Genomic DNA, 57,671 nt, shown 5'->3' on the forward strand with positions numbered 1-57,671 from the left:
ATGTTTTCCAAGATCGATGGCGGCAATAGCTACTTTGTTCATGGCAACGGTCTCCGGTAGGCCCCCTGTGAAAGCTTAGTGGGCGATCACAGGGGGCAGCGGGGGTAGCCATTTCATTAGTGGATGTGTGTTGTTTTCAGGCTTTGGCGGGAATGCCGTACTTGCGCAGGCGAATGGCGATGGCGCTGTGGGAGGTTTGCAGGCGAGTCGCGAGTAAACGGCTGGACGGATAACTGCGATAAAGCTGCTCCAGCAGGTGTTTTTCAAACCCTGCAACGGCCTCTTCAAGGCTGCCCACTTCGCCGTCGTTTTGCCGTTCTACCGCCGTTCTGGCGATGTCCAGATCGTCGATGTCCACCAGCGGGTTTTCGCAAATCGCCGCCGCGCGGAAAATCACGTTTTGCAACTGGCGAACATTGCCCGGCCAGCGGTTGCCGAGGAGGGCGGCAAAGGTGCTCGGGGCCAAACGGCATACCGGGCGCTGGATCTGTGCGCAGGCCTGTTGCATGAAGTGATTGGCCATCAACAGGATGTCGTGGCCGCGTTCGCGCAACGGCGGTACTTGCAGGTTGAGCACATTGAGGCGGTAGAACAGGTCTTCGCGAAAATGGCCTTCGCTGACCATTTTCTCCAGGTCGCGGTGGGTCGCGCTCAGCACCCGAACGTTGACCTTCACCTCTCGATCGCCACCGACCCGGCGAAAGCAGCCGTCGCTCAAAAAGCGCAGTAACTTGGCTTGCAGGTAAGGCGACATCTCTCCGACTTCATCGAGGAACACCGTACCTTGATCGGCCAGTTCCAGCAGGCCGAGTTTGCCGCCACGCTGGGCGCCGGTGAAGGCGCCGGCGGCGTAGCCGAACAGTTCGCTTTCGGCGAGGCTTTCCGGGAGTGCCGCGCAGTTCAGGGCGAGAAAGGGCGAATCATGCCGCGCACTGATCGCATGACAGGCACGTGCGACCAGTTCTTTGCCGGTGCCGGTTTCGCCCTGGATCAACAACGGCGCGTCGAGTGCGGCAACGCGTTGGGCACGGGCCTTGAGCGTGCGAATCGCCGGGGACTCGCCCAGCAGCGCATCGAACCCTTCGGCATGGTCATGGTGCAGCGCCGACAGGCGTTCGCCGATGCGGTTCGGTTGATACAGGGTCAGCAGGGCGCCAGCGCCGGTGATCGGCATGGCGTCCAGCAGCAACGTCTGGCCGCCGAGGCTGACCTCGTGCATGGGCAGGCGAAAACCGTGCTCGATCAACGTGCGTTGCAAGGAAGGATCATCAAACAGTGCTGTCAGCGATTCGCCGGCCGGTTCGCGACCACAGAGGGCAATCAGCGCCGGGTTGGCCAGCAGCACAAAACCCCGATCATCCACCGCCAATACCGCGTCGGTGCTGGCAGCCAGCAAGGCATCGAGCTGCAAGCTTCGGCGTTGCCCCGGAAGAATGTCGACCATCGTTACCGCTTGCACGCCCTGCACGCCGAGAAAGGCCTCGCGCAACTCGTCCAGCACCTCGGCACCGAGGGTCGGCGCATCGATGTAAACGTTCGGCGGCACCATCTCCACAGCGTCCAGATTGAACCGGCGCCCACCGAGCAGGGCCAGCACTTCCTGGGTGATGCCGACGCGGTCGATGAAGGTAACGTGGATGCGCATAACGGGCCTGCAAGGGTGGCGAACGAGGTGGATGCGTCAATGAGTATGCCGGGCGTTGCTCGGGTGTGGCGAGCGGATATCAGCCTTTGGCGGATTTACGCGAGCTGGCCGCCAGGTCCTCAAGGAAGGCCTGGAGAATCGGCGGCGGGGCCGTACCGCGTCGGGTAATCACGTCAAAGGGCGACATCAACTGCAGGCTGTTTGGCGCCAGTTGGTGCATCTCGCCGGTCTTGATCCACTGCGCGGCGAAGTGCGCCGGCAGAAAACCCAGGTAGGCGCCGGAGATCAACAAAATCGCCAGGGCCTCGATGTTGTCCACGGTCGCTGCTGCCTTGGTGACACCCAGATGTTCGAGGTCGTATTGCTGCATGTAGCCGCGCACGACAATGCGGCTCGCGGCAATTTCTTCCCGCAGTTCGTCGCCTTCGGCCTTGCTGCCATACAGCGGATGCCGGCGCCCGCAATACAACCCCAGGGCTTCTTGATACAACGGCGTATGCAGCAGCCCCGGTACGTGGATCGGGAAGTGCCCGATGGCCAGGTGCAGTCGGCCGTCGAGCACCCGTTCTTCGAGTTCGGCGGGGGTACCCACGTACACGTTGAGGTGCACGTCATGGCCCCGGGACACGAAGCGCTGAGTGGTGCGCGGCAGCGGTGAATCGGGGTCGGTGATGGTGGTGTCGATGATCCCCAGGTTGAGCTTGCCGCTGATGTGCTGCTTGAGCACGTCGGCGTCCATGCAGAAGGTCTCCACCGCCGACAACAGGCGCTGGGTCGCCTCATGAATCGCCACGCCTTGCTCGGTCAGGCGAAAGCCACTGCGCCCGCGCTGACAAAGTTTGACCCCGAGCCGGGTTTCCAGATGAGTCATCTGTTCGCTGATCGTCGACTGGCCGGCATTCAACGCCGCCTGCGCGGCGCTAAAACCCCCGCACCTGACAATCGTGGCAAACACCCTGAGCAGTTTCAGATCGACATCGTGCAGCTGAATCACCTTGGACCTCCCGCGTGTGGATGCATCGGTAATGCCGATATGAGTATCTGATGTTTAGCATTTTTTCCACGAAAACCTGCGCCCATAGTCATTCCAACGGCGGTCGCCTTGCAGTCCGCCCAGCCGATAACAAAAAGTGGAGAGGCTTGAAATGTCGAATAACGGTTATGAATCCGGTCGCCTGAACCTGCCATTCGTAGGTCATTGCACCTTTGGCAAATCCCCGGTGTGCACCGATTGGGATGCACTGGATGCCGACGTCGCGGTGCTCGGCGTGCCCAACGACATGGGCACTCAGTGGCGCTCCGGCGCACGCTTCGGACCACGCGGGATTCGCGAAGCATCGACGCTGTTCTCCTTCGGCCACGCCGGCGCCTATGACCATGAAGACGACGTGATGTACCTGACCGCCGCCGACGTGCGCATGGTCGATGTCGGTGATGCCGACATTGTGCACACCGACATGGTCACCAGTAACGAGAACACCGAATACGCCGTGCGCAAGATCCTCGATGCCGGAGTCATGCCCGTGGTACTCGGTGGCGACCACTCGGTGCACGCGCCGGTGATCAAGGCGTTTGAGGGCCGTGGCCCGATCCACATCATCCATTTCGATGCGCACCTGGACTTCGTCGACGAACGCCACGGTGTCCGCTACGGCCATGGCAACCCGCTGCGGCGCGCCTCGGAAATGAACCACATTGTCGGCATGACCCAGATGGGCATTCGCAACGTTTCGTCCTCCAACCGTGATGACTACGAAGCGGCCCATGCCGCCGGCTCGAAAATCCTCTCGGTGCGCGATGTCCGGCGCCTCGGCGTCGAGGGTGTGCTCGCGCTGATCCCGCAAAACATCAATTACTACATCACGATAGACATCGACGGTTTCGACCCGTCCATCGCCCCGGGCACCGGCACCCCCAGCCACGGCGGCTTCCTCTACTACGAAGTGCTGGAAATCATCCAGGCCCTGGCCAAGCGCAGCAAAGGCAACATCGTCGGTATGGACCTGGTAGAGGTTGCACCGGTGTATGACCCGAGCGGCATGACCTCGATTCTGGCGGCGCAACTGCTGCTCAACAGCATCGGGTTCATCTTCCATGAACGGGCTCAGGCGAAGCACGCCGTGAGCGAAACCACCACGGCTACGGCGTGAACTGACCGCCGCACAGAGGGCATGAAAAATGGACACGATTGTTAAGCAGTACCTGCAAAAATTCGGCGTATCCGAAGCGACCCAGACCTTCCTCAGCAAGGTCCAGAAGATGTTCATCGGTGGCGCCTTTGTCGAGGCCAGCGACGGACAGACTTCCGACGTCATCGAGCCGTCGACCGAGGGCCTGATCACGCGCATTCCGATGGGCACCACCGAGGACTTGGACCGCGCTGTGCAAGCGGCTCGCGCCCAGTTCGACGGTGGCGCCTGGAGTCAGGCCAAGCCGGCGGAACGCGAGCGACTGATTCAGCGCCTGGCGGACCTGGTTGAACAGAACGCCGCAGAACTGGCAGAAATCGAATCGATCGACATGGGCAAGTCCGCAGCCTTTGCCAAGGACGTCGATATTCAAGGCACGGTCGATACCTTGCGTTACTTCGCCGGCTGGGCCACCAAGCTGCACGGCCGCACCGTCGAGCCTTCATTGCCGGGCAATTACCTGGCCTATACCCGCAAGGAAGCGGTGGGTGTGGTCGGTGCTATCGTGCCGTGGAACTTCCCGCTGCAAACCATGGCCTGGAAGCTCGGTGCCGCCTTGGCGACCGGTTGCACCGTGGTGGTCAAACCGGCTGAACTGACTTCGTTGTCGGCCCTGCGATTTGCCGAGTTGGTGCAGGAAGCCGGGATCCCGGACGGCGTCATCAACATCGTCTCCGGACGCGGCAGTGTGGTTGGCGCGGCCATGGCCACGCACCCCGGTATCGACAAACTGACCTTCACCGGCTCAACCCCGGTAGGCCGTACCGTCGGACGCGCTGCGCTGGATGAAATGAAGCGACTAACCCTGGAACTTGGAGGAAAATCACCGGTAATCGTGTTGGCCGATGCCGATATTCCAGCGGCTGCACAGGCGATTGCCAACGGCGTGTTTTTCAACTCGGGTCAGGTGTGCGATGCCGGTACGCGCGCTTATGTTCATCGCAGTGTCTACGACGAATTCCTGCGCGAACTGATCGCCTATACACGCACGCTGAAGATCGCACCGGGCCTGGACCCCGACTGCTTCATCGGTCCGCTGGTGTCGGCCCTGCAAAAGCAGCGCGTAACCGAGTACATCGAAACCGGCAAGCAGGAAGGCGCCGAACTGGTCTTCGGCGGCCAGCCTGTCGATGGCCCAGGTTTCTTCGTCGAGCCGACCATCTTCGCCCATTGCCGCAACGACATGCGCATTGTCCAGGAGGAGATTTTTGGCCCGGTGCTGGTCACCGCACCGTTCGACGATGAGGAAGAGGCACTGGCCCTGGCTAATGACTCGCTCTACGGCCTGGCTGCGGCGCTGTACTCCAATGACCTTGGCAAGGTGCACAGCCTGATCCCACGGTTGAAGGCTGGTTCGGTCTACGTCAACGCCCACGGCACCCTCGACCCGTCGATGCCGTTTGGTGGCTACAAACAGTCCGGATTCGGCAAGGACCTGGGCGCCGAACAACTCGATTACCTGCTCGAAACCAAAGCTGTCTGGATCACGCTGCCCTGAGTCATGGCTGACTCAAACCTTGTGGGAGCGAGCCTGCTCGCGATGGCGCAGTAACAAGCGCTTCTGTAGCGACTGATTAGCCCTCATCGCGAGCAGGCTCGCTCCCACAAGGGCGTCGTTCACCCGAAAGAACGCAGTTATCTCGTCATGATCTTCCAACAATAAGAGACAATCATGAATACTGACGCCAAAGCCGCACCCAGCGTGTCGCTCCTCGACGGCAAACCTGTCGTCGAGAGCCATTCGATCGACTTCATCCCGGAAAACGAGCGCACCGACAAACTGTCGAGTCAAGGCCCGTTCTGGTTCCTCGGCAATTTCACGTTCTTCACCATGACCATCGGCTTCGTTGGCCCAAGCGTCGGCCTGACCGCGCTCTGGACCACACTCGCCGGTACGCTGGGCATCATGTTCGGCACCCTGTTCATGGCGTTCCATGGTTCGCAAGGCCCGCACCTGGGCTTGCCGCAAATGATTCAGTCGCGTGCGCAGTTCGGCTATCGCGGTGTGATCCTCGTGCTGCTGGCGACGCTGTTTGTGTTTGCCGGGTTCAACATCGTCAACCTGGTGTTGATGATGCAGGGTTTGCACACTTTATTCGGGTTCGAACCCTGGGTGATCGCGGTGGCGGTGACGGTACCGGCGGCGATCCTCGCGATTCTTGGTCATGACTGGATGCACCGCAGCTTCAAATGGGCGTTGTACCTGTCGATCCCGCTGTACGGCCTGGTGACCCTGGCGGTGATGATGGGCTGGGTGCCCGATGCCGTGTTGCCGGCACTGGCTGCAGGTGAAGAGGCCCCGGCGCCATTGGGCTTCAACTGGACCGGTTTCATCGCCCAGTTCGCTGCGGCGGCCAGTTACAACATCGCCTACGCCCCGTACGTCTCCGACTATTCGCGTTACCTGCCGAAGAACACCTCCAGCGGCAAGCTGATTGCCGTGGTGTTTCTCGGTGCCTCGTTGTCCGGCGCGTGGATGATTTCGGTGGGTGGCTGGCTGGCCGATCACCTGCATTCAACGGATGTACTGGTCGCCCTCGGGCAAGTGGGTAGCACCGTTTCGCCGCTGATGGGCACGGCGGTGGTGGTGATCACCATTCTGGCGTTCCTGCCGGTGATCGCGATGAACATCTACAGCGCGAAACTGACCACGCTGACCTGCGTCGACTCCATCAAGCACATCAAGCCGACCCGCAAGGCACGCATCCTGGCGATTGGTTTTGTGATCCTGCTGCAACTGGGCGTGGCCCTGAGCATCCAGAGTTCGGGCAAAGGCTTGTCGGTACTGGGGATCTACCTGGTGGTGATGTTGTACTTCCTGGTGCCGTGGACCTCGGTCAACCTGACTGACTACTTCTTCGTGCGCAAAGGCCGCTACGCCATCCCGCACTTCTTCATGCCCCACGGCAACATCTACGGCAACTGGGGCCTGCGTGGCATCGCCGCGTACGCCATCGGTTTCGTCTCGATGATCCCGTTCTTCTACATCTACGACGGCGTCGAGCAGCGCGAAGTGTATGTCGGCCCGCTCGCCAAAGCCCTGGGCAGCATCGACATCGCCTGGCTGGTCGGGCTGATCGTTTCGGGGCTGGTGTACTACTGGTTCAGCCGCTCGATTGACCTCAAACGCGAAGAAACCGTCATCCAGCACATCGAAAAAACCTCTCCGCAATACACCACTGGCGACTCGCTGACCTTTCGCTCGACGCCTGTTTTCAACGAATCAAAGGCCGGGAGATAACCATGGCTACGCAAAAATACGACTACATCATCATTGGTGCCGGCTCGGCGGGTTGTGTGTTGGCCAACCGCTTGAGCGAAGACCCGGCCACCTCCGTTCTGGTACTGGAATTCGGTGGCAGTGACCGCAGTGTGGTGATCCAGATGCCGAGCGCGTTCTCGATCCCGATGAACACCAAGAAGTACAACTGGCGCTACGAAACCGAGCCAGAGCCGTTCCTCAACGGGCGACGCATTCACTGCCCACGGGGCAAGGTGCTCGGCGGCTCGTCGTCGATCAACGGCCTGGTCTATATCCGTGGTCATGCCTATGACTTTGACGAGTGGGAATCGCTGGGTGCCCAGGGTTGGGGCTACCGCAATTGCCTGCCTTACTTCAAACGGGCAGAACACTATGAAGAGGGCGGCGACGGCTATCGCGGCGGCACGGGGCCGTTGCACACCACCAATGGCAATCACATGAAAAACCCGCTGTATGGGGCGTGGGTGGACGCCGGTGCCGAAGCCGGTTACATCAAGACCGAAGACTGCAACGGTTACATGCAGGAAGGGTTTGGTGCCATGCACATGACGGTGAAAAACGGCGTGCGCTGCTCCACGGCCAACGCTTACTTGCGCCCGGCCATGGGCCGTCCGAACCTGACGGTGATCACCCACGCGATGACCCGGCAGATCATCCTTGAAGGCAAACGCGCCGTCGGCGTCATGTATGACCACAACGGCGAGACCCACCAGGTTCATTGCAACCGCGAAGTACTGATAGCCTCAGGGCCGATCGGTTCGCCACACCTGTTGCAACGCTCCGGAATCGGCCCGGCCGACGTCCTGCGCAAAGCCGGGATCAGCGTGCGTCATGACCTGCCTGGGGTAGGGGAGAATCTGCAGGATCACGCCGAGGTGTATATCCAGTTCGGCTGCAAGGAACCGGTGACCCTCAACAGCAAAATGGACCCGTTGAGCAAACTGATGATCGGTTTGCGCTGGCTGCTGTTCAAGGACGGACTCGGCGCCACCAACCATTTCGAGGCCGGTGGTTTCATTCGCTCGGACAAGGGCTTGCGTTGGCCGGACATCCAGTTCCACTTTCTGCCCGCCGCCATGCGTTACGACGGCAACAAGCCGATCAAGGGCCACGGCTTCATGGTGCTCACCGGGCCGAACAAACCCAAGAGCCGCGGTTATGTGCGCGCCCGTTCAGCTGACCCTTACGAGCATCCGCAGATCCAGTTCAACTACCTGCAACGCGAAGAGGACCGCGAAGGCTTCCGCCGCTGCATTCGCCTGACCCGGGAGATCATCGGCCAGAAGGCAATGGACCGCTTCCGCGACGGTGAAATCGCCCCAGGAGCCGATGTGACCAGCGATGAAGAGCTCGATGCCTTCGTGCGGGAAAACCTCGAAAGCACCTACCATCCTTGCGGCTCGTGCCGCATGGGCGAGGACGACATGGCTGTGGTCGATTCCGAGTTGCGTGTGCATGGCATTGCCGGGTTGCGCGTGATCGACTCGTCGGTGTTCCCGACCGAACCGAACGGCAACCTCAACGCGCCGACCATCATGCTCGCCGAACGGGCCAGCGATCTGGTGCGCGGGCGCAACATGCTGCCGGCCTCGGATGCGCCCGTCGGTCTGGTACAGGATTGGGAGACCAGCCAGCGCTCGTCGCTGCCGGGACGCAACGTCCGGGTTTGATCGCTTCGGGTCTTGCTCAGAAACAGCCAGATCGACGTGTCGATCTGGCTGTTTTTTTTCCAACCATTGGTTACAGACTGAGTTCGTCGGTAACGACCTTGTCTTGCCGCGTCTCCTATACTGATCCGCGTTGGCAGGTTCAACACCGATCCTGAATGCCGTTGGAGGCGTACCCGATTCCGGCGGTTTTTCCCTACCACCCTCAGTAAGGAGAACGAACATGGCAATCCGCATTGGCGACGAGGCACCGGACTTTAGCGTTCAAAGCACCGAAGGCACGCTGAATTTCCACGAATGGATTGGCGACAAGTGGGCCATCCTGTTTTCCCATCCCAAGGATTTCACCCCGGTGTGCACCACCGAGCTGGGCTACATGGCTGGGCTCAAGCCCGAGTTCGACAAGCGCAACACCAAGATCGTCGGGCTCAGTGTCGACCCGGTCAGCAATCATGAAAGCTGGGCCAAGGACATCGAAGAAACCCAGGGGCACGCGGTCAACTACCCGATGATCGGTGACGAAAACCTGGTGGTGGCCAAGCTCTACGACATGATCCACCCGAATGCCAGTGGCGGCACCCGCACCGCCATAGACAACGCCACCGTACGTTCCGTGTTCATTATCGGCCCGGACAAAAAGGTCAAGGCCATGCTCATCTACCCGATGAGCGCCGGGCGCAACTTCGATGAAGTGCTGCGTCTGCTGGATTCCCTGCAATTGAACGCCAAGCATACGGTCGCCACCCCGGTGAACTGGCGTCCGGGTGAGGACGTGATCATTCCCACGTCGGTGTCCGATGAAGACGCGCGCAAGAAGTACCCGGACGGCTTCAAAACCATCAAACCTTACTTGCGCACCGTGGCGCAGCCGAAGTAATCCAACCCCCGAGGAGTCGGGCAACATGGTCGTACAAGCCTTTCGCGTCGACGCCAGCCATCTCGATCAGATTGCGCGCCTGTTCGACGCCTACCGAGGCTTTTACGGCCAGCCCTCTAACCTGACCCAGTCCCGGGATTTCATCGCCGAACGCATCGCCCGGGACGAGTCGGCGATTTTCCTCGCCGAGGACGCCACGGGCCAGGCCGTGGGTTTCGTGCAGTTGTACCCGACGTTTTCCTCCATCGACGCCTACCGCACCTGGTTGCTCAGCGACCTGTTCACCACGCCCGAGGCCCGGGGGCGAGGAGTGGGCACGTTGCTGATGAACACCGCCCGCACCTTTGCGGTGTTGAGCGGTGCCAGGGGCATTGTGCTGGAAACCGCCACCGACAATCTCGGTGCGCAGCGGTTGTATGAGTCGTTGGGGTATGTGCGTGAGGTGGGTTATTACACGTATTGCCTCGATTTGAGGGGCAAGTCATAGACGCCCAAGCCGGCGGATACGGGCGGAGCGGCAGGTAGCGACGCAAGGTTTTGCAGCCTCCGGGAAGTAACACGGAGTGTTTTTAACCAAGCACCGTAAGACATGTGAACGCTTTCAAAAAATCGAGGAAACATCCCACAGGATTTTAGGGTTGGCGCTCGGAAGCGAGGCGGGTAGCGTGTGGCTGCAATCAGGGAAGAGAACGTCGCTCCCGGCGACTGGAATATTTCGCTCCATGGAGTAAGGATGAATGGACTCAGCAAGTAATACACGCAAAAGCCGACAGCACTCAATTGCCCTGTTCACGACATTTGACGCTATTCTTGCGTCAAATGTCGCAGTGAGGTCATTGATATGCCCGCAACGAATCAAGCAGACAAGGAAGCCGTGGCGACGAGGGCAAAGAAGCCCAGAAAGCCTACTGAGGTGCTTTTACATGGCCGCAAGGGTGACACGCGCATGTTGGTAATCCGATACACACAGGAAGGCTTTGAGTTGAGTGATGTCAGGGACATGCTGGCTATATCAGCACTTTACATGGAGCACGATCTGATGCAGCGCATCACCGGGAAATCCATCAGGACCGTCCAACGCCTGACGAAAGAAACCGGGCAAGTGCGCCTGAACCAGCAGCAGAGCACAGTGGCTTTCCAGTACGCGCAGACCCTGGAGCACGCCACCAACGTGTTCGGTAATCTGTTGCTGGCTGAAGAATGGCTGCGCAAACCGTGCAAATATCTGGACGGTTATGTTCCGCTGGAGTTGATCGATAATTCGCTTGGCTTCCAGGCAGTAGAGGACTACCTGACCCGGATCGAGTACGGGGTCTATCAATGAACCCCTTACCCTGGGACGGGACATGGCACGCCTGGCGCCTGGATCGCGAGGTGTTCAAGGACAGCTGGAACAGTGGCGTTGGTGCGCAACGATCCGGTGGTCGATGGAACCCTCCCGGGCGCCGGGTCATTTATGCTTCGGCCGACCCGTCCACGGCCATCCTGGAGGTTGCGGCCCACGTTGGCTTCGATAGCCTCGACAGTGTGCCGCACGTACTGACCTGCTTCGAAGTGATGGACCCCAATATCATCAAAGTTGTTCAGCCGGAAGATGTGCCGAACCCGAACTGGCTCATCCCGTCGCAAACTACGCCCAACCAGCAACAGTTCGCCGATCTGCTGCTGGCCCGGCATCCCTTCGTCCTTATTCCTTCGGTGACTGGTCGTTCGTGGAATCTACTGGTGAGTTGCGACCTGGCTGACGATAAATTCAAGCTTGTCTCCCAGGAGCGCTTCGGCCTGGACACCCGGCTAATCAAATAACCCCCACCAACCTCACGGCAACTTCCACCCTTCACGAAACCGCTCATATTGCGCCTCCGGCATCTGCACCAGAAGCGGCGACTCGCGAGGGTCCAGCCACTTGAGCAACGCAGCAATATCCGCTTGATCCATGGCCGTGCAACCTGCCGTCGGTGAAGTGGGGGCGCGCCAGACATGAAAGAAAATGCACGAACCCGAGGCCGCAGTAGCCGGGGTGTTGTGCTCGATGAAAATGCCTTTGCGATAGCCTTCTTCGTTGCGCATGCGTTCGGAACTGTTCCAGTCCTTGGTAATCGCCGCGCCGTCGACCAGTTCGTTGTAGCGACTGGATTGGCTGTCATCCACGCATTCGGTGGTGGGTGTCAGTGCAAGGTAGGTCAGTCGGGTGTCGGCCGAAGTATCGTAGCCAAACGCCGTGCCCAGTTTGAAAATTCCGGCGGGCGCTTTTCCGTCGCCTTCACGTTTGACCGGACCTTCAACCGCCTCAACACTGCCAAGGCCCTTGCCCCAGCCCATGCCGTTTTTGCCGACCACGACTGGAAAGGCGTCGCCGACTTTTCGAAAGGTTTTACCGTCACGTTCATAACGTTGCGCAGTGCCCTGGATGTCATCCCAGTTCCTGGAGTTGACCACGATCAGCTGACCACTGGTGCCGATCACGTCGCTGGGGCTCATTGGTGTAATGGGGAAATCCATCACGTCTTTCGGTGCTCCCTCGCCACTTAAAGTGAAATGCCACCATTCCTTCGAATATCCGGCAAACCCTTCTTTTTCCATGGCGCTGCTGAGCCGTTGACGGTTTACCCTTGCGTTGGGGCTGATCGTTGGGTTGGCGGTATGTGCGCGCTCATCGAAGCAATCGTAACCGGTGCCCATATCGAGTGCGCCGTCGTGCCAGCGTTGGCCATAGGGCGCCGTACAGTCAACTTGTGCCGCCGAAGGCGTCCAGGTATCGGTGGGCAGGGCCTTTGGGCCAATCAGTGTCAGGTCCACGGTTGAGCCTTTGGAGTGCCCCGACACCCGCGCCACATAGCCCAGGCGCCAGAAGTCCTGCTTGTCCACACGCGGATAAAACTCGGCCTTGCGCGGGTCGCCGGGTTCGGTCGCGAAGCGCCCCATGTCGGCGACGGCGCGGCTGGGGCGATAACAATCGAATACCTTCAAACCATAGCCTTGCGGGCGCAATGCCGCTTGCACCCGGGCGAGTGCCTTGGCGGTGTCCACCGACAACAGGCATTCGGCGGCGTCGTAACCGTCGAGGCGATGCCCGGTAAAGTTGTGGGGGCTGGCGTAGCGGATGTCCTGTTCGATGCTCGGATCAATGGTGCGCAAATAGACCATGTTCGCAGGCATTGGACTGGCACTGGCCATGCCGGGCACGACAAAGCCCAGCAGCACAATCAACAGCCGATTGGCGGTGTTTGTAACGCTCACAGAATTCATATGAATGCCTGACACACTTTCACCGGCGTTGCGTTGAGGGGATGTCATTGTGTTTCTGGGTTGATCCCGATACACCGAACCCGATAATGGTTGTTCTATGCAGATAAGGCAATTTGCTGGCCCCGCTGGTGCAAAGTTGCCGCCAAAATCACTTTATTTTCAGGTGGTTAGGCCCAATGGAATTGCGCAATGTAGCGGTCACGATGATCTCGTTTGCCCTGGCGTGTATGGCTGGCGCGGTCCAGGCCAGGGAGTTGAAGCCCAATGACCAATATATGTGCGACTGGGGGGCGGGGACGGCGGCCCGAGCCCAGGAGCTCAAGTTGTCCGGGGTGTCGCTGTATGCCGCTCGCAAGAAGATAGAGACCTACAAGTTCAACAAGCCGTGGATGCACATGATGGCCATGGGCATAACCGAGCAGACCTACGACAGCCCGTCGCGATTCAAGCCCGCCGCCGTGCGGCAGAGTTTTTATGAGGAGTGCGTCAGGTACAAGTTGGCGCGGAAGTAAAAACGCACGAGCGTACTTTGTAGCAGCAGGCTTTGCCAGCTGCTACGGAATTGCGTCGTTGATAACATCATTTCAAACACTGCGCCCCGGCCTTCGCCACTTGCGCGTCCTGCTCGGCCTTGACGCCGGACACGCCGACCGCGCCGATCACCTGGCCGTCGACAATAATCGGCACGCCACCTTCAAGCGACGTCAGTAACGGCGCGGATAAAAAGGCGTAGCGTCCACCATTGACCATGTCTTCATAACCCTTGGATTCACGCCGGCCCAAGGCCGAGGTGCGGGCTTTTTCGGTGGCGATGTAGGCGCTGCTTGGCGCGCAACCGTCGAGGCGTTCGAGTGCCAGGGGATGACCGCCGTCGTCGACAATCACGATAGTCACGGCCCATTGATTGTTCTGCGCTTCGGTGCGGGCGGCGGCAAGGATCTTGCTGACTTCCGTCTGACTCAGTACGGCTTTGCTGTGCATGACAATCTCCGGTTTGTGATCAGGGCAGGGCGGCTTCGACCAGTTCGATCCAGTGCCTGACGGGGGTTCGACCCGCGCCGTCGAGGTGCGCCTGGCAGCCGATATTGGCGGTGACAATGACCTCGGGATACCCGCTCTCCAGCGCATTGAGCTTGTTGTCGCGCAGCTGTCGGGACAGTTCGGGTTGGGTCAGCGAATAGGTGCCCGCCGAGCCGCAGCACAAGTGACTATCGGGCACGGGCGTGAGGTTGAAACCCAGCCGTATCAGCAGCGCTTCAACCGCACCGCCGAGCTTTTGCGCGTGCTGCAAGGTGCAAGGGCAATGGAACGCCAGGCGGTGGGCGCAGTGGATGCCGAGTTTTTCCAGCGGTTCGGCGCGCAACACTTCGACCAGGTCCTTGGCCAGCGCACTGACTTTTTTTGCCTTGTCGGCATAGGCCGGGTCGGCACGGAGCAAGTGACCATAGTCTTTGATGAACGCACCGCAACCGCTGGCGGTTTGTACGATGGCTTCGACACCGTTTTCAATGTCCGGCCACCAGGCATCGATGTTGTGCCGTGCGCGATCAAGGCCGGCTGCCTGAGCGTCGAGGTGATAATCGACGGCACCACAGCACCCGGCCTCGGGGACCGGTGTGATGCTGATGCCCAGCCGATCCAGCACGCGCGCGGCGGCGGCATTGGTGTTGGGTGACAGCCCAGGCTGCACGCAACCTTCCAGTATCAGCACCCGCCTTGAGTGACGCATCGTCGGGCGCGGTTTGGCCGGGTACACACGACGAGGCAACTTGGCTTGCAAGCTGTTTGGCAACAACGCACGAAACATCTGCCCGCTGTTGACCAGTGCCTTGAACAGTCCGGGGTTGGGCACAACGCTGCGCAAACCTTCGCGTAACAAGCGCTGGTCGATTGAGCGCGGTACGGCGGCATCCACTACCGCGCGACCAATGTCGAGCAAGTTGTGATAATCGACGCCAGAGGGGCAGGTTGTTTCGCAGTTGCGGCACGACAGGCAACGGTCAAGATGCTGCTGGGTTTTTCGCGTGACTTCGTTGCCTTCCAGCACCTGCTTGATCAGGTAGATGCGCCCCCTCGGCCCATCCAGTTCATCGCCCAGCAGCTGATAGGTCGGGCAGGTGGCATTGCAAAAACCGCAGTGCACGCACGTGCGCAGAATGCTTTCGGCTTCTTCTGCCCGGGGCAGTTGGCGGGATTTTTCGCTGAGTGTGGTTTGCATGGGTCAGCACTCCGCGTACAGGCGACCGGGGTTGAAGATGTCCCGTGGATCAAGCTGCTGCTTCAGGTTCCTGTGGTATTGCATCAGGTTAGCAGGCAACGGGTGGAACGGGCTGTCGATCAGGCCATGGCTGTAACTGGTCACATGCCCGCCGACCTCACCGACGATCTTGCGAATGAATGATGCCTGCGCCTCGGATTTGAGCCAGCGCTGTGCACCGCCCCAATCGATCAGTTGAGCGCCGGGCAAGGAAAGCCGGGGCGTGTTGTGGGGCAATGACAACCGCCATAGGGGCTGGTCCTCATCGAAAAAACCCAGTCGATGTTCGTTGAGATCCTCCCAGTAGGTCGCGTCCAGCAATTCTCCACCCAATCGGTCATGGGCCGCCGCCACTGAACCTTCGCCTCCTTCCAGCCGCAAATGCAGGCGCTGTCCGTCATGGCACGCCGCGCTGATCGGCAAGGGCTGCTGACCCCACTCCGCGAGGCGCTGCAAAGCGCGATCACTGTCCATTTCCAGGCTGATGCTCAGGCACTGACGCGGTTTGGGCAACACCTTGAGTGACACTTCAGTCACCACCCCTAGCGACCCGTAACTGCCGGCCATCAAGCGCGACACGTCATAGCCGGCGACGTTCTTCATGACTTCACCACCGAAACGCAAATGCTTGCCGTGCCCGGTGATCACCCGTGTACCGAGGACGAAATCCCTGACCGAACCTGACCACGGGCGTCGTGGTCCCGACAACCCGCAGGCAATCATGCCGCCGACGGTGGCGCCTTCACCGAAGGAGGGCGGTTCGCACGCCAGCATCTGATGCGCGCCGTCCAAAACATCGGCCAATTCCGACAGCGGCGTGCCGCAACGGGCGGTGATCACCAGTTCGGTCGGGTCATAACTGACGATGCCTCGGTGGGTGCGCGTATCGAGCACCTCCCCCGCAACAATGCGCCCAAGGAAAGCTTTGCTGTTGGAGCCCTGAATGCGCAGCGGCGTCGCGTTTTGCAGCGCCTGATTGACCTGTTCCAGCAGCGCGGCGCTGTCATCCATGTCGAATTCGCTGCGCATCAGAAACGCTCCAGATCAGGGAAGGGCAACTGACCCATATGCACATGCAACGCGCCAAATTCGGCGCAGCGGTGCAGGGTCGGAATGTTCTTGCCGGGGTTGAGCAGTCCGCCCGGATCGAAGGCGGCTTTGACCGCATGGAACAGCGTCAGCTCATCGCTGTTGAACTGCGCACACATCTGATTGATTTTCTCGCGGCCCACACCGTGTTCACCGGTAATGCTGCCGCCGACCTTCACGCACAATTCGAGGATCTTGCCACCCAGGGTTTCGGCGCGGTCGAGCTCGCCGGGCTGGTTGGCATCGAACAAAATCAGCGGGTGCATGTTGCCGTCACCGGCATGGAACACGTTGGCCACCCGCAGGCCATATTCGGCCGAGAGCGCTGCGATCGCCTGCAACACGCCGGGCAGCTCACGGCGCGGGATCGTCCCGTCCATGCAGTAGTAATCCGGCGACAGGCGTCCTACCGCCGGGAAAGCATTCTTGCGTCCGGCCCAGAAACGCACGCGTTCGGCCTCATCGCGGGCCTGGCGGACTTCGGTGGCGCCGGCCTGCTCCAGCACCTGGCGCACGCGGTTGACGTCATCATGCACATCAGCTTCAACGCCATCGAGTTCGCAGAGCAAAATGGCTTCGGCGTCGACCGGATAACCAGCGTGGATAAAGTCTTCAGCGGCGCGAATGGCCAGGTTGTCCATCATCTCCAGGCCGCCGGGGATGATGCCGGCCGCAATGATGTCACCCACCGCGCGGCCGGCCTTCTCGACGGAATCGAAGGCCGCCAGCAGTACTTTCGCCGTCTGTGGTTTGGGCAGCAGTTTGACCGTCACCTCGGTGATGACCCCAAGCATGCCTTCTGAACCGGTGAACAATGCCAGCAAATCAAAGCCGGGCGAGTCCAGGGCATCGGCCCCCAGCGTCAGGTGTTCGCCTTCGACGGTCAGGATGTCGACCTTGAGCAGGTTGTGCACGGTCAGACCGTATTTCAGGCAATGCACACCACCGGCGTTTTCGGCAACATTGCCGCCGATGGAACAGGCAATTTGCGAGGAGGGATCCGGCGCGTAGTACAGGCCGAAAGGCGCCGCCGCCTGGGAAATGGCCAGGTTACGCACCCCCGGCTGAACCCGTGCGGTGCGGGCGGCGGGGTCGATGTCCAGGATGTTGTTGAAGCGCGCCATCACCAGCAGCACACCTTTTTCCAATGGCAATGCACCGCCGGACAAACCCGTGCCGGCACCACGGGCAACCACCGGGACGTGCCGCTCATGGCAGACTCGAAGCACGCCCTGGACTTCGTCGAGGTGGCGGGGCAGCACTACCAGCAGGGGTGTGGTGCGGTAAGCGGAGAGCCCGTCGCATTCATACGGCTTGAGCTCTTCCTGCTGATGGAGGATTTCCAGATCGGGCAACCGCGCGTGCAGCGCATGGAGCAGGGCGGCTTTATCCACATCGGGCAAAGCGCCGTCGACGCGTTCATCGTAAAGAATGTTCATCGCCTGATCGCAACCCTCAGTGGTTTTTATTCGAGGTCTTCCGGTGGCAGCTAATGTGCATCATTGGCCTGCCGCGTTTTTCTGTCTATGGGTTGTTTAACGGGCCCTTCGGCGGTTTTTTGGCTAATAGAGAAAACAACCTCCAAAACATTAGCTTATCCGTGCTCGTTCGCCTCCATTGCCGGGAGGTAGACACGCCAAAGCTGCGGCCTTAAGAGCCTATCGACCACCCATTCCCGTGATTGAAAAACGGCGCGACTGTCGTGAAAGCGACCTGTTTGTGCTGAACGCGAAGCGTCGCGACTTTTCTGTTGAACGACTGTTCAGCTTCGACTATGTTGGTGGCCACCTCCCCCGGCTGGTTGCGCGGGCTTGCGTTTCTTCAATTCGAACGAGGCACTGGCATGCGGTTTTCACCCTTTGTTGAGCGGATTTCAGGCGACGGCGTGGCCGCTTGGGATATTCACAATGCAGGCCTTGAAGCCCAGGGGCGTGGTGAGGATGTGATCATTCTCAGCGTCGGTGACCCGGATTTCCCCACGCCCGATTTCATTACCGATGCCGCCATTGAAGCACTGCGCGAGGGCGACACCCACTACACCGAGATCGCCGGGCGCCGGGCTTTGCGCGAAGCCATCGCTTCTCGCTACAGCCCACTGTTCGAGCGTGATGTGCCAGCGTCCAGCGTGATCGTCGCGGCCGGGGCACAAAACGCGTTGTTCATCACGTCGATGTGCCTGCTCAGCAGCGGTGATGAAGTGATCGCCCTGGACCCGATGTACGTGACCTACGAGGCGACGCTCAAAGCCTCCGGTGCAACGCTGGTGCGGGTGCCGTGCTCGGCGGATTCAGGTTTCAGGCTCGATGCCGCCGTGCTGGCCAAGGCCATCACCCCGCGCACCCGGGCCATTTTCTTCTCCAACCCGAACAATCCCACCGGCGTGGTGCTTAACCGCGAAGAGCTGCAAGCCATTGCCGACCTCGCCATCGAACATGACCTGTGGGTGGTGGTCGACGAAGTCTACGAAAGCCTCGCATTCGAACGCGAACACCTCAGCCTCGCGGCGCTGCCGGGAATGGCCGAGCGCTGCGTGGTGATCGGCAGTCTGTCGAAATCCCATGCCATGACTGGCTGGCGGATCGGCTGGATGCTCGCCCACGAAGCCTTGATTGCTCACGCCGAAACCCTGGTGCTGAGCATGCTGTATGGCTTGCCCGGGTTTGTCATGGAAGCGGCGCTGAAAGCGGTGCAGGCCCACGACGACGTGGCCCAAGGCATGCGCGACATCTATCGCCGTCGTCGCGATCTGGTGGTCGCGAGCCTGGCGGATTGCCCAGGTCTTTCAGTGCTCAATCCCGATGCCGGCATGTTCGTGCTGGTAGACGTGCGCGACACCGGGCTGACCTCGCTGGAGTTCGCCTGGCGCTTGCTGCGCGAGGCGCAGGTGTCGGTCCTCGATGCGGCGGCGTTTGGTGAGCCGGCGCAAGGTTTTGTGCGGCTTTCGTTCACGCTGGGTGAAGAGCGCCTGGCCCTGGCCTGTCAGCGTATTCGCGACTTTGTGCTGGTGCTCAAAGGTGAAGCGCCCCGTCCCGTAATCAGCCCCGTGACCAGCCGCGTCACCTGCGAAGCCACCGTTGCACCGGTCACAGCCAAGACCATGATCGAAGTCGATAGCCTGCACAAACGCTTCGGTAATATCGAAGTGCTCAAGGGCGTGTCCCTGACGGCGCGCGAAGGCGATGTAATTTCCCTGATCGGCGCCAGCGGCTCGGGTAAAAGTACCTTGCTGCGTTGCATCAACATGCTCGAAGTGCCGGACCAGGGGCGCATTCTGGTGGACGGCGAAAGCATCAAGCTCAATCACGACCGCCCCGGTGCACCGTTGGTGTCCGACGCCAAACAATTGGTACGGATCCGTTCGAGCCTGGGCATGGTGTTTCAGAATTTCAACCTCTGGCCCCATCGCACGGTGCTGGAAAACCTCATCGAAGCGCCGACCCAGGTCCTGCGTGAAAGCCGAGCCGAGGCGACCGAGCGCGCCGAAGCCTTGCTCGAACGCGTCGGGCTGGCGGCCAAGCGCAACGAGTACCCGGCGTTTCTCTCCGGGGGACAGCAACAACGGGTGGCCATCGCCCGAGCCCTGGCCATGCGGCCCAAGGTCATGCTGTTCGATGAACCCACCTCGGCACTCGACCCGGAACTGGTCGGTGAAGTGCTGCGGGTGATCCGCTCCCTCGCGGAAGAAGGCCGGACCATGATCCTGGTGACCCATGAGATGGCCTTTGCCCGCGATGTCTCTTCCAAAGTTGCCTATTTGCATCAAGGGCTGATCGAGGAAACCGGTTCGCCGGATGAAGTGTTCGTACACCCACGCAGCGAACGTTGCCGACAATTCGTCAACGCTCACCAGACTCGCTAATAAATCATAAAAAAGACGGGGAAAAATCATGGGAAATCGACGTTTGGCAAACTGGTTTACCGGCGCGGCCTGCTTGTTGCTGGCCGGCATGAGCGCGGCCCAAGCCCAGCCGATCAGGTTCGCGGTGGCGGCAGAACCCTATCCGCCGTACACCGAAAAGCAGGCCAACGGTGAATGGAAAGGTTTTGAAGTCGACCTGATCCACAAACTGTGCAGCGAAATGAAAGCCGAGTGCGAGATCAAGGAAGTGGCGTGGGACGGCATCATTCCCTCATTGCTGGCGAAGAAGATCGACGTGATTTTTTCCTCGATGTCGGTGACTGAAGAGCGCGAAAAACAGATCGCGTTCAGCAAGGCCTACTACGACTCGGTGATCGCGATCGTCGGCCCCAAGGGCACCTCCGTCAAGAAGTACCCGGACGATCTCAAGGGCAAGATCATCGGCGTGCAGAACTCCACCGTGAGTGCCAGTTACCTCAAGCAGTACTACGAAAAAATCGCCGACGTGAAGTATTACGACACCCAGGACTCGGTTAACGCCGACCTGATTGCCGGCCGTATCGACCTGATGATGGCGGACGGCACGGCCATGGCGGCCTTCGTGCAGACGCCGGATGCGAGCAACCTGGACTACCTCGGCGCGGTGCCTTATGACCCGATTTTCGGCAAAGGCGTGGGCGCCGGTCTGCGCAAAGACGATACCGAGCTCAAGGCCAAACTCGACAAGGCCATCCAGGGCCTGCTGGCGAGCAAGGACTATGACGACCTGTCCCAACACTACTTCGGTACCAGCGTGAAACCTGCTTTCTGATCTGAATAGAGATCCTGTGGGAGCGAGCCTGCTCGCGATGACGGCCTGTCATTCAACAATGATGTCGACAGACACACCGCCATCGCGAGCAGGCTCGCTCCCACAGGGGGCCTGCGTCAGGCAGTGATTGCGCTAACTGGAGAGTGAAATGCCGGCAATGTTCGAGTTGATCAATTTCAGCGAGCAAGGATGGGGCAGTGCGCTGTTAAAGGGGCTCTGGATGACCCTGCAGATTTCCGCCGGGGCGTTTGTGCTCGGGCTGATGATCGGGTTGGTGGTGGCCTGCCTCAAACTCAGCGCGCCCAAACCTATCGCAGCGCTGATGCGCAGCTACACCACACTATTCCGGGCAGTTCCGGAGTTGTTACTGATCCTGCTGCTGTACTACGTAGGCTCCATGCTGCTCAATTCGCTGATGGTGCAGATGGGTTACGGCACGGTGAATGTCAGCGGTCCGCTGGCGGCCATTGTGGTGCTGGGCCTGGTGCAGGGCGCTTACGCCTCGGAGATTTTTCGGGCGGCGATCCAGGCCATTCCTTTCGGCCAGATCGAGGCGGGCAAGGCGTTTGGCTTGAGCGGGTTCGGCTTGTTCCGGCGGGTCACGCTGCCGATCATGGCGCCTTACGCCATGGCCGGGATGGCCAACCTGTGGATCAACCTGATCAAGGACAGTGCATTGATCAGCGTGGTCGGCACCAACGAGCTGCTGTACACCGCCAAGCAAGGCGCGGGTTCGACGCGGCATTATTTGTTGTTCTACCTCACCGCCGCGGCGATGTATTACGCGGTGACGTTGGCGTCCAACTACCTGTCTGGACGGCTTGAGCGACGCATCCGTCGCTGGATGCCTTTGGCTGAGTAAATGAAATGATTCCAGCGTGGATAGTTGAATACGCGGCGCTGTTGGGCCGGGGGCTGCAAACGACCATCACCATCCTGTTGATTTCCAGCGTGCTGGGTTTCGCGCTCGCGGTGCTGGTGGCGCTGGCGCGGATCTCAAAGAACAGAGTGATCGCCAACGTCAGCCTGTTTTACACCAGCGTGACGCGCGGTACGCCGCTGCTGATCCAGATCTACATTTTCTACTACGGCCTGGGCAGCCTGTTTGCGCAGTTCCCGTTGATTCGCAGCAGCTTCCTCTGGCCGTACCTGCGGGACGGGTATTGGTACATCGTGTTTGCCTTGGTGGTGTCGGTGGGGGCCTATGTCGGCGAAGTGATTCGCGGCGGGCTGCTGGCGGTACCCAAAGGCGAGATGGAAGCGGCTTCGGCGTTTGGTATGACGGCACGCCAGTCGTTGCTGCGGGTGCGTTTACCCCGGGCGCTGCGCCTGTTGTTACCGACACTCGCCGGGGAGACCGTGATGCTGCTCAAGTCCACCGCGCTGGCGTCGACGATTGCGATTATCGACCTGCTGGGCGCCGCCAACGTGGTACGCGCCCAGACCCTGCAAGTGTATGAACCCTTGCTGCTGGTGGCCGGCGTCTATGTCTGCCTGACGTTTTTGATCGAAGCGCTATTTGCCTTTGCCGAACGGCGCGGGACGCCCGTTCGCAGGTCGATGTAATGAACGCGCCACGGATCGTCGACCGGTCGTTGCAAGGCATCGGCCTGTGCACCTTGGGGTACACGTTCCTGGCGTTGCAGGATGCTGCCATCAAATGGCTGGTGGCGGATTATTCAGTGGTCAGCATTCTGTTCTGGCGCGCCCTCGTGGTGGTGCTGGCTTGCCTGCTGGTGGGGCGCTTGCGCCTGGTCCAGCGTGCCTGGCACTCGCCGAGCCGGCGTCTGTTGGTGGTTCGTGGATTGTTGTCGATTGTTGCCTGGGTGTTGTATTACACGGCGGCCCGGGACCTGACCCTTGCGGAAATGACCACGCTGTATTTCTCCGCGCCGATCATGGTCACCGTGCTGGCGGCAGTGATCCTCAAGGAGCGCGCCAGCGCGTGGCAGTGGTTCAGTCTGATCATCGGTTTTGTCGGCGTGATCATTGCCTGTCGTCCCGACAACCTGGCCGATCCCGTGCCAGTGATCCTGACGCTGTTGGCCGCAATGTGCTGGGCGTTCACTTACATTCAGTTGCGCCAGGTGGATGAGCAGACGTCAGTGCTGGAGCAGATGCTGATCACCAACGTGGTGTTTGTGATTTGCATGACGGTGGCGCTGCCCTGGAACGACACCCCGGCACCGACCCCGGCCTGGCTGGGAATGCTCGGCGCCGGGTTGGTCGGCGGTATCGGTCAGTTTCTGCTGTTCGCCAGTTTTCAGCGGGCCACTGCCACCTTGCTGGCGCCGTTCGAATACACCGGCCTGATCTGGGCATTCCTGTTGTCGAGCCTGATCTGGGGCACGCTGATGGACGTGTCATTGATGGTCGGTGCCGGGCTGATCGCGGTCAGCGGCACCTTGGCGATGATCTTCGGGCGACACCCCTCACAAGACGTCGTCGGTGCTGAATGCTCCGTGTCGCAGCCCCTTTATCCAGCAACGACAGATGTGGAGGCCGTTGGCGGGGCTGAAGGTTTCGGGGTTCAGGCACCACTCGATCCAGAGTCCGTCGAGCATCGCCGATAAACCGATGGCTACCGTTCAAATCTCCAGTGTCGGCCATGGCAATGTTTCGGTTTTTAACGTTCGTGACGTGGGAGAACAAGCAGATGGCGCAGGATGTTTCGTTCAGTGTTCGCAACAACAACGGCGACCCGGTGCAGGTCTGCGCCTGGCGCTTCGAGGGCAATGGCAGCGGGCCGACAGTACATTTGCAGGCCGGGGTGCATGCCGATGAAATCGCCGGGATGCTGGTGCTGCATTTGCTGATGCAAAAGCTAGAGATCGCCGAGGCCAACGGTCGGCTCAACGGCAGTGTGACGGTAGTACCGCAAGCCAATCCGCTGGGCATCGGGCAGTTTCGCCAAGGGCGAATTCTCGGTCGTTTTCACGATGCCACCGGGCATAACTTCAACCGCGCGTTCGACCAGTCGGTCGCCATGGTCCAGCCGTCGACCAACGTCCAGGAATGGCAAAAAAAACTGGTGCAATTGGCGGCCCCGGCGGATGTGATGCTCGACCTGCACACCGATGACGAGGCGTTGCCCTACCTCTACGCTCACCGCTGTTTCTGGCCCCGTGGCCGCGAACTGGCCGCCGCAATGAAAATGGACGTGGCGATCATCTGGGATGACGGTGGCGATGGCTCCTTCGAAGAAACCATCATCGCGCCGTGGCTGCGCGACGGCGTCACCGATCAGCGCATGGCCGCGACGCTGGAGCTGCGCGGGCAGGGCGATGTCAGTGACCGGTTTGCCGAGCAGGATGCCGAAGGGTTGTACGTTTGGCTGTGCGGTTTCGGCGTGATTGATGAGGCGCTGGCGCCCGCTGACTGGCCTGTCGAGGCCATGGAAATGGGACATATGGAAACCATTCTGGCGCCGCAGCCCGGCGTGCTGATCTTTGAAAAAGAGCTCGGCGATTTCGTCGAAGAAGGGCAGCGCTTTGCGCGGATTCTACGCAGACCGGGTGATCCGTCGTCCGAAGTGGTGTTGGTGGCCGAGCAAGCGGGACGCATGGTCACCCGCTACCGGGATCGGCTGGTGTCCCAGGGCATGGTGGTGGCCAAATTCACCGGCAGCCGGGTCTCACGCAACTGGAGTGGCGGGTTGCTGGACCCGAACTAGATGAACAGCAGTGCGCCGTGGGGTTGTAAACTGCGCGCCTGATACGCGACAGCCCTTTATCACCTCAAGCACGAGATCCCCATGGCCAATCAAGACATCACGTTCACCCCTGACCCTGACCAGGATTCCATCTCCTCCGACGTCGCCGGTCTCGGCGGCCTGCTGGTTTCCACGCAGATCCCGACCCGCGCCGATGGCAGTCTGGAATTGGGTGGCATCGTCGAGCAGAGCGAATGCACGCTGCAAGCGCTCAAAGTCGCACTGGAGCGCGCCGGCAGTTCGATGGATCGGGTGTTGCACCTGACCATCTACCTCACCGACATGGCCGATCGCGCCGCATTCAACGAAGTCTATAAGCGTTTCTTCGCCAAACCGTGGCCGGTTCGCGCCGCTGTGGGCGTGGCCGCGTTGGCGGTCGAAGGCATGCGCGTGGAAGTGACCGCGATGGCGGCCAAGGGCTGAATCGTTGAGCGGGATTGGAGCCAGCATCACTCCAATCCCGGTCTACGTTACAGCTGGTTCGACAGCGGCGGAGTACGTGGCGGGATCAAGCGTTTCGACCCGGTGGCTTCATACGCCGACGCCAGGCGCAGCAGCGACGAATCGTCATAGGCGCGACCGGCAAAAGTCAGCCCGACGGGCATGCCGATGTCCGGCATCACACCCATCGGCACGGTGACCGTGGGCACCCCAAGGTGGCGGATGGCGAGGTTGCCATTAGCGACCCAGATGCCGTTGCTCCACGCGATGTCCGCAGACGCCGGATCGACATCGGCATTCGCCGGACCAACGTCGGCGACCGTCGGGAACAACACTGCATCGAGACCCAGGCGATCCATCCACTCTTCAAGGTCGATACGCCGCGTCTGTTCAAGGCCGCGCAAGCCGTCAGGCACGGTGGTGATCTCGTTCCAGGGCGTGATGCCGCGCTCGGCCATCCGCACATACTCGTCCATGCCGGCGGCAAGGTCGCCCTCGCGATTCGGCAGCGTGCCGGGGTCGTGGGGGAAAATCAGCGGTCCGTCGACGTCGACCAGGCGGTTCAGCTTCGGATCGCCATTGGCCTGAAGAAAGTCATCGAACGCCCAGGCCGTCAGGTCCCACAACTCATGGTGCAGGAACTCTTTGGAGACGATGCCGCGATTGAACACGGTCGGCGCCCCCGGACGGTCGCCTTCGCAATTGGAAACCAGCGGGAAGTCGACTTCGACCACTTCCGCACCGGCCGCTTCCAGCGCTCGTCGAGCCGCTTCCCACAGACCGATCACCGAGGCACGGGTGTTGATTCGCTGCCCCGTCGGCCCTCCGATTCCCGGCGCCTCGCTGGTGCCGGCCTCCGGGTCTTTGTTGATGTACATGCGCGGCACACCGAAACGCTTGCCGGCGAGCGCCTCGGGTTGCGCGGCGAGTTCATGATAGGAGGCAGGGCGCACCGAGGTAACACTCGGAATCGGCACCCAGGGTTGCAAACGCCACAGATCGCCGCGCGTATCCGGGTCTTCGGCCACCACCACGTCGAGCACTTCAAGCAAGTCCGCCATGGTCCGGGCAAACGGCACGACCACGTCCATGGTCGGGGTCAACGGCCAGTTGCCGCGCACCGAAATCACCCCGCGCGAGGGCGTATAGGCACACAAACCATTGTTTGAGGCGGGACCGCGTCCGCTCGACCAGGTTTCTTCCGCCAGGCCGAACGCGGCGAAACTGGCGGCGGTGGCCGTGCCGGCACCGTTGGATGAACCCGAGGCGAACGGCGCAGTGAGGTAGTCAGCGTTGTACGGGCTCTCGGCGCGGCCATAGACCCCGCGCTGCATGCCACCGTTGGCCATGGGCGGCATGTTGGTCTTGCCCAGGCAAATGGCGCCGGCGCCGCGCAGCCGTTCGATGGTGAACGCATCGCGACAGGCCATCAGGTGGGCGAAGGCGGGGCTACCCGACGCAGCGGTCAGCCCCTTCACCAGATAACTGTCTTTCGCTGTGTAGGGGATGCCATCGAGCGGCCCCAGCGTTTCGCCTTTGGCCCTGCGCGCATCGGACGCTTGCGCTTCCTGGAGCACATCGGGGTTGCGAACCACGACAGCGTTCAGTGCGGTAGAGGTGTCGGCACCGTCGTAGGCATTGATCCTGGCGAGATAAGCCTGCACCAACTCCACCGCCGTTGTCTGGCCGGATTCGAGTGCCGCACGCAATTGCGCAATGGAAACCTCAGTGACCTCAATCATGCTGTTACCGCCGGCGGCTGATGGGAGACGCGGGATTTCGGGGCATCACTTAACTGAAAATGGGCTTTCATATCGAATTCTCGTTGCACTGCATTACGCGGCAAGGGCTGGACGGGTGACCTGTGCGTTGTATTTTGGCATTAAGCCGGGAACAGAGGAAACGCTGTCCGTGGTGCGAGACGGATCCGGGGGCCGTCAGTCAGTGACATTCGAGCACTGGGCGAGCGACAGCCGATCAGTCAAGCCAAAAGGTGCTCAGTCCTCAGTCAGCAGCCGCTCAATCTGCGCCAGCTCCCACGCGCTGAGAAAACTGAGCGGGTCGGTGCCGTACCGTTGCCAACTGTCGAGATCGCCCTCGCGGCCATCGGGGCTGTGGCAGCGTTGGCAGTGGCGCACATGGACGCCATCGACGTCGAGGGTCAGGCACCAGCCCTCGATGTCGACCTGCACCTGGCCGGGCGTGGAGGGTCTATCGAGGCGTCGCAAAGGGTGGATGCCCAGGGCGGCGTTGCGCAATGTCTGGTAAACCTCGCGGGCGGTCAGGGGTGGCACGGTTGTCTCCAGTGAAATGTTTGTCAGGCGCCGATACGCCGGGCTACGAAGAGAGTCATTCTTTACGTAGACTTTTGCGTCTGCAAGCAGGCGTCCATTGATTCACTCGCGCCTGGCCCTACAAACTCGGAAACAGCCCATGAAGCAAGTCGCCGTATTTATCTTCACCTGTCTACTCAATACAAGTTTGTTGAGCGTTCCGGCACACGCGGCCGGCGATGTTGAAGCGGGTGCGACATTGTTCAAACGAATCTGCGGGGGGTGCCATCAGGTCGGCGAATCGGCACGGGGTTCATTTGGTCCGCAACTCAATAACATCTTTGGACGACCTTCGGGCAGCACTGCGGATTATCAGTATTCCGACGGCATGAAATCCGCCGGTATCGTCTGGAATCGCGAAACACTTATCGCGTACCTCGAAGCACCGAAAGAAGTGGTCCCCGGCACCCGCATGATTTTCTGGGGACTCAGCGATCCGGAAAAGATCGACAACTTGCTGGCTTACCTGGAAACCTTTCAGGTGCATTAGTGCTTTACTGCACTCATCTAACTTTTCAAACTTTTGTGCTGTCGGCGATGTCGTTGTAAGGGTCAATGTAAATAGAAGTTTTACTCCTGCTTACAAATTACTTACACAAAACGGCTGTACCATTCGTGTCTCAAACCATCGCCTGAAAATCCCTCTTGCAAGTCCTGCGAGCCCGCTTGCGCGCTGACCCCAAGATGATTGAAACCTGGAAGATACCCCTTGAAAAACCTGATTAATCGATTCGCAACGCCTCTGACCACTGGCTTCTTTATTGTCTCTATGATTTCTGGCGTGGCGCTGTTCTTCCATTGGGCACCGGCGCTGTTTCATGGCATGCATGAATGGCTCAGCATTGTTCTTCTGGTTCCATTTGCACTGCACTTGTGGAAGAACTGGGGGCCTCTAATGGGGTATATCAAGCGCAAGTCACTTTATGTACCGCTGTTGCTTTCGATATTGGTTGCAGTGCCCTTCGTCATTTCCGGCATGGGTGGCAGGCAGGGGGGCAATCCGGCATTTGCCGCCGTGCAACTGGTGACCAAGGCGCCTTTGACCGACAGCGCGGCCCTTTTCAAGAACACACCTGATGAACTGGTTTCGCGGCTGCGCCAACGTGGGCTTTCAGTGACGTCGGCCAGCGACAGCCTCAACCAGATCGCCCAATCAGCGAAGATGCAGCCCACGCAATTGATTGCCGAACTGCTGAGTGAGCGGCAGTAACGTAATAAAGGATAGGATCAAAATCCAGCCATTGAGCAGTTTGACGCCGACAGGGCGGCCGTGGATAACTGCAGCTAAGCTTCCCAGCGCTGGGGTGGAAATGTCGCCTTGGGATGTCAATGACTGGCAATGGAGCCGCCCGAATGAGTACTGAACAGAATCATTACAGTCCGCCCACGCTTCTCGTGGTCGATGACACGCCCGATAACCTCATGCTGATGACTGATCTGCTCAAGGATCGCTACCGGGTCAAGGTTGCCAATAGCGGTGAAAAGGCTTTGCGTGTATTGCAGGGCGACCCGCTGCCGGACCTGATCCTGCTCGACATCATGATGCCCGGGATGTCGGGCCATGAAGTGGCCGATCAGCTCAAGCGCGATCCGCGTACCCGCGATATTCCGATCATCTTTCTGACCGCCATGGCCGGGACCGAAGATGAGATCCATGGTCTGGAACTAGGCGCTGTCGACTACATCACCAAACCTATCCGGCCAGCGCTGGTTCTGGCGCGGGTGGATACCCAGCTCAAGCTCAAGGCGGCGAAAGACTTCCTGCGCGATCACAACGACTATCTGGAGCAGGAGGTGGAGCGCCGCACCCGCGAGGTGATTGCAATCCAGGATGTGGCCATCCAGGCCATGGCGTCACTGGCGGAGACCCGCGATAACGAAACGGGCAACCATATCCGGCGGACCCAGCATTACATCAAGGTGCTGGCAGAGCATTTGCGGGAACATCCGCGTTTCAGCCACTTTCTCAGCGAAGAGACCATCCAGTTGCTGTTCAAGTCGGCGCCGCTGCACGACATCGGCAAGGTCGGCATTCCCGACCATATCCTCCTCAAGCCGGGACGCTTCACCGAGGAAGAGTTCGAGATCATGAAGACTCACACAACGCTGGGGCGTGACGCCATCCAGCATGCCGAGGATGCGCTTGGCATTCGCGCCGACTTCCTCACTCTGGCCAAGGAGATTGCCTACAGTCACCAGGAAAAATGGGACGGCAGCGGGTACCCGCAGGGGCTGGCTGCTGACGATATCCCCATCAGCGCCCGGTTGATGGCGGTGGCCGACGTCTATGACGCGTTGATCAGCCGTCGGGTCTATAAACCGGGGATGCCCCACGCACAGGCCGTCGAGATCATTCGTCAGGGGCGAGGCACGCACTTCGACCCTGACATCTGCGATGCCTTCCTGGTCTGCGTTGAACAGTTCCTGGCCATTGCCGCGCGTTTCGCCGATACCGATCAGGACATGGCCGGCAAGCTGGCGGCCCTGGAACGTAGCGGCCAGACTCAGTGAACCCGCAATTACGGGGCCCCTTTGTCAGTGTATTCATCAGGTTCACGAGGTTAGACCATGGCTGGATTGCGCACGCTGCTTGAGCGCCTCGCGCTTATGCACAAACTGATTCTGGGGTTCGCGGCGCTGCTGCTATTGGTGCTGGTACTCGGGGTGCAAAGCCTGCGTACCCAGCAATCGCTGAAACAGGACATGCAAAACCTCTATCTCCAGGAACTGGTCGGCATGGAGCACCTGCAAGAAGCACGGGTGCAAATGCCTCATATGATGCAAGCACTTCAGCGGGCGGTGGGTACCGACAGCGCACAGATTCGCGTTGAATCCCTGCAGCAGCTGCACGATTCCCGGGATCGCCTGCAGGTGGCGCTGGCCAACGGCAAAGTGACCCTCAGACGTGCGGAGAACCTGGCGCGCCTCGCCGAGTTCGACCTGCTGGCGCAACAGTTGCAGGGGCATAGCGAACAGGCCTTTTTGTTGATTGATCAGGGGCGGCAGAATCAGGCGTTGGCGCTAGTCAATAGCCGTGAGTTCCAGCAACTTGCCAAGCAGGCCGATACCCTTTTGTATGCGATCGCCCAGATCAAGGAAGCCTCGATTCGCGACACGGCCAAGGAAATTGCCGATTTTGCCGAACGCAGCACCAAGCTGACCTACATACTGTTGATTGGTGGATTGTCGCTGGCGCTGCTGCTGGCCTGGCTGGTCAGCCAGTCGATCCGCAACCCGCTCAACCGGGTGCGGGCTGCGGTGGACCAGTTGGCCGCAGGGCAGCTCGATCAACCGATACCCCACACCGACCTGAACAACGAAACGGGTGATCTGGCGCGGGCCATTGCCAAACTGCAAACCGAGTCCCAACAACTGGAGCGTCAGCGCTGGATCAAGGCGCATACCGCCCAGTTGCAGGTCGATCTGCAACAGGCAGAAACGCCAGCCGAGCTGGCGCAGGTGTTCCTGCAACACGTGGCAAACCTGCACGGTATCTGCCAAGGGGTGCTTTATAGCGCACAAGAGGACGCCGGTCAGCTGCTGCTGATGGGCCGCTATGCCACTGATTCCGAGCGGCCACCCGAAGCGCAAGTCATGTTCGGCGATGGCCTGTTGGGGCAGTGCGCGGTGGATCGCCAGCCGCGTCAGTTTCAAGCGTTGCCGGAGCAATACTGGCGTTTGCACTCGCCGCTTGGCGAGATTCCCGCCAGTTGCCTGCTGTTGCAACCCATCGTGCATGGCGAGCGGCTGCTGGGCGTACTTGAGCTGGCCGGACTGGCGCCGTTGGGTGAGCGCGAATGGCAGCTGTTGCATGAAGCGACCCCACGCCTGGCTGCTGCCATGGCCATCATGGAACGAAATGAGGCGGTCAAGACCCTGTTGGCAGAAACCCGTCGCCAGGCCAATGAAGTGGCGGAGCAGGCGCTGAAGCTGGAGGAACAGGCGCAGGCGCTCAAGGCCAACGAGGCACAGTTGCGCGCCGTACTCGACAGCAGCCCGGTGGCCATGGTGATCAGAGATGTCGATGGCCGTCCGACCTACTGCAATCCACAGTTCGACAGTTTGTTCGGCACCCGTCTCGCTGAACTCGAAGATACGGATCCGGCACAGTTCTGGGTCGACCCGCAGGCACACGAGCGCTTTCTCGAAGCAGCGTCGCAAGGGCCGGTGCTGAACTTCGAGGCCCGCTTGCAACGCGCGGGAGGCGAACGCTTCGATGTACTGGTGTCGACCGTCACGATGACGTTGGGAGAGCGGGGCGTGTGGGCCAATTGGTATTTTGACATCACCGAGCGCAAGACTGCCGAGGCCGAGGTGCAGCGCGCACGCGAGGCCGCCGAGGAGGCGACTCGGGCCAAGAGCAACTTTTTGGCCACGATGAGTCACGAGATCCGCACGCCAATGAACGCCATCATTGGCATGAGCCACCTGGCCTTGCGCACCGAGCTCGACCACCGCCAGCGCAACTACATCGAGAAGGTCCATCGTTCGGCGGAATACCTGTTGGCAATCATCAACGACATCCTCGATTTCTCCAGGATCGAGGCCGGCAAGATGCACCTCGAACACATTCCCTTCCACCTCGAGAACGTGCTGGATGGCTTTGCCAACATGATTGGCCTGAAAGCCGAGGACAAAGGCCTGGAATTGCTATTCAACATTGCGGCCGAGTTGCCGACCGCGTTGATCGGCGATCCGTTGCGTCTGGGTCAGATACTGGTCAACCTGGGCAACAACGCGACGAAGTTCACCGAGCAGGGTGAGATCGTGCTCGGTGTAGAGCTGCGAGGTGCTGCAGGAGAGGAGGCGCATCTGCATTTCTGGGTGCGTGACAGCGGGATCGGCATGAGCACCGAGCAATGCTCGCGCCTGTTTCAGCCGTTCAGCCAGGCCGATAGCTCCACCACCCGAAAATATGGCGGCACCGGGTTGGGCCTGGCCATTTCCCGGCATCTGGTGGAGTTGATGGGCGGGAGCATTTGGGTGGAGAGCGAACCGGGCCACGGCTCCACGTTTCATTTCGAGGTGAGCCTGGGCGTGCAACGCGATGTTCAATTGCGGCGCATGGCGACTGCCGACGAATTGTTCGGCAGTCGTGTGTTGGTGGTCGACGACAACGCCAGCGCGCGCGAGATTTTGTCTGGCATGACGCGCAGCTTCGGCGTGGAGGTGGACGTCGCACAAAGTGGTCCAGCCGCACTGACCTTGCTGTTGGAGGCCGAAGCCAAGGCGCAGCCCTATGATCTGGTGCTCATGGATTGGCGCATGCCCGGCATGGACGGGGTGGAGACGGTGCGGCAGATGCAGGCCGCCAAACTCGCACAAACGCCGTCGGTGATCATGGTCACCGCGTTCGGTCGCGAGGAAGCCCGCGAAGAGGCCAGCCGGCAAGGCATTCAATTGCCGGTGGTGCTGACCAAGCCGGTGACGCCGTCGACATTGCTTGAGGCGCTGGGCAGGGTACTCGGCAAGATCCCTCAGACCGATACCCGGGCCAGCGAGCGACTCGACCATAGTGCCAGCACTATGGCCAGCCTGCGTGGCGCGCGACTGCTGCTGGTGGAGGACAATGAGTTGAACCGCGAGCTGGCGTGTGAATTGCTGGAAAGCGCCGGTATCGAGCTGTGCCTGGCGGTCAACGGCGCAGAGGCGCTCGACCAGCTGGAGCGCGATGCTGACCTCGATGGTGTGTTGATGGACTGCCAGATGCCGGTGATGGACGGTTATACCGCTACCCGCAAGATACGCGAACAGTCACGTTGGGCGAATCTGCCGGTGATCGCCATGACGGCCGACGCGATGGCAGGGGACCGCGAACGGGCGCTTGCCTGTGGCATGAACGATCACATCTCCAAACCCTTGAACGTCGAGGACATGTTCGCCACGTTGGCCAAGTGGATACATCCCAGACCTGGTCGTGGCGCGCCTGCGGCCGACGTGTCGCCCGTCACCACGATGACGGCCGCTGGCCTGCCAGCCAGTCTTCCCGGTATTGATTTGAACGCAGGCCTGGCCACCTGCATGGGCAAGGTCGAACTCTACCTGCGCCTGCTGCGCAAATTTCGCTCCAGCCAGCAGGCCTTTTGCGCCGAATTTCTGGCAGCCCGAAGTGAAAGCGATCCAACGGTGGCGGTTCGACTGGCCCATACCCTACGGGGTACAGCGGGCAATATCGGAGCCATTGATGTGGCAAATGCAGCCAGCCATCTGGAACAGGCGTGTCTGAACGGTGCGGTGGAGCAGGATCTGGTTGAACGACTGGCGGAGGTTGAACGCTGCCTGACGCCGGTGCTTGAAGGATTGTTGGTACTGAACGAATCGACAGAGCCCGTCGATTCATCAGCCGCGCCACCGTTCGACAGCGAATGGCATGCGCAATTGATTCACGTGCGGCAGCTGCTGGCCGAGAGTGACGCCCAGGCGCTGACGGCCTTGCACAAACTACAAGGGCTGGCTGCAGGCCCTCGGGTGGCCGAGCAATTACATCGGGTTGTCCAGCAAGCCGAGAGCTTCGATTTTGATCAGGCGCTGGAGTTGCTTGAGGATCTGTGGTGATCATCAGGCTGATGAAGCGGGGATATCGCTAAAGAAGCTCTGCACACCCGGCTCAACGGAGTCGCTGCGCAATCAGCAGAAAACACAACACCGGCGCCAGGCCGGTGTTGTGTTTTCTGCGTCATGTTCAGGTGGGGATAGCAACGAGCAGCGCCACCCAACCTGGTGTCTTAGAAGCGATACTTCGCCGAAGCCGTAACGCTACGCGGTGCACCGTATGTCAGGGCGCCGAAGGCATCGAAGATGTCGAAGTACTTTTCATCGGTGACGTTGTTCGCATTCACCTGCGCCGAGAGGTTATCGGTGATCTCGTAGCGAGCCATCAGGTTGACCAGCGCATAGGCATCCTGCTGGATTTTCTCGGAGTTGCCGGCCGGGTTGAGGGCGTAGGTGTAGATCGAGTCTTGCCAGTTAACCCCGCCGCCAATGGTCAGCTTGTTGAAAGCACCGGGCAGACGGTAGGTGGTGAACGTTCGCAGCAGCTTGGTCGGGTACAGTGTGTTGACGTCGTCGCCGTTGGCATCGTCGACCTTGAACTGGGTGTAACCCAACGTTGCGTTCCAGTCCGTTGCGAGCTCGCCGGACACTTCCAGTTCGAAGCCCTTGCTGGTTGCGCCTTCACTGGCTTCGTACGCGAAGCCACCCACGGGGTTCGATGGATCGATCAGCACGCCGGTATTCTGGCCCAGATTATCCTGCTTGATCTGGAAAATCGCAGCGGAGGTGTTCAAGCGACCGCCGAAGTATTCACCCTTCAGGCCGATTTCCCGGTTCTCGCCAACGATGGGCTCCAATGTCTTGCCACTGCTGTCGCGCACCGATTGCGGCAGGAAGATTTCGGTGTAGCTGGCATAGGCCGAAAGGTTTTCGGTGAGGTTGTAGACGACGCCTGCATAAGGGGTGAATTCATGATCGACATCGACCTTGCTCACTTCCGAAAAAACGTCATCACTGGTCTTCTCGTACCAGCTCTCACGCGCACCCAGAATCACTTTCAAATCGTCGGTCACGTTCAAACGGGTGGCTGTGTATAGCCCCTTTTGCCGGGTTTCGCTGTAGCCGTAATCGGTCCTTGGGCCCCATACCGGCTCGGGGAAATCGCCCTTGTAGGTATCGAAATTGGCCACGCCGTCAAAACCGGTTTGCGCGTCGAGTGAATCGGCGTCGAACTTCTGCTTGCTGTCTATATAACCAAAGGCCGCTTCATGCTGACGACCCAACAGAGAGAACGGGCCATCGAAACGGATGCCGTAGTCGTCCTGGGTGGTCCTGGTCTTGTAGGTTGCCGGGAACGAAAACATCGGCGCGCTACCGTCCCTGCCCGGATTGCCGGAAAGGTACAGCAGGGAAGAGTGGCCGTTTCGCTCGCCACGGTTGTAGCTGAGGTGAGCTTGCCAGTCGTTGGCAAACTTGTGGTCGAGATTGACGAAGTAGGTGTCGTAGGTCGTGTTCCACTTGCTCCAGTCAGCGGAGGTTGTCTTGGAACGGCTCCAGTTGGTGCGGCTGCCATCGGCGTACCAGACGGGCAGGCCACCCCACATCGGTGATTCGGCGTTGTTTTCCTGATGGCTCAAACCGAACCAGACCGTGGTGTCGGGCGTCAGGTCGATATCCATGGTGCCGTAGAGGGTTTGGCGCTTGTTCGAATTCATATCGATCCACGTGTCACCCTCGTTGGTCTCCCCGACCAACCGTGCGCGAATCGTACCTTCCTCGTTCAGCGCTGTGGCCACATCGGCCTGGGCACCATAGGTGTCCCATGTACCGGCGTTCACTTCCAGCGAACCGTTCAGTTCAGTGCTGTAAGCGCGCTTGCGCACCATATTGATCGACGCGGACGGATCGCCGGCACCCGTCATCAAACCGTTGGCTCCGCGGACCACTTCAACGCGGTCATACATGGCCAGGCTGCTGAAAATCTCACCCGAACTCCATGGCTGTTCAAAGATGGTAGGTACGCCATCGATCATCAGCGAGTTGAGTTCAAAGCCACGGGCGTTGAATTGTGCCCGGCTGGTTTCGTAGCGGTTGACCGACACACCGGTGGCATTGTTGACCACGTCGAGGATTGTCTGCAGATCCTGGTCCTGTATGCGCTGCTGGGTGACGACGCCGACCGACTGCGGTGTCTCCCGCGGAGACAGGTTCAAGGGGGTGGCCGTGCGTTCAGATTCGGTCGTGTAGGAGTTAGTGCCCTCGGTGATGGCGCTGCGTTCACCCGTGGCCGTCTCAGTGATAGCGATAGCCGGCAAGGTCACAGCGCTGCCCGTCTCGGTCTGCTCAGTCTGTTCCGCCGCTTGCACGGAGGGCGCAACGAAGGCGATACCGGCTGTCAGCATGTGCACTGCGAGAGCCAAAGGGCGTAGTGCCAGAGGCGCACGCGGCGTAACGGAGTTTTTTGAACACAGGAGGATGGGGGCGGTCATGTGAGCTCACATTTGAATTGGTGTTATTTGAGAATACATATCATACGCAAATGTGATGAATTGCCAAACACTTGTTTAAGAAAGATTGCTTTTTGATATCAGTCAACGCGGTGATCTGACTTTTGGCGTTCGCTTCTGAGCGTTTTTTGCTGATTGCTTCCTCGACGTGCATTGGCGAGTAGAATGCAGCCGCCGTTCAGCACTAACGGGATTTGTGATGGTCAATAAACCCCGCGCGACCGTCAGCGGTGGTCCTCTCCGTCCGTTTACCCCTTAATCCAATTCGAAGATCTAAAACGCATGCACCTACGCAAAATTGCAGTTGGGCTCTCGGCCCTTGTTTTGCTTTCCTCCGGGGCAGAAGCCCGCAACCTGCTGGATCTCTTAAAGCCGCCCACCCAGGCACAGGAACAAGTGTCCCGCTCGGGCTCGATCAGCAAGAGCGCGGCGCTGGACCTTTATTCAAACAAGCAGAAGCAGGCATCGTTCGACGGCTGTGCAGATCTGTTCCCGGCAGCCAAACCGATCAACATCGCCACCGTGCCCGCAACCATGAATCCCTTGGCCCTGTGTTCCGACCACTTCGCGGTGCTGTACTCGCAAACCAGCAAGACGCCGCTGGTCGTGGTCGAGCGTCTGAATGCCGCCCAGCTTCAGGATGCCAAAGGGGAGGAGCGCACCAATCAGTTCTATGCGGATCCACGCATCCCCAAGAGTGGGCGGGCAGAGTTGAGCGACTACCGCAGCCAGCATCCGGCGGTGGACCGCGGTCATCAATCCCCGGCAGCCGATGCTCCGAACCCCAATGCAATGGCTCAGTCCTTCGCGCTGTCGAACATGGTGCCGCAAGACCCCACCAACAACCGGAAGATCTGGAGCAAGGTCGAATCTGATGTGAGGAAGTTTGCCAAGCGCGCCGAGGGCAACGTTTATGTGTTTACCGGCCCGCTGTTTGACCCGGGACACACCACCATTGGCGACAATAAAGTCTGGGTGCCGAGCCGCCTGTTCAAGTTGGTCTATGACGCATCGTCCCAACGTGCGTGGGCGTACGTGCTACCAAACGCAGAAACCCGTATCGAGAGACCGATGGACTATGACGCTTTCGTGAAAGCCACGGGGCTCAAGTTGCTGGGTAACCTGCCGGTTACCGGTTCCGTGGGCCGCACTTGATCGCTTCTACTTAATGGACTTCACCCCAAGGGTTGGGGGGCAACCGATGGGGTGATTCGTGCCTGGCCGCTTTTAGCGTTTGATATGGGAGATTTTCGAACCTTCGATGCTGACCCCGGCCATTAAGCCTTGCTGGTCGAAGATGAACGCATACGCATCATCTTTGAGCGTCGAGCTGGACAGGTTCTTCGCAATCCCTTCATTCACGACAACCACGGTTGGTCCCACGCCAACTTCCCAACCCTTGGACTCAGCCAGATAATTCACCGCTTTATCATTCATCAGAAATACTGCATAGCCATAGGACTGGGCGCCCGCCTGCAGCCCCCACGACCCGCTCACGGAGTTGTAATAGTCCACGACGGTCTTACCTTTCATTAATACACCTTCGCCATAGCTGCCGCCGAAGACCAGGCCAGCCTTGATGATTTTGGGGAAGACCAGCACGGCCTTGGCTTGTTGCGAGATGGATTTGGCTGTTGGATTGGCTTTGTAGAGCGTCTCCAATGCTTGCACAGCGTCTTTATTCAGATCCTCTGCGGTTTCTGCACTGGCACTGTTCAGCAGGCTCGTCGAGGCCAGCGTAGCTAACGCGAGGAAGATCGATAGAAAGTAGCGCATTGATTGAGTCATTTCCGTACTCCGAGAAGGGAGCATTGGATGAGAGCAGCAGTCAGTACCTGCGTCAGACAGGAACCAAACCGACTGAAGTTATCCGGCGCACCCTGATATGTGTGGTTTGCAAGCGTCGCGCTGGAATGCAGGAAACCCAAGGCGCGATGCCATCACTTGTTGTGACCACTATGAAACGGCCGGGTTCGCCGCTTTCTACCCCTATCGTTTTTTACATTCCGCCAACACCACCTGGCAGGTGTTCGGCGTGCCGCCTGAGCGGCCGGCATAGCGAATGCAATTATTCAGGGATTTTTGGCGGGCAATGTTCAGGGTGGAGCCCCACGCCAGGCCGCCTTCACCGGCAGTGGGTAGCGCTTTTGCATAGCAATTGGAGCCCAGGCTTGCAGTCGAATAGCGATGCCTGGATGTTTTGCTTGAACATCCCGCTGTCAGCGCAAGGCTGATGGCGAGCAGGGAGGGGAGAACCCATGACCAGCATTGGTGCGCTGTTTTTTCGGTCATCCCGTTTCCCCTGTATCAACAGCTCAGGCGTGTGTGGGGCTGTGCACTTTGGCGTTCGCCGGGGTCATCTTTTACTGCACAGAATGAACATGTCATTCCCATCATCGAACAGGTAACGCGTCTCGGACAACGGGCGCATCCAGTAACTCAGGCTGCTGTCCGGCCGGAAAATAAACAGGCCCAGTGTGTTTACCAGTTCAGGAATCGTGCTGTCCGTTTCGCCTTTGGCGCTGCGCTCAACATTTATGTGCAAGCGGTGCCCCTCTTGTTGCACCCGAAAGGCGCTGTTGCGGCGCAGGGTACCTATTTCCGCCCCGGAGTTGGCATCAATCAGTTGGGCCACCATACGCATATGGCTGACCCCGGCGGGCCTCAAATCCACTCTGAAGCGAGTCGTCAGCCATGACGGGCGCGTTGGAGAGGGCACTTGATGCGCGCTCTCTCCAGTGCACCAAAGGTCCAGGTTCGCCTTTTGCTCGCCCGACACGCGCCCCAGTGCTACACACAACAGGCCAACGAGTACGAAGGCCAGGCACCAACCTGCATTTGCGGCACGTCTAGTCATGTTGTTGTACGCCAATGCAGCGACTGCTCGCTGTTTCCAGTTCGCCATCGCAAAGAATCTGGTCTGCCCCACGACGCGACGGTAACAGGTACAGGTGGATGTTTTGCTCCGAAATGCCCAGGTGCTCCGCCAGTTTGCGGCTGTGCTGAACCATCAATTTCAGGTGCGGCGCCTCCGCAGGTTGTGGCTCTTGAGCGGATAGATGCACATGCACATCGTCCATCATGACCGGCGCTTCGAACGCTGGCGGTACCACCTCAAGCGTCGGTGCCAGCCAGCTTCTTCCCACCAGAAAGGCCAATACACCCCAAAGGGGCAATGCGAGCCACAACCCCCAACGCCTCGGTAACGTTATCGGGTGCACGGGCAGCGCGCCTGAATCGGGCTCGGCTGACGCCGGCATTGCCCCGATTGATGGCAGCACGACGGGTACGTCCTCGGCAGCGGCCAGGGTCGATACAGAAGACATAACAGGGGCGAGCGCCTCGCTATCCGTCTCAACCGCGTACGTGGCAGACACCGCATTCGCAGTGGCTGGCAATTCCTCGACCCTCACGCCATCGGCGAGCTTGTAGCCTATGCGTGGCAAGGTCTGGATGAATTCGCGATCCGGCTGCAGTTTTTCCAGCGCCAGGCGCAATTGCCGGACAACCTGAGCCAGGCTGTTGTCGGTCACTTCCAGGCCGTATTGGCCCCACGCGCCGGCCATCAGTTCGCGCTTGCGCACCACCGATCCACCCGACCGGAGCAGCATCGCCAGGCATCGGCTGGCGATTGCACCGATGCGCAAAGGCTCCTCATTGGTTGCTTCAACGCGAAACAACAGGAAGTTGTTCTCGTCGAATACCAGATGTTCATCAATTAGCAGTTGACCCATGTCGACCATCTGTATGAGGCAAAAAGGTAAGTCGAAGACGTGTCGTCGACCCCTAGAGTTAAGCGGGCATTCGTTGCTTTGGCCAACCTCTTCGCGCAACAGGTGCTGAAAACAAATGTCACCCCATTACACGGCAATGCTGACGCGCGATCCGATGGCCGCAGCGTCGCCGCAATGTTGCAACAGCTCGTCGAGCTGCGAAAAATGCCGCAAGCCATCCTCCCGGTCAGTGAGCCGGGTATCGGCTGCGTCATCTTGCAGCGCCAGGGGCACGTCCTTGCCTTTGAAGCTTAGCCGCGCGATTTCGACCAGGCGCCGAAGCATCGGTACGATCTGCGCCTGCATCGGTTGCAATTGAAAATGTTCGACGTCTGTCTCGCAGAGTTCGCCCGAGACCGTGAGCAGGTTCAGTAATTGACTGCTGTTTTGTTCAAGCAGGCGCAATACACCTTGCTGACCTCGCAGCAGATTGCCGTCTTCGAGCAGGGCACGCACCAGCCCCAGAATCGAGACAAGCGGTGCTTTCAGGTCATCGCGGGCAAACTGCTCGATGTCGTCGCGCAAATGCGCCAGTGCCAACAGGCCGTTATAGTCGGTCTGCAGCTGTTTGTGCCGCTCCACATGACGTAGCTGGTTATTGACCCTTAACTGCAACAACTCCGGATCTATGGGCTTGGTCACAAAATTGACCGCACCCAATTCCAGCCCCTGCCGACGGGATGCGGGGTCGGTCATCGCGGTGATAAAGATGATGGGAATCCGACTGGCGCGGGGATGGCCGCGCAGGTGCCTGACCAGTTCGAACCCGTCCATGTTCGGCATCATGACATCAAGTAACAGCAGATCCGGCGGCGTGTCCGAGGTGCAGATGGCCAACGCTTTATGACCATCCTGGGCAACCCGGACCTGATAGTCGTGCATGAACAGCCCTGCGATCAGGTTCAGGTTGTCCGGTGTGTCGTCGACCACCAGTAGCGTCGGACGTTGATCGTGCTTGACGATAGGGGTCGTCGCCACGGCCTTGGTGGTGATCATCGAAACATCCTGTGATAACGAGTCCAGGTTGAGGGTAGGGTTCAGGCGTGCGCAGTTGAGGTGGAATAGGGCAGGGTTTCACTTACATAGCGGTTGCGGCCTTGCTGCTTGGCTTGATAAAGCAGCAGGTCCCCACGGATCAGCAACGTCTGAACGCTGTCGCCGGGCCCATGCCAGGCGCTGACACCCATGCTGCAGGTCACGCCAATACGGTTGCCGGCATAGACCAGCGTTGAGCTGCCCAGTGTTTGCACCAGACGATTGGCCATCTGTTGTGCACCTGCCAGATCGGTGTACGGCAGCACGATGAGGAACTCCTCACCACCAAGGCGGGCGACCAGATCCTCTTGTCGGACTGTCTCGGTCAGCAGTTGTGCAAGGAACTTCAACACCTGATCTCCGCCGTCATGGCCATAGGTATCATTGACCCGCTTGAAGTGGTCGATATCCAGCATCAATATGCACAACGAACCGAGCTTGCGCGTGGCGCGCGCCAATTCCACTTCAGTCAGCGTCATGGCCGCCCGGCGGTTGTACAGGCCGGTGAGGAAGTCGTGGGTGGCCGCCTGATGATGCACCACGCTGGTATTGATCAGATGGGTCAACAGCCAGTTGATCAGCAGTAAGCAGGCCAGTATTCCGGCCGCCAACAACAGCCCGAGGCTGTTCATTCTCAGGAACTGCGGCAAAAAATCCGGTGCCAGTGGATCACTGTAGACGCGCATTTGCAGCCCTTGATGCAGGTTCGCATAGTGGTGAAAAAAGCGGTCTTCGCCTTGCACTTGAATAGGTTGCGAAATCGACCAGTCTGCGCCTGTGGCAGGCACAAACTCTGCCTTGCCGGCGATGAAACGTATGTCGAAATACAAAGCAGGCTCTTGGCCGTGTGACACGGCGACATGAACGACAAGCCTATCGGTAACCGCTGGCCCCAATACCAGGGGCGGTAGCAGCGGCTGGGGTTGTAACCGGGTTTGCGTTTCCTGGATCACCGCATAACGCCTGTCGCAGGTATAGCCCAGAAATTGCCGGCTGGTCATGCGGATACCGCCGTCAATGAGGCTCATGCGTGGCCCCTGCGGTTTGGGCAAAGGAGCCAGTTGGTGTACCGGCACGCGTAGTGTGTACTTTGATAGCCCCTCGACTTCCGCCGATAACGTCTGCGTGGCCCGTTGCTGGCCGGCGATGTACTCATCCGGCAGGCAGCCTTGCGGAGGCGGATTTGCCATCAGCAATGATTGTTGCAATTTATGGGTTTGCAGATTGCCCAACAGGTTGGAATAACCCCAGGCGCTTCGTTGGGACAGCAGTGCTTGCTGACTCTCCAACAGTATGACGTGTTGACTCTGATAGTGATTGACAACGCCAACGACCGTCAGCATCGACAAAACGGCCGCTATCATCCAGCAACTACGCTTGATAGCTCGCGCGTGCTCAACGACCCAACTCATGTTTTTACTCCAAAGTGACCGCCGGAGACGTTTGTTTCAAATCTGCCCTTACTCGGCAGCTGTTAACCGGTCATGGCCTCAAGGGGCTCTTCGGCAGGGGTATCGGCATAGCGCTCGGCGATTTGTGCGAACTCCTTTTCCAGACCCGTGAAGGCCGCTGCTACATCCGGATCAAAATGGCGGCCGGCACCGTCGCTGATGATCGACGCTGCCTTTTGGTGAGGCATTTGCGGCTTGTAGACCCGTCGACTGATGACCGCATCGTAGACATCGGCGACCGCCATCAGGCGGGCGCTGACTGGAATGGCGTCACCGACCAGGCCATTGGGGTAACCGCTGCCATCCCATTTTTCGTGATGGCACAGCGCAATTTCCTTGGCGATGCGCAGGAAGGGCACTTGGGCTCCCAACAGTTCCTCGGCGTGTACCAGAGCCTGATAACCCAACTGGGCGTGGGTCTTCATGATTTCGAACTCTGCGGGCTCGAAGCGCCCCGGCTTGAGCAGGATGTGGTCTGCAATACCCACCTTGCCGATATCGTGCAGCGGCGCCGACTTGAACATCAGCTCAATGCTTTGCTCATCCAGGTGTGCGCTGAATCGCGGGTGATCGCGTAGTTTCTCGGCCAGCAACCGGACGTAGTGCTGCGTGCGCCGCAGGTGGTTGCCAGTCTCGTTGTCGCGGGTCTCGGCCAGCGATGCAAGGGCCAGGATAGTCACGTCATGGGTGGCTTGCAGTTCACAGGTTCGCGCGAGGACTTCCTGGTCGAGAAAGGTATTTTGCGAACGCAACTGGTCCGTTGTCGCCTTCAGGCGCAGTTGCGTCTGCACTCGCGCCAGCAGAATTCTCGGGTTGATCGGTTTGAACAGGTAGTCGGTCGCTCCTAGCTCGAACCCCAGGCACTCATCTTCGTCTTGATTGCGGGCGCTCAGAAACATGACCGGTATACCGCACGTATCAGGGTTAGCCTTGAGACGACGGCAGACTTCGTAGCCATCCATGTCGGGCATCATCACATCCAGCAGGATCAAATCGGGTCTCGCCCGGTTGACGATCTGCAACGCATGGGCACCGCTGGTTGCAATTCGCACGTGATAGCGCTCACTCAGCAACTCACTGATCAGTTGCAGATTGGCCGGCAAATCGTCGACCACCAACACGCTGGGCCTAGGGGATGAGTTGTTCAACTGGACTACCTCGTGACGGGGGCACAGATGGAGCGGTATTGCGGCAGGGGCGAATGCTTTTGCCGCGGGAGCACGACGGGGAAGGTGTGGACTGTCGTTTCTGCCAAGTGAATGCAGTAACGCATACCCACCACACCTCTGCTCTGAAATGGGCTGAACCGCCTGCGCCGGGCGCTGAAAAACGCTGAAAACTTCTGAACAACAAGTTTTCAAAGGCATGAAGCGCGTGATGCCCTGCAATTTCATTTGTTCATTGCGCGGTTCCACAGGCCTGCAGGGCCTCGCTCAAACAGACTTGCGCCCGCTCGAAATCGAAACATTTCACCGCGCCTTCCAGTGGCTGGAAACTGTTTGCAAACGCGCCACGGAGTAAGCCGGCATGCGAGGAAAAGAACGGCACTGCCTGCGCATCAAAGTCACCCAGAAGCGCGTCGAGATGCTGGCAGATCCGTTGCAACTCGACGACGTCGACCACTATCGGCGGCGCGGTCTCGACTTCACTGGGCAGCTTCTCCCGCAACTGCGCCAGCAGCGCTTCCAGGGGGCCAGAAAGCGCCTCCAGAGCGATTCGCAACTCATCCTCGGGTCGCTTGGCGCGCAGAGCCTGCTCCAATGCAGTTGCCGCCTGGGCGACGGCGTCGGCACCGATGGTCGCTGACACGCCTTTGCAGCTGTGGGCCAACAATTCGGCTTTATCCAGCTCACCCGCCGCCATCGCCGCGTTTAACTGTTTCAGCACGGGGCTCTGGCTAGCCAGGTAGTGCTGCAAAATATTCGCATACAGGCTGTGCCTGCCCAGGACCCGGCGCAGTCCCGCTACCATGTCCACACCGTCGAGTTTCAAACCCGTATCAGCACAATCCATTTGCGCCATTGAATCGGGCGCGACGGTGCATTTTGGTTGGGACGTCGTCTCATTCAGCCAACGGCGCAAAACGACGTAGAGCGTCTGCGGTTCGAAGGGCTTGCTGATAAAATCATTCATGCCGGCTGCCAGACAAGCGTCATGATCACGCTTGCTGGCATTGGCGGTCATCGCAACCACGGGCAGGGTGCTCAATCCAGGCTGCCCACGCAGCAGACGGGTGGCCTCCAGACCATCGAGCACCGGCATCTGCATGTCCATGAACACCAGGTCATAGCGCTCAGCGGACAATCGATTCAGTGCCTGCCGGCCATCCGCTGCGATATCGACGGAACAACCCACCGCCTGCAGTAGTTCGGCGGCGACCTGCTGGTTCAACTCATTGTCTTCTACCAGTAAAACACGGGTCCCTTCGGCCACCCTCCAGTCGCACGGAGTGACCCCGTCGCACAGGTCATCAATGACATTGCTCTGGGCCAACAGCAGGCGGACCTCAAACCAGAAGTTGCTGCCTTCACCCAGCACGCTCTGCACACCGACTTGCCCCCCCATCAGCTCGGACAGCTGTTTGGCGATTGCCAGCCCCAGGCCCGTGCCACCAAAGCGTCGTGTGGTGGAGGTATCCGCCTGCTGGAAGCTCTGGAACATGTTATTCAATTGCTCGGACGAGAGCCCTATGCCGCTATCGGTCACACTGAAGTTAAGCAATACGTCATCCGCGCCGGCATGACGCAGGCTCACCTCAACGCGGATCTGCCCACGTTCGGTGAATTTCACAGCATTACTCAGGTAGTTGAGCAGTATTTGCCGCAGTCGAAGTGGATCGCCACGCAAGCGTTCTGGAACATCCGCAGCGACGTTGATCCGCATATCCAAGCCTTTATCGGCAACACGCGGGTGTATCTGGTCGAGCACTTCTTCCAGCAATTGGGCCAGGCTGAAGTCGCGGACTTCCAGCTGAAGCTTGCCGGCCTCGATCTTGGAAAAATCCAGAATGTCGTTAATGACGCCCAGCAAGTGCCGGCTTGAGCTTTGTACCTTGTTCAAGTAGTCGCGCTGACGGTCGCTCAACTCCGTGCGCAAGGTCAGGTAAGTCATGCCGATGATGGCGTTCATCGGCGTACGAATCTCGTGGCTCATGTTGGCCAGAAATTCGGACTTGATGCGAGCACTGTCCTCGGCCAATTGCCGCGCCTGCTCCATCTCTTGCGCCGCCGCGCGCTGGGCGGAAATGTCCTCGATGATCCAGATCGAACCTTGCGACGACAGGTTGCCGGGCGCCACTGCGCGTGCACTCACGCTTGCCCAGAAGGTGCTGGCATCCCTGCGGCAAAGCTGCATCTGCTGGTGAACGATTTCGCCGCGGTCCAGCCGCTCGCGAACGTCGGCTTCGAACGTCTTCATTGACTCTGTCGACATGACCTGCGCCAACCAGATCAGTGGAGAGCGCTGCAATTGTTCGCCCGCCGCATAACCGAGCAACTCGTCCAGCCGCGAATTGGCCTGCATGATCTGATTGCCTCGCACCAGCGCAAGACCATAGGGCGCCGAGGTAACAATGGCCTGCTGCTGTTCGTGCGCTTCGCGCAGGTTGCGTTCTTCTTCTTTGCGCTGGCTCAGATCGCTAATCGCGACGCACAGGCATTGCCCTCGATCCTCTCGCATCGGCAGCAGGCACAGACGCAACTCGGCAGGAAACTCGCTGCCATCCGCGCGACGGGCGACCACCTCGACCGTATTGAGCGGCTTGTTTGTACGGACCTGCGCGAGCAGATGATCGATGATTTCGAGCTGACTGTCGGGTACCAGCGCCCGGTAACACTGGCCGAGCAGGCTGCCGGGTGCATAACCAAAGGTCGCTTCGCTCATCTGGTTCGTCATGATCACGCCGTGCTCGTCGAACACTAACAGCGCTTTAGGCGCAAACTCGACGATGCCGCGATACCAGCTTTCGGTGGCTTCCAGGGACTGCTGACGCTGTTGCAGGATCAACGCCTGGCACTTCAATTGCTCCGCCTGTAGGCAGGCCTGGTGCAATAACTGCTGATTGTGCAGGCGCTGCTGCAGCAAATTCAGCAGTGTGCCGAGTTTATTGGGCAGGCTGTCGAGCAGTTTGAGCTGGGCGAGATCCGGGCGATGGGCGAAAACGAGCTCAAGGCTGGCGAGCTGCTGCCCATCTTGCAGCAGTGGCAAGCTGTAATGCACTTGGCCGGTATGCCCGACGACGGGGTCGGCATCGAATCGCAAAACCGTCCTGCAATCCAGGAACTTGCCCAGCTTCTGCTGCAACGTCTGGGTAAAAGCCTCTCGACTGGCACATAACTGCAGCGCCTGCACCAGCTCGCTGAGACGCCCCTTGACCCAGTGCTTTCGGTGCAGCTCTTCATTGACATCGACATAGGCATCGAGCGCTTCGGCCAGGGCCACGACTTCGGTCAGCCCCTGGCGATGCCACGACTTTCCGACGGCTTCGCCAGCATTCATGCGGCGTATGCGTTCGGACAGACACAGCAGAGGTTTCACCAACTGACGACGCAGAATGACCAAAAATACCAACAGGCCCGCGGCCAACGTAATCAATTGCAGCAGGGCACTGATGTGGGCGGACAGCTTCGCGTTGTTCCGAGCCGCCTCGAAGTCGCTATTAAAACGTTGGGTAGTCAAGAGTTTCAGCTGATTGAGTGCGTCTGCAAAACTCCACTCGGAATTGATGTAAGTGGAACCTGCAAGCGATGTCGGTCCTCCTCGGTGGAAGCTCTCCTTCATTGCCTGACGCTCCATGCCGGTCTGCCTGTGATCCATTTCCTCGACAGTGGTCAGCAGTTTGTCTTCCGCGTCAGTCAGTCCGATCGTTCGAAAATCGGTGGCGATTTCGTGAAAAGTGCGGTTGTTTTGCCACTTTTCGTTGTATTGGGTGAGATACATCTCGTCGCCGGTGCTGACATACAGGCGAGCCAGTTGTGTCAGTTCACGGTTGAGGGTAGCCATCAAGGCAATATCGGTGAATGTCTGGTGGCGTCGATCAGTGGCTTGCTCGGCCTGCTTGCCGATGTACTCATCCAGACCCACGGAAATCAGGCAAGCAATGAACGCTATGCCAAATCCGGCCGAAATGAGTTTGCTCAGACGTTCCAGGCTCATGGGCTCTCCTGCGACAACAGTCCCGATCACACGCCGGAAGCTTAATGGGTGAAGTTAACCGCCATGCCTTTATCAGTGCTGTGAAAACAGCTGATTCAATCGAATCAATCTGATGAAAAACGCTGAAAAGCTGTGAAAGGCCTCTAGGGTAGGGAGATCGAACAGCTATTCGAACGGCCGGGAAGGTGTGTGAATGCAGGCATACAAGGGTGGCCTTTGGTGAGTTTGACGCGCGTTGACTAACCTCTTTGATACTCATTTTGCGAGCGCGAGCGCTTGATTCAGAGGAGGTGCGGCATGGAACGATTCACCGGCGGCTGCCTGTGCGGCAAGGTCAGGTTCGTGGCATCGGGACGCCCCTATCGGGTCGGCCTTTGTCATTGTCTGGACTGCCGCAAGCATCATGGGGCGCTTTTTCACGCGTCGGCGATATTCCCGCAGGATGCGGTCACGATCGAAGGCGAAACCCGCGATTACGCGGGGCGGTTTTTCTGCCCTCGCTGCGGTTCCTCGGTGTTCGCCCGCACCGCCGACGAAGTCGAAGTGAACCTGGGCTCCCTTGATGCGCCAGACCAACTCAAGCCAACCTATGAAAGCTGGATTGTGCGCCGCGAGTCCTGGTTGCCGGCGTTTCCACTTACAAGACGATATGAGCACGATCGTGACGCCACGGGGCGTGTTGATGAGTAGTTATCGATTGCGAAGGGGTGTGGCTACTTCGCCGCGACACCTTGCTTGATATCCCCACAAAAGATATCAAAGTTGCCATCCGAGGGTGCCGTGCGTACGACGATGGCGTACTCACCGGAGAGCAGAACCGACATTTCAACCGGTGCGGTTCTGGATAACGTCCAGCCGCGTATGGGCTGGCGTTCGGTGTTGACCTGTTCGTTCATCGCGTAGGCGACCGGTCCGGGTTGTTGGCAACTGCCTTTATAAATGAAGGTGTAAAGGCGCAAGGGCAGGGTGACACCGCCTGGAGCACCGCTGATGAAGTAACTCAATCCGGTTTTATTGTCATAGCTCGACAACGTTACATTGCCGATCTGACCGGCGTTGCGCTGTGTGGCAATCAAAGTAACGGTGACACTAGGGGTCGATGATGTGGCGCAGCCAAAGAGGGTTATGGTGACCAGTAGTGCTGCCAGTGAAATTTTGAGGTTCATAGCCAAACTCCTGCGTCGAAGAACTGCACGGGTGATTAGCCGGTATAGCTCATTAATGGCGGCTCTGATGTTGTCTGCGTGAAATTCCGTGTACCTGTTGCCGTGTAGAGCTAAATTACAAAAAACATTCCTCCACAATGAAGGAAAGACCTATGTTCAGATCTCGCTCATTGATTGCAGCCGTTACATACCTTGCGCTGTCCTGCGGCTCAACCACGGCATTAGCCGACCCTGGCAATGGAAAAGGCCAGGGAAACGGCAAGGGCAACCCGCATAACAGCGAAGTTCATGGCAACCAGGGAGGCAAAGGCAAGCAGTCCAGTGGCAACGATTGGGATCACGGCCCAAGCATCAATCACGCAAGCGTTCTGGGAATTATTGGCGGGCATCAGGATTACTGGAGTCCCGCGTCGGCATTGCCGCCTGGCATTCAAAAGAACCTCGCGCGCGGCAAGCCACTTCCCCCAGGGATTGCCAAAAAACTGGACGGCCGCTTAGTCGGCAGACTGCCTCACTATGATGGATATGAATGGCAACAAGCTGGCACCGATTTGATCCTGGTCGCGCTGGCGACCGGACTTATTTACGAAGTGCTCAACGGTGCTTTTCATTGATCCTTGAGTCGCGAATACGGTTTGTTCGCAAATACATATTTCATCTGTTGCAGGACTTGAACTGTCTGGGTCCAAGTGCGTCTTAAGCCATGTGATATTAACTAATGGACGCAATCATGATTTTAAAAAACAAGAGTCTCGTTGCTGTAATGTCTTGCGCCCTGATGCTTGCAGCGGCCCCATTACTGCCTGCTGACCTGTCTGTCATGAACTCCGCCTTTGCGAAGGATGGTGGCGGTGGTGGTGGTAACGGTGGCGGGAACGGCGGTGGCGGCGGTAACGGAAACGGAGGTGGTGGTCACGGCGGTGGCGTTGGCGGTAGCCATGGCGGCGGTACTGGAGGCGGTCACGCGGGTCACAGCGGTTCCGATCACTCCGGCGGCTCTCACAGTAGCGGCCACGGCAATGGGCTCGCCAGTGATCACGCCGGCAGGTCCGTTCGCGATCATGGTGAAAGCGGAAATCACTACGGCAATGACCGTAATAGTGACCGCGGTCATGGCCAGACGACTTCAGGCATTGCCCACTCCAGAGATACTCACGGCTTAAGCAAAGCCAGCGCTATTGCTGACTCGACTCCAGGCGATCACAACGCGAAAGGTTTGAGCAAAGCCGGGGTGTCGGTATCGAAAAGTCGCACTGATCATCCATAACAGCGGATAGGGAATACGACAGATTCAATTGCGAAGTCTGCCGCATGCTTCAGATCAGTTCGACTTCTTCTGTGGAAAGTCTGAGTAGGCGGGAATCCTCGCCTACCCTCTGCGAGCGCACTTGCATGACTATAAAAAAGTGAGGTTGCTCGTCCTCGCGCCTCCCGCCCCACCCATAACCCATCGCCCCTGTATCCAGTTCCCTCGACCAAGGCGCCACTCAAGGTGTACTCGCCTGGCGTTCATTGAAACAGTGTGTTGAATTGACCGAGCATCTCCCATTGCTGACCAACGACGGTTGATGCCCTGCGCCGTAAGCACGTCATCGATGACTTCCCCGCAATACAAACGTAATCTTGCCGATTCGCGTACCAAGACAAAAAACAAGGAGTCATTGATGCGACCAATCCGTCTCGGCCTGGTGGGCTACGGCAAGATTGCCCAGGATCAACACGTTCCAGCGATCAACGCCAACCCCGCGTTCCAGTTGGTGTCCGTCGCAACTCAAGGGCAGCCCTGCGCCGGGGTAGAGAATTTTCAGTCCCTCGGCGAGATGCTCGAAAACGGCCCGCATGTCGATGCGATTGCGTTCTGCACACCGCCGCAAGGGCGATTCGCTCTGGTGCAACAAGCGCTGGCCGCTGGCAAACATGTGTTGGTAGAAAAACCGCCGTGCGCCACGTTGGGTGAAGCGATGGCGTTAGTGACTCAGGCAGAGGCGCAGGGTGTCAGTGGCTTGTTCGCCTGGCATTCACGCTACGCACCCGGCATCGAAGCCGCCCGCGAATGGCTGGGCACCCGCACCTTGCAAAGCGTACAGATCGACTGGAAAGAAGACGTGCGCAAATGGCACCCGGGCCAGGCCTGGATCTGGCAGCCCGGAGGTCTGGGTGTCTTCGATCCCGGCATCAATGCCTTGTCCATTGCCACCCATCTGCTGGCGTTGCCGCTGTTTGTCGAGTCTGCCGAGCTGCGCGTCCCCGGCAACTGCCAGTCGCCTATTGCCGCCTCCATCAAAATGTCCGATGCGCGCCACCTCGATGTCCGCGCGGAGTTCGATTTCGACCACGGTCATGAGGAACTCTGGAGCATCGAGATTCGCTGCACAGAAGGCATCCTGCGACTGGATAACGGTGGCGCGCTGTTGAGCATTGACGGCGTGCGCCAAGCCGTATCGGAGGAGGGTGAGTACGCGGCGGTGTATCGACATTTTCAACAGCTGATTGACGACAAAGCCAGTGACCTGGACCTCCAGCCGTTGCGACTGGTGGCTGACAGTTTTTTTGTCGGCAGTCGGGCGTTGGTTGAGCCGTTCTACGATTAGCGGCTGCGCAAAGATTTAGCCGGTCTGTTGCATCGATCGGTTGAATCCACACTCTAAAGTTACAAAACCAGGAACTGGAAACTCGGATCGCTCGCGCTAGCCGCGCTCCGACATACCCAAAAATGAGTACTGAAAGTCCGCGCACCGACGCTGAGCGTCTTCGTATTCCACGCACGATTTGGGCGTTGGGCTTTGTCAGCCTGTTCATGGATCTATCGTCTGAATTGGTACACAGTTTACTGCCTGTGTTTATGGTCACTACATTGGGTGCAAGTGCATTGACCGTCGGGGTGATCGAGGGGATTGCCGAGTCGACCGCGATGCTCGTCAAGATATTCTCTGGCGCTATCAGCGACTTTATTGGTCGGCGCAAAGGATTGCTGCTTCTGGGATATGGTTTGGCCGCTCTGAGCAAACCGCTTTTTCCTCTGGCTCAATCGGTTGAAGTGGTCTTCACCGCACGCCTTCTGGATCGAATCGGCAAAGGCATTCGTGGTGCACCGCGAGATGCCCTGGTTGCCGATGTGTCGCCACCAGAAATACGTGGTGCCTGTTTTGGGCTGCGACAGTCGATGGATACCGCAGGGGCTGTTCTTGGCCCCGCTCTGGCCATCTTCCTCATGCTATGGCTCGCCGATATCCAGCTTGTCCTGTGGTTTGCAGTGATCCCGGCAACAATAGCGGTGGCTCTCATTTTAGTTGGAGTAAAAGAACCCACACCTGCCTCCAGCGAGCGCAACTTCCGATCTCCCATTCATTGGAGAGTCCTTCACGATTTTTCCACTGGCTATTGGTGGGTCGTCATTATTGGAGGGGTGTTTACACTTGCCCGTTTCAGCGAGGCGTTTCTGGTATTACGGGCGCAGCAGACAGGTCTGTCGATCACCTGGATTGCGCTGGTGATGGTGGTAATGGCACTTTTTTATATGTTGTCCGCTTACCCTGCCGGCTGGCTATCTGATCGTATCAATCGGACGAAGCTGCTTTGCGTGGGTATGGGGTTACTCGTCCTGGCGGATCTGGTACTTGCCCAGTCCAGTTCAGTCATCACGATGATGCTGGGCGTTGCGTTGTGGGGGCTTCATATGGGATTTAGCCAAGGCATTCTTGCCTCGCTGGTAGCGGATAACGCGCCCACAGTACTCAAGGGCACCGCCTACGGCATTTTCAATCTGGTCAGTGGTGCATGCATGCTGATCGCCAGCGTTCTTGCGGGCGGGTTATGGCACAGCCTTGGATCGGACAGTACGTTCCTCACTGGGGCATTGCTTGCCACAACAGCTCTGCTCCTGCTTTTGTTCAAGCCGCAGTAACTACAGGTGACCCTAAGACTGCCGTCACGCGGCGCCAAGCTTCATGACTGGATCGCAATGGGCTGCCTTTCGTGTTCCTTGAGGATAGGGCCTGATTAATAGCAACTGACTCTCATTGTTATGTCGGTGGAATTTTCGACGGGATTGCGCAAGTAAGCCATCCTTACCGGGATATCGATTGCCGCTTCATCAACCTGGTCTTATGCGAGTACAGCCATGCTCTATTGGATGTTGGTCTTCGTCCCCATTCCCATCCTCTTGAAGTTCATTGCGCCCGAGCAGGACTTGCTGATTTTTCTGGCGGCTTCTCTGGCCATCGTGCCGCTGGCCGGATGGCTGGGGCGGGCGACCGAGCAACTGGCTGAGCGCTCAGGGGAAGGGGTTGGTGGGTTGCTCAATGCCACGTTCGGCAATGCCACTGAACTGATCATCGCCATTAGCGCATTGCGGGCCGGCCTGCACGATGTGGTGAAAGCCTCCCTGATCGGCTCCATTGTCGGCAATATCCTGCTGGTGCTGGGGGCCGCCATGCTTGCCGGCGGGTTGCGTCACAAGGAACAGCAATTCAATGCCCTCGCAGCTCGCTCCCAGGCCACGTTGCTGACCATGGCGACCATCGCACTTGTATTGGCGGCTGCCTACAACGCCGTGGTGGCGCCTCGTGCGCCGGAAGGGCTGCAAAGGTTGAGCCTATATATCGCCGTGGTCTTGCTGTTTGTTTATGGGTTGTTTCTGTTGTACTCGCTGGTGACCCACAAGAACCTGTTTGCCGGGGATCCCAAGGTGGCGAGCGATGGGCAGCAGTCCCCGCTCTGGTCAAAGAGTAAGGCGTTGCTGGTTCTGGCCGTGGCGACATTGTTGATCGCCTGGGTCAGCGAGATCCTGGTGGCGGCCATCGAGCCCAGTGCGCATCAACTTGGCCTGAGCAACCTCTTTGTCGGTGTGTTCATTGTCGCGATACTCGGAAACGCCGCGGAGCATTCTTCCGCGATTTCGGCGGCCATGAAAAACCGCATGGACCTTTCGCTCTCGATTGCGATTGGTTCCAGTGTTCAGGTCGCCCTTTTTGTAGCCCCCGTTCTCGTGCTGGCCAGCTACGCCATCGGTTCGGCGCCAATGGACCTGGCGTTCTCCGGCGGTTTGGTCCTCAGTGTGCTGCTGGCCGTTCTGATTACCGGTCAGGTGGCCGGCGACGGACGATCCGACTGGCTCAAAGGGGTGCAACTGCTCGCCGTGTACTTGATCCTCGGCCTGGCCTATTTCTTTACACCTGATGTGGCGGCCTGAACTTATAGATTCTTTCGAAACCCTCCGCCGTTACTCCACATAGGCTCTGTCATGCCGGATTTTTCAGAACTGCTTCGGCAGGGTAGCGCCCACGCGTGGTTCTATTTCCCCAGCGCAATACTGCTCGGAGCCTTGCACGGGCTTGAGCCGGGGCATTCAAAAACCATGATGGCGGCGTTCATCGTGGCCATTCGGGGCTCTGTCAAACAAGCCGTGTTGTTGGGCCTGGCCGCAACGCTGTCGCATACGGCAGTAGTCTGGTTGGTCGCTATCGGTGGCATGTACCTGGGCAAGGGACTGGATGCTCAAACCACCGAGCCGTATTTCCAGCTGGCATCTGCGGCACTGATTATCTTGATTGCACTCTGGATGCTGTGGCGCACCTGGCGTGGCGAGCAGATGTTCAAGTTTGAGCAGGGGGAAAGTCACCGCCAAGACCACGGTCACCACGATGAAACCCAGCGCATTGATACCGGCCATGGCCGCATCGAGCTTTCGATTTTCGAAGCCGGCATGCCACCGCACTGGCGCCTGAAAGGAGTGAGCGGGCATGCCTGGGGCGCTGCGGATGTCCGGGTGCTGACGACGCGTCCGGACGGCAGCACCCAAGCGTTCTCATTTGTTGAACATGAAGGTTTTCTGCAATCGACGGCCGACATTCCCGAACCCCATGAATTCAGCGTTCGCTTGAGCCTTGGACACGCCGGGCACTCGCATGACTACGACCTGGAATACCAGGAGCATGATCACGGACACTCGCACGAGGGGCTGGAAGGTGTGGAATTGTCAGTTGACGGGTATCAGGATGCACATGAACGTGCCCATGCCAATGACATCCGCAAGCGCTTCACCCATCGTGAAGTGACCACCGGCCAGATCATCGTGTTCGGCTTGACGGGAGGGCTGATTCCTTGCCCGGCGGCCATCACCGTTTTGCTGCTCTGCCTCCAGGTCAAGGAAGTCGCCTTGGGTGGCTTGCTCGTCCTGTGCTTCAGCATTGGCCTGGCGATTACGCTGGTGTCGGTCGGCGCGGCGGCAGCCATTGGCGCCCGGCAAGCCACTCACCGCTGGCCGTGGATGGGGGCGGTTGCGCGTCGGGCACCTTAGCTGTCCGGCGCGTTGATTATCGGTGTGGGCTTGTATGTCGGCCTTCATGGCTGGATCGGGTTGAATGCTGTCTCGTCCTGAATAAGGTTTCAACTTCTGACTTTTTATCAGGACCGCGACTATTGATGCATCAGCTCGGGGTTCGCCCGTCATGGCGCGATGACACACAGCTCCCCGGTGGCGCGGATCAGGGCCTGACCGTGCAGTTGATCCTTGATCAGGCTGGCTCGCTCGGTCCCCAGCCAGTCTGGGCAGTGGGGGTCATTGCGATAGGGCTCGAAGGCGGCGTATTGCTGCAACAGGCGGTGTTGCAGCTCATCCAGCAGTGGCCTGATTTGATGGATGAGGTCCGGGCGTGGTGTGTCTGGTGCCTTGTCCGCCGCGCGCCATTGCGCGAGCAAGCCGTATTGCACCAGCTTGTTGGCTTCGATTTGTGCGGCGATCAGATCGGCGACCTCGTCCGGATTCAGCTTCTGGCTCACGGCAGTCTTCCTGGCGTTGTCGATAAGCTGTGTTTCCCGGGCCGTGTCCTGGACTGGCTTGCCGCTGTCCCATTTGGTCAACGCCACGAGATCAGCAGTATTCAAGCGCTCGTTGATCGTCACCAGCAGCGGCAACAAGCTATCGGGTACGGGGGCGGGTGTACTGGCCTGGACGCTGCAAGCGAATACCCCGAACAGGGCGCAGCTCAGCAGTTGCGGCAAGCGTTGGAAGTGGGGCATAGGCACAACCTCATTGAGCGCAAAATTCACAATCAGGTCTTATGTACCACAGGTGCGGCAGAGGCATTAAGTGGGGACTGGTTTATTTTGTTCAGGAAAAAGCCCGGCTTGTTTGGCCGGGCTTTTCATTGAGTGCAGCGTGAAGACTAATCATTCATGCGGCACGATACTTGATCAAACGGTCAGCACCACCTTCGGCAACGCGGTTTTCGATCAGCCGGTCAGAACCATCAGCGGCTACGCGGTTTTCGATCAGTCGGTCGGAACCGTCAGCGGCCACGCGGTTTTCGATCAGACGGTCGGAACCGTCAGCGGCTACGCGGTTTTCGATCAGTCGGTCGGAACCGTCAGCGGCCACGCGATTCTCGATCAAACGATCCGAACCCCCTTCAGCCACACGGCTTTCAATCAGACGATCCGAGCCTCCTTCAGCGACCACAGGTTGAGCAGAGGTAGCGGCAAAAGCGTTAACTGCAAAGACCGAGAAAGCGATGCTGAGGAGGGTTTGGCGTTTCATGATGGTGTGCTCCGGGGTGTTTATTGGTTGGTATGGAGCGGATGTTACGCCGAGGATTTTTTATGAGAACTTCATTGAGTTGATGGTGACTATCGATGGCGGCAATGGATCATTGCGCGCGGTGATGACACCGCGCGACAGCTGAGCTGCGGGCCTCTAAACGGCGGGAAGCCCGGGAGCGCGACGTAAAAAATCAGCCTTTGCTGGCCGCCAGATACGCGCCAAGACGTTGCCCCATTTGTTCGCCCAAGGCTTGCAAGCCGCTCAGGGGACGGACCATCACCTCAAACTCAACGATTTTTCCCTGTTCATTGAAGCGGATCATGTCGATGCCCTTTAACTGTTTCCCGCCCACGCTGGCGCTGAACTCCAGGACGACGTTCAACCCGTCTGCCGTCGCCAGTTCGCGGTGGTAGGCAAAATCCTCAAATACTTTGACGACGGTGTTGAGAATCATCGACACCACAGGCGCTCCGGGATAAGGCGTATGGGCCATCGGCGAGCGGAACACCGCTTGTGGGTCGAGCAAGTCGGGCAGGGCGCTCAAGTCAGCCGTGCGGATCATCTCGTGCCATTGCTCCAAGGAGGCCGCGGCGTTGGGGTGCAGGTTCAGATCAGACATTTTCTACTCCTGTATTTTTATTGTGGGTTCTGCAATGTCGAGAGGCGTGGTGTTGCGAAAGCGTTGATCAATGACCACCGCCGCATCCTGCGCCCACTGACTGTATATCGCAGGACCCCGATGGAAGCCATCCCGTGCCATCGAACCCGTCATGGGAGGCAGCCGTCGTCAGCATCGTGCGTCTGGACGATGCGCTCAGCCAGCGCGGCGAGTGCGATAAAAATAGCTCACGAAAAAGCCCGGCTGATCAGGCCGGGCTCTTTGTTGGGAACTGCTTTGAAGCAACTCATTCATGCAACGCGGCTTTCGATCAGGCGATCGGAGCCATCAGCGGCTACACGGTTTTCGATCAGACGGTCAGAACCGTCAGCGGCAACGCGGTTTTCGATCAGACGGTCAGAACCGTCAGCGGCAACGCGGTTTTCGATCAGACGGTCAGAACCGTCAGCGGCAACGCGGTTTTCGATCAGACGGTCAGAACCGTCAGCGGCAACGCGGTTTTCGATCAGACGGTCAGAACCGTCAGCGGCAACGCGGTTTTCG

The 57,671-nt window shown here is 59.1% G+C and carries 50 protein-coding genes and 2 pseudogenes (1 of these 52 running past the window's edge); 28 read left to right on the forward strand and 24 right to left on the reverse strand.

The genetic code is table 11. From position 1 onward, the window contains the following. Positions 1-136: 136 nt before the first annotated feature. Positions 137-1,645, reverse strand: coding sequence for a sigma-54-dependent transcriptional regulator (locus J2Y56_RS14750; RefSeq protein WP_007942956.1), 1,509 nt, complete (start codon positions 1,643-1,645; stop codon positions 137-139). 79 nt (positions 1,646-1,724) lie between these two features. Beyond that, on the reverse strand, positions 1,725-2,639 hold the full coding sequence (locus J2Y56_RS14755) for a LysR family transcriptional regulator (RefSeq protein ID WP_007942955.1): 915 nt from the start codon (positions 2,637-2,639) through the stop codon (positions 1,725-1,727). A 151-nt stretch (positions 2,640-2,790) separates the two neighbouring features. Here J2Y56_RS14755 and speB point away from each other — a divergent pair, with 151 nt between their 5' ends. The 8 genes from speB (at position 2,791) to J2Y56_RS14795 (ending at position 11,446) form a co-directional block, all read left to right on the forward strand. Beyond that, the gene (gene speB / locus J2Y56_RS14760) at positions 2,791-3,795 is read left to right on the forward strand and encodes an agmatinase (protein ID WP_007942954.1); all 1,005 of its coding nucleotides are present in this window, start codon (positions 2,791-2,793) and stop codon (positions 3,793-3,795) included. 28 nt (positions 3,796-3,823) lie between these two features. Then, the gene (locus tag J2Y56_RS14765) at positions 3,824-5,332 is read left to right on the forward strand and encodes an aldehyde dehydrogenase (RefSeq protein ID WP_007942953.1); all 1,509 of its coding nucleotides are present in this window, start codon (positions 3,824-3,826) and stop codon (positions 5,330-5,332) included. A 174-nt stretch (positions 5,333-5,506) separates the two neighbouring features. Then, positions 5,507-7,075, forward strand: a complete 1,569-nt coding sequence (locus J2Y56_RS14770) for a cytosine permease (RefSeq protein WP_310350970.1) — start codon at positions 5,507-5,509, stop codon at positions 7,073-7,075. Between the two features lie 2 nt (positions 7,076-7,077). Beyond that, positions 7,078-8,766, forward strand: a complete 1,689-nt coding sequence (gene betA / locus J2Y56_RS14775) for a choline dehydrogenase (protein WP_007942951.1) — start codon at positions 7,078-7,080, stop codon at positions 8,764-8,766. 220 nt (positions 8,767-8,986) lie between these two features. Continuing rightward, positions 8,987-9,640 carry a peroxiredoxin gene (locus J2Y56_RS14780; protein WP_007942949.1) on the forward strand — a complete coding sequence of 218 codons (654 nt, stop codon included), beginning with the start codon at positions 8,987-8,989 and terminating at the stop codon, positions 9,638-9,640. 25 nt (positions 9,641-9,665) lie between these two features. Next, a complete protein-coding gene (locus J2Y56_RS14785; RefSeq protein ID WP_007942948.1) occupies positions 9,666-10,127 on the forward strand; it encodes a GNAT family N-acetyltransferase in 462 nt (153 codons plus the stop codon). 354 nt (positions 10,128-10,481) lie between these two features. Next, positions 10,482-10,964 (forward strand): antitoxin Xre/MbcA/ParS toxin-binding domain-containing protein, encoded by a 483-nt coding sequence (locus J2Y56_RS14790; RefSeq protein WP_007942947.1) that lies wholly within the window; start codon positions 10,482-10,484, stop codon positions 10,962-10,964. Continuing rightward, a complete protein-coding gene (locus J2Y56_RS14795; protein WP_007942946.1) occupies positions 10,961-11,446 on the forward strand; it encodes an RES family NAD+ phosphorylase in 486 nt (161 codons plus the stop codon). Before J2Y56_RS14790 ends, J2Y56_RS14795 begins: the two co-directional genes overlap by 4 nt. Before the next feature lie 12 nt (positions 11,447-11,458). On the opposite strand, the gene J2Y56_RS14800 is transcribed toward J2Y56_RS14795, so the two are convergent. Continuing rightward, positions 11,459-12,889, reverse strand: coding sequence for a M15 family metallopeptidase (locus J2Y56_RS14800; protein ID WP_007942945.1), 1,431 nt, complete (start codon positions 12,887-12,889; stop codon positions 11,459-11,461). A 176-nt stretch (positions 12,890-13,065) separates the two neighbouring features. Here J2Y56_RS14800 and J2Y56_RS14805 point away from each other — a divergent pair, with 176 nt between their 5' ends. Further along, positions 13,066-13,401, forward strand: coding sequence for a hypothetical protein (locus J2Y56_RS14805; RefSeq protein ID WP_007942944.1), 336 nt, complete (start codon positions 13,066-13,068; stop codon positions 13,399-13,401). 67 nt (positions 13,402-13,468) lie between these two features. Here the strand turns inward: J2Y56_RS14805 and J2Y56_RS14810 are convergent, their stop codons facing one another. The 4 genes from J2Y56_RS14810 to glcD are packed head-to-tail and all read right to left on the reverse strand — an operon-like array spanning position 13,469 to position 17,674. Further along, entirely contained in the window at positions 13,469-13,870 is a 402-nt protein-coding gene (locus tag J2Y56_RS14810) for a heme-binding protein (protein ID WP_007942941.1), read from the reverse strand. 19 nt (positions 13,871-13,889) lie between these two features. Further along, the gene (gene glcF / locus J2Y56_RS14815; RefSeq protein ID WP_310336854.1) at positions 13,890-15,107 is read right to left on the reverse strand and encodes a glycolate oxidase subunit GlcF; all 1,218 of its coding nucleotides are present in this window, start codon (positions 15,105-15,107) and stop codon (positions 13,890-13,892) included. 3 nt (positions 15,108-15,110) lie between these two features. Continuing rightward, entirely contained in the window at positions 15,111-16,175 is a 1,065-nt protein-coding gene (gene glcE / locus J2Y56_RS14820; RefSeq protein ID WP_007947839.1) for a glycolate oxidase subunit GlcE, read from the reverse strand. Further along, complete coding sequence (gene glcD, locus J2Y56_RS14825) at positions 16,175-17,674, reverse strand: glycolate oxidase subunit GlcD (protein ID WP_007947840.1); 1,500 nt, start codon at positions 17,672-17,674, stop codon at positions 16,175-16,177. Before glcD ends, glcE begins: the two co-directional genes overlap by 1 nt. A gap of 404 nt (positions 17,675-18,078) precedes the next feature. On the opposite strand from glcD, the gene J2Y56_RS14830 reads away from it, so the two are divergent. The 5 genes and pseudogenes from J2Y56_RS14830 to J2Y56_RS14850 form a co-directional block, all read left to right on the forward strand. After that, the gene (locus J2Y56_RS14830) at positions 18,079-20,094 is read left to right on the forward strand and encodes an aminotransferase class I/II-fold pyridoxal phosphate-dependent enzyme (RefSeq protein WP_007947841.1); all 2,016 of its coding nucleotides are present in this window, start codon (positions 18,079-18,081) and stop codon (positions 20,092-20,094) included. Between the two features lie 28 nt (positions 20,095-20,122). Further along, a complete protein-coding gene (locus tag J2Y56_RS14835; RefSeq protein ID WP_007947842.1) occupies positions 20,123-20,905 on the forward strand; it encodes a transporter substrate-binding domain-containing protein in 783 nt (260 codons plus the stop codon). Positions 20,906-21,053: 148 nt separating this feature from the next. Next, positions 21,054-21,767, forward strand: coding sequence for an ABC transporter permease (locus J2Y56_RS14840; RefSeq protein ID WP_007947843.1), 714 nt, complete (start codon positions 21,054-21,056; stop codon positions 21,765-21,767). Positions 21,768-21,772: 5 nt separating this feature from the next. Then, positions 21,773-22,471, forward strand: coding sequence for an ABC transporter permease subunit (locus J2Y56_RS14845; protein ID WP_007947844.1), 699 nt, complete (start codon positions 21,773-21,775; stop codon positions 22,469-22,471). Further along, a pseudogene (locus tag J2Y56_RS14850) lies at positions 22,471-23,292 on the forward strand (DMT family transporter); the annotation flags it as partial. The gene J2Y56_RS14845 and the pseudogene J2Y56_RS14850, both read left to right, overlap by 1 nt. 45 nt (positions 23,293-23,337) lie before the next feature. On the opposite strand, the gene J2Y56_RS28475 reads toward J2Y56_RS14850, so the two are convergent. After that, positions 23,338-23,469: a hypothetical protein gene (locus tag J2Y56_RS28475; protein ID WP_405046860.1), complete on the reverse strand. Its 132-nt coding sequence runs from the start codon at positions 23,467-23,469 to the stop codon at positions 23,338-23,340. Between the two features lie 92 nt (positions 23,470-23,561). On the opposite strand from J2Y56_RS28475, the gene J2Y56_RS14855 reads away from it, so the two are divergent. Both J2Y56_RS14855 and J2Y56_RS14860 read left to right on the forward strand, forming a co-directional pair. After that, positions 23,562-24,578 (forward strand): succinylglutamate desuccinylase/aspartoacylase family protein, encoded by a 1,017-nt coding sequence (locus tag J2Y56_RS14855; protein ID WP_007947846.1) that lies wholly within the window; start codon positions 23,562-23,564, stop codon positions 24,576-24,578. A gap of 81 nt (positions 24,579-24,659) precedes the next feature. Continuing rightward, entirely contained in the window at positions 24,660-25,040 is a 381-nt protein-coding gene (locus tag J2Y56_RS14860; RefSeq protein ID WP_007947847.1) for a RidA family protein, read from the forward strand. 47 nt (positions 25,041-25,087) lie between these two features. Here J2Y56_RS14860 and J2Y56_RS14865 read toward each other — a convergent pair whose 3' ends face one another. Continuing rightward, positions 25,088-26,800, reverse strand: a complete 1,713-nt coding sequence (locus tag J2Y56_RS14865; protein WP_007947849.1) for an amidase — start codon at positions 26,798-26,800, stop codon at positions 25,088-25,090. 255 nt (positions 26,801-27,055) lie between these two features. Continuing rightward, entirely contained in the window at positions 27,056-27,352 is a 297-nt protein-coding gene (locus J2Y56_RS14870) for a hypothetical protein (RefSeq protein ID WP_007947850.1), read from the reverse strand. Positions 27,353-27,491: 139 nt separating this feature from the next. Between J2Y56_RS14870 and J2Y56_RS14875 the strand changes: the two genes are divergently transcribed. The 4 genes from J2Y56_RS14875 to J2Y56_RS14890 all read left to right on the forward strand — a co-directional run bounded on the left by J2Y56_RS14875 (position 27,492) and on the right by J2Y56_RS14890 (position 33,946). Further along, positions 27,492-27,881 (forward strand): cytochrome c family protein, encoded by a 390-nt coding sequence (locus J2Y56_RS14875; RefSeq protein WP_310350984.1) that lies wholly within the window; start codon positions 27,492-27,494, stop codon positions 27,879-27,881. Positions 27,882-28,100: 219 nt separating this feature from the next. After that, positions 28,101-28,601 (forward strand): DUF4405 domain-containing protein, encoded by a 501-nt coding sequence (locus J2Y56_RS14880; RefSeq protein ID WP_007947852.1) that lies wholly within the window; start codon positions 28,101-28,103, stop codon positions 28,599-28,601. Between the two features lie 143 nt (positions 28,602-28,744). Next, positions 28,745-29,902: a two-component system response regulator gene (locus tag J2Y56_RS14885; RefSeq protein WP_007947853.1), complete on the forward strand. Its 1,158-nt coding sequence runs from the start codon at positions 28,745-28,747 to the stop codon at positions 29,900-29,902. Between the two features lie 57 nt (positions 29,903-29,959). Next, complete coding sequence (locus J2Y56_RS14890) at positions 29,960-33,946, forward strand: response regulator (RefSeq protein ID WP_007947854.1); 3,987 nt, start codon at positions 29,960-29,962, stop codon at positions 33,944-33,946. A 170-nt stretch (positions 33,947-34,116) separates the two neighbouring features. Here the strand turns inward: J2Y56_RS14890 and J2Y56_RS14895 are convergent, their stop codons facing one another. After that, positions 34,117-36,285 carry a TonB-dependent siderophore receptor gene (locus J2Y56_RS14895; RefSeq protein WP_033049564.1) on the reverse strand — a complete coding sequence of 723 codons (2,169 nt, stop codon included), beginning with the start codon at positions 36,283-36,285 and terminating at the stop codon, positions 34,117-34,119. Positions 36,286-36,672: 387 nt separating this feature from the next. Between J2Y56_RS14895 and J2Y56_RS14900 the strand changes: the two genes are divergently transcribed. Continuing rightward, a complete protein-coding gene (locus tag J2Y56_RS14900) occupies positions 36,673-37,545 on the forward strand; it encodes a DNA/RNA non-specific endonuclease (protein ID WP_007947856.1) in 873 nt (290 codons plus the stop codon). 72 nt (positions 37,546-37,617) lie between these two features. On the opposite strand, the gene J2Y56_RS14905 is transcribed toward J2Y56_RS14900, so the two are convergent. The 8 genes from J2Y56_RS14905 to J2Y56_RS14940 form a co-directional block, all read right to left on the reverse strand. Continuing rightward, positions 37,618-38,178: a YSC84-related protein gene (locus J2Y56_RS14905; RefSeq protein ID WP_007947857.1), complete on the reverse strand. Its 561-nt coding sequence runs from the start codon at positions 38,176-38,178 to the stop codon at positions 37,618-37,620. 201 nt (positions 38,179-38,379) lie between these two features. Further along, positions 38,380-38,682, reverse strand: coding sequence for a hypothetical protein (locus tag J2Y56_RS14910; RefSeq protein ID WP_007947858.1), 303 nt, complete (start codon positions 38,680-38,682; stop codon positions 38,380-38,382). A gap of 64 nt (positions 38,683-38,746) precedes the next feature. Next, the gene (locus tag J2Y56_RS14915; RefSeq protein WP_157214455.1) at positions 38,747-39,034 is read right to left on the reverse strand and encodes a hypothetical protein; all 288 of its coding nucleotides are present in this window, start codon (positions 39,032-39,034) and stop codon (positions 38,747-38,749) included. A gap of 205 nt (positions 39,035-39,239) precedes the next feature. After that, the gene (locus J2Y56_RS14920) at positions 39,240-40,124 is read right to left on the reverse strand and encodes a transcriptional regulator (protein WP_033049566.1); all 885 of its coding nucleotides are present in this window, start codon (positions 40,122-40,124) and stop codon (positions 39,240-39,242) included. A gap of 126 nt (positions 40,125-40,250) precedes the next feature. Then, complete coding sequence (locus tag J2Y56_RS14925) at positions 40,251-41,159, reverse strand: response regulator (RefSeq protein ID WP_007947862.1); 909 nt, start codon at positions 41,157-41,159, stop codon at positions 40,251-40,253. Between the two features lie 41 nt (positions 41,160-41,200). After that, a complete protein-coding gene (locus tag J2Y56_RS14930; protein ID WP_007947863.1) occupies positions 41,201-42,610 on the reverse strand; it encodes a GGDEF domain-containing protein in 1,410 nt (469 codons plus the stop codon). A gap of 62 nt (positions 42,611-42,672) precedes the next feature. Beyond that, entirely contained in the window at positions 42,673-43,797 is a 1,125-nt protein-coding gene (locus J2Y56_RS14935; protein ID WP_033049567.1) for a two-component system response regulator, read from the reverse strand. A 250-nt stretch (positions 43,798-44,047) separates the two neighbouring features. After that, the gene (locus J2Y56_RS14940; protein WP_007947865.1) at positions 44,048-47,803 is read right to left on the reverse strand and encodes a PAS domain-containing hybrid sensor histidine kinase/response regulator; all 3,756 of its coding nucleotides are present in this window, start codon (positions 47,801-47,803) and stop codon (positions 44,048-44,050) included. Between the two features lie 297 nt (positions 47,804-48,100). Between J2Y56_RS14940 and J2Y56_RS14945 the strand changes: the two genes are divergently transcribed. Then, entirely contained in the window at positions 48,101-48,493 is a 393-nt protein-coding gene (locus tag J2Y56_RS14945; protein WP_007947866.1) for a GFA family protein, read from the forward strand. A gap of 23 nt (positions 48,494-48,516) precedes the next feature. On the opposite strand, the gene J2Y56_RS14950 is transcribed toward J2Y56_RS14945, so the two are convergent. After that, positions 48,517-48,969 (reverse strand): hypothetical protein, encoded by a 453-nt coding sequence (locus tag J2Y56_RS14950; protein WP_007947867.1) that lies wholly within the window; start codon positions 48,967-48,969, stop codon positions 48,517-48,519. A gap of 152 nt (positions 48,970-49,121) precedes the next feature. Between J2Y56_RS14950 and J2Y56_RS14955 the strand changes: the two genes are divergently transcribed. The 6 genes and pseudogenes from J2Y56_RS14955 to J2Y56_RS14980 all read left to right on the forward strand — a co-directional run bounded on the left by J2Y56_RS14955 (position 49,122) and on the right by J2Y56_RS14980 (position 55,348). Further along, on the forward strand, positions 49,122-49,583 hold the full coding sequence (locus tag J2Y56_RS14955) for an anti-virulence regulator CigR family protein (protein ID WP_007947868.1): 462 nt from the start codon (positions 49,122-49,124) through the stop codon (positions 49,581-49,583). A gap of 116 nt (positions 49,584-49,699) precedes the next feature. Further along, a complete protein-coding gene (locus J2Y56_RS14960) occupies positions 49,700-50,236 on the forward strand; it encodes a hypothetical protein (RefSeq protein WP_033049568.1) in 537 nt (178 codons plus the stop codon). A 397-nt stretch (positions 50,237-50,633) separates the two neighbouring features. Next, positions 50,634-51,560 carry a Gfo/Idh/MocA family protein gene (locus J2Y56_RS14965; RefSeq protein WP_007947871.1) on the forward strand — a complete coding sequence of 309 codons (927 nt, stop codon included), beginning with the start codon at positions 50,634-50,636 and terminating at the stop codon, positions 51,558-51,560. Between the two features lie 122 nt (positions 51,561-51,682). Continuing rightward, positions 51,683-52,873, forward strand: a complete 1,191-nt coding sequence (locus J2Y56_RS14970) for an MFS transporter (protein ID WP_007947873.1) — start codon at positions 51,683-51,685, stop codon at positions 52,871-52,873. A 216-nt stretch (positions 52,874-53,089) separates the two neighbouring features. Beyond that, complete coding sequence (cax, locus tag J2Y56_RS14975) at positions 53,090-54,160, forward strand: calcium/proton exchanger (protein ID WP_007947874.1); 1,071 nt, start codon at positions 53,090-53,092, stop codon at positions 54,158-54,160. Between the two features lie 51 nt (positions 54,161-54,211). After that, a pseudogene (locus J2Y56_RS14980) lies at positions 54,212-55,348 on the forward strand (nickel/cobalt efflux transporter). A 68-nt stretch (positions 55,349-55,416) separates the two neighbouring features. Here J2Y56_RS14980 and J2Y56_RS14985 read toward each other — a convergent pair. From J2Y56_RS14985 to J2Y56_RS15000, 4 genes are all read right to left on the reverse strand, one after another. Continuing rightward, positions 55,417-55,989: a chorismate mutase gene (locus J2Y56_RS14985; protein ID WP_007947877.1), complete on the reverse strand. Its 573-nt coding sequence runs from the start codon at positions 55,987-55,989 to the stop codon at positions 55,417-55,419. A gap of 154 nt (positions 55,990-56,143) precedes the next feature. Further along, complete coding sequence (locus J2Y56_RS14990) at positions 56,144-56,506, reverse strand: hypothetical protein (protein WP_310351001.1); 363 nt, start codon at positions 56,504-56,506, stop codon at positions 56,144-56,146. 193 nt (positions 56,507-56,699) lie between these two features. Continuing rightward, positions 56,700-57,128, reverse strand: coding sequence for a nuclear transport factor 2 family protein (locus tag J2Y56_RS14995; RefSeq protein ID WP_007948778.1), 429 nt, complete (start codon positions 57,126-57,128; stop codon positions 56,700-56,702). Positions 57,129-57,418: 290 nt separating this feature from the next. Continuing rightward, on the reverse strand, positions 57,419-57,671 hold the 3' portion of the coding sequence (locus J2Y56_RS15000; RefSeq protein WP_310351005.1) for a hypothetical protein. 149 nt of this gene lie beyond the right edge of the window; the window shows 253 of its 402 coding nt (coding positions 150-402); its start codon lies off the right edge, out of view — the gene reads right to left on this strand; the stop codon is at positions 57,419-57,421.

This window comes from Pseudomonas sp. BE134, assembly GCF_031456105.1.
Lineage (GTDB): Bacteria > Pseudomonadota > Gammaproteobacteria > Pseudomonadales > Pseudomonadaceae > Aquipseudomonas.

Bases quoted from the DNA above. Each gene is read 5' to 3' on its own strand.
- J2Y56_RS14750 (WP_007942956.1), bottom strand. From the start codon at position 1,645: ATGCGCATCCACGTTACCTTCATCGACCGCGTCGGCATCACCCAGGAA.
- speB (WP_007942954.1), top strand. From the start codon at position 2,791: ATGTCGAATAACGGTTATGAATCCGGTCGCCTGAACCTGCCATTCGTA.
- J2Y56_RS14765 (WP_007942953.1), top strand. From the start codon at position 3,824: ATGGACACGATTGTTAAGCAGTACCTGCAAAAATTCGGCGTATCCGAA.
- J2Y56_RS14770 (WP_310350970.1), top strand. From the start codon at position 5,507: ATGAATACTGACGCCAAAGCCGCACCCAGCGTGTCGCTCCTCGACGGC.
- betA (WP_007942951.1), top strand. From the start codon at position 7,078: ATGGCTACGCAAAAATACGACTACATCATCATTGGTGCCGGCTCGGCG.
- J2Y56_RS14780 (WP_007942949.1), top strand. From the start codon at position 8,987: ATGGCAATCCGCATTGGCGACGAGGCACCGGACTTTAGCGTTCAAAGC.
- J2Y56_RS14785 (WP_007942948.1), top strand. From the start codon at position 9,666: ATGGTCGTACAAGCCTTTCGCGTCGACGCCAGCCATCTCGATCAGATT.
- J2Y56_RS14790 (WP_007942947.1), top strand. From the start codon at position 10,482: ATGCCCGCAACGAATCAAGCAGACAAGGAAGCCGTGGCGACGAGGGCA.
- J2Y56_RS14795 (WP_007942946.1), top strand. From the start codon at position 10,961: ATGAACCCCTTACCCTGGGACGGGACATGGCACGCCTGGCGCCTGGAT.
- J2Y56_RS14800 (WP_007942945.1), bottom strand. From the start codon at position 12,889: ATGAATTCTGTGAGCGTTACAAACACCGCCAATCGGCTGTTGATTGTG.
- J2Y56_RS14805 (WP_007942944.1), top strand. From the start codon at position 13,066: ATGGAATTGCGCAATGTAGCGGTCACGATGATCTCGTTTGCCCTGGCG.
- J2Y56_RS14810 (WP_007942941.1), bottom strand. From the start codon at position 13,870: ATGCACAGCAAAGCCGTACTGAGTCAGACGGAAGTCAGCAAGATCCTT.
- glcF (WP_310336854.1), bottom strand. From the start codon at position 15,107: ATGCAAACCACACTCAGCGAAAAATCCCGCCAACTGCCCCGGGCAGAA.
- glcE (WP_007947839.1), bottom strand. From the start codon at position 16,175: ATGCGCAGCGAATTCGACATGGATGACAGCGCCGCGCTGCTGGAACAG.
- glcD (WP_007947840.1), bottom strand. From the start codon at position 17,674: ATGAACATTCTTTACGATGAACGCGTCGACGGCGCTTTGCCCGATGTG.
- J2Y56_RS14830 (WP_007947841.1), top strand. From the start codon at position 18,079: ATGCGGTTTTCACCCTTTGTTGAGCGGATTTCAGGCGACGGCGTGGCC.
- J2Y56_RS14835 (WP_007947842.1), top strand. From the start codon at position 20,123: ATGGGAAATCGACGTTTGGCAAACTGGTTTACCGGCGCGGCCTGCTTG.
- J2Y56_RS14840 (WP_007947843.1), top strand. From the start codon at position 21,054: ATGCCGGCAATGTTCGAGTTGATCAATTTCAGCGAGCAAGGATGGGGC.
- J2Y56_RS14845 (WP_007947844.1), top strand. From the start codon at position 21,773: ATGATTCCAGCGTGGATAGTTGAATACGCGGCGCTGTTGGGCCGGGGG.
- J2Y56_RS28475 (WP_405046860.1), bottom strand. From the start codon at position 23,469: ATGCTCGACGGACTCTGGATCGAGTGGTGCCTGAACCCCGAAACCTTC.
- J2Y56_RS14855 (WP_007947846.1), top strand. From the start codon at position 23,562: ATGGCGCAGGATGTTTCGTTCAGTGTTCGCAACAACAACGGCGACCCG.
- J2Y56_RS14860 (WP_007947847.1), top strand. From the start codon at position 24,660: ATGGCCAATCAAGACATCACGTTCACCCCTGACCCTGACCAGGATTCC.
- J2Y56_RS14865 (WP_007947849.1), bottom strand. From the start codon at position 26,800: ATGATTGAGGTCACTGAGGTTTCCATTGCGCAATTGCGTGCGGCACTC.
- J2Y56_RS14875 (WP_310350984.1), top strand. From the start codon at position 27,492: ATGAAGCAAGTCGCCGTATTTATCTTCACCTGTCTACTCAATACAAGT.
- J2Y56_RS14885 (WP_007947853.1), top strand. From the start codon at position 28,745: ATGAGTACTGAACAGAATCATTACAGTCCGCCCACGCTTCTCGTGGTC.
- J2Y56_RS14890 (WP_007947854.1), top strand. From the start codon at position 29,960: ATGGCTGGATTGCGCACGCTGCTTGAGCGCCTCGCGCTTATGCACAAA.
- J2Y56_RS14895 (WP_033049564.1), bottom strand. From the start codon at position 36,285: ATGCTGACAGCCGGTATCGCCTTCGTTGCGCCCTCCGTGCAAGCGGCG.
- J2Y56_RS14900 (WP_007947856.1), top strand. From the start codon at position 36,673: ATGCACCTACGCAAAATTGCAGTTGGGCTCTCGGCCCTTGTTTTGCTT.
- J2Y56_RS14905 (WP_007947857.1), bottom strand. From the start codon at position 38,178: ATGACTCAATCAATGCGCTACTTTCTATCGATCTTCCTCGCGTTAGCT.
- J2Y56_RS14910 (WP_007947858.1), bottom strand. From the start codon at position 38,682: ATGACCGAAAAAACAGCGCACCAATGCTGGTCATGGGTTCTCCCCTCC.
- J2Y56_RS14915 (WP_157214455.1), bottom strand. From the start codon at position 39,034: ATGCGTATGGTGGCCCAACTGATTGATGCCAACTCCGGGGCGGAAATA.
- J2Y56_RS14920 (WP_033049566.1), bottom strand. From the start codon at position 40,124: ATGGGTCAACTGCTAATTGATGAACATCTGGTATTCGACGAGAACAAC.
- J2Y56_RS14925 (WP_007947862.1), bottom strand. From the start codon at position 41,159: ATGATCACCACCAAGGCCGTGGCGACGACCCCTATCGTCAAGCACGAT.
- J2Y56_RS14930 (WP_007947863.1), bottom strand. From the start codon at position 42,610: ATGAGTTGGGTCGTTGAGCACGCGCGAGCTATCAAGCGTAGTTGCTGG.
- J2Y56_RS14940 (WP_007947865.1), bottom strand. From the start codon at position 47,803: ATGAGCCTGGAACGTCTGAGCAAACTCATTTCGGCCGGATTTGGCATA.
- J2Y56_RS14945 (WP_007947866.1), top strand. From the start codon at position 48,101: ATGGAACGATTCACCGGCGGCTGCCTGTGCGGCAAGGTCAGGTTCGTG.
- J2Y56_RS14950 (WP_007947867.1), bottom strand. From the start codon at position 48,969: ATGAACCTCAAAATTTCACTGGCAGCACTACTGGTCACCATAACCCTC.
- J2Y56_RS14955 (WP_007947868.1), top strand. From the start codon at position 49,122: ATGTTCAGATCTCGCTCATTGATTGCAGCCGTTACATACCTTGCGCTG.
- J2Y56_RS14960 (WP_033049568.1), top strand. From the start codon at position 49,700: ATGATTTTAAAAAACAAGAGTCTCGTTGCTGTAATGTCTTGCGCCCTG.
- J2Y56_RS14965 (WP_007947871.1), top strand. From the start codon at position 50,634: ATGCGACCAATCCGTCTCGGCCTGGTGGGCTACGGCAAGATTGCCCAG.
- J2Y56_RS14970 (WP_007947873.1), top strand. From the start codon at position 51,683: ATGAGTACTGAAAGTCCGCGCACCGACGCTGAGCGTCTTCGTATTCCA.
- cax (WP_007947874.1), top strand. From the start codon at position 53,090: ATGCTCTATTGGATGTTGGTCTTCGTCCCCATTCCCATCCTCTTGAAG.
- J2Y56_RS14985 (WP_007947877.1), bottom strand. From the start codon at position 55,989: ATGCCCCACTTCCAACGCTTGCCGCAACTGCTGAGCTGCGCCCTGTTC.
- J2Y56_RS14990 (WP_310351001.1), bottom strand. From the start codon at position 56,506: ATGAAACGCCAAACCCTCCTCAGCATCGCTTTCTCGGTCTTTGCAGTT.
- J2Y56_RS14995 (WP_007948778.1), bottom strand. From the start codon at position 57,128: ATGTCTGATCTGAACCTGCACCCCAACGCCGCGGCCTCCTTGGAGCAA.